Genomic DNA, 56,072 nt, shown 5'->3' with positions numbered 1-56,072 from the left:
CAGGCCGACAACGAAATGGATACGAAATTGATCACCAAGGTGGGGAATCCCACCGCCTAGCTCAGGAGGCTTGCAATCATGATGCGTTCCCTGTGGACATCTGCCACCGGCATGATAGCCATGCAGACCCAGATCGACACCCTGTCGAACAACCTGGCCAACGTCTCCACCACGGGCTTCAAAAAGAGCCGGGCGGAGTTCGAAGATCTCATGTACCAAACACTCAAAATCGCCGGGGGGCAGAATGCCGACGGCACCCGGACGCCCGTGGGCATGCAGATCGGCATGGGCGTAAGGCCCGTGTCCGTGCATAAGTTCTTCACCCAGGGCGACTACCAGAACACCGGCAACCCTCTGGACATGGCCATCGAGGGCGAAGGCTTTTTCCAGGTCATGGTCAACGGTGAAGCGGTCTACACCCGCGACGGCTCCTTCGAGCTGGACAGCGACGGCCGTGTGGTCACTGCGGGCGGCTATCCCCTGCAACCGGAGTTCACCGTGCCCGCCGAGACGTCCAGCGTGTCCATTTCCGAGACCGGGACCATTTCGGCCCTGGATAAGGACGGTAAGGTTCTGGCTACGGCGGATCTCGACCTTTACCGGTTCCAGAACCCGGCCGGGCTCAACGCCTCCGGACGCAACTTCTACCGCGAGACCGACGCCTCGGGCACGGCCGTGGCCGGAACTCCGGGCGACGAAAACTACGGAACCATCGCCCAGGGCTTTTTGGAAGGGTCCAATGTGGAGATGGTAGATGAAATGGTTGGTCTGATCGTGGGCCAGCGTGCCTTCGAGATCAACTCCAAGGCCATTACTACCTCGGATGGCATGTTGCAGACTGCCATCAACATTAAGCGATAGCGGGTGATCGGGGAGATCTCGCTGCAAGGCAGGTTCATGATGTCTATGTGGAACAAGCACCGTTCGAGCACCGAAAACCGCGTGGTCCGATATATTTTGGCGGCGTGCCTGACCCTGGTCTTGTTGTCCGTGCCCGCCCTGACCGGGGCGGCCAGGGGCAACCTCTGGAAGGGACTGGTCCGGGACGTGGCCTGCGTCAAGGGTCCCGACGTCCTTTTGGGCGAGATCGCGGACCCGGTGGACGACGCGGCCCGTCGTCAGTGGCCGACCCTTTCGACCCTCAAGCTCTGGAAGGCTTCGAGCAAGCTCGGCTACGTGGTCACGATACCCAGGGACAAACTCGCGCAGGTCCTCAAGTATTACATGGGCGAGGGGGCGGCCAACCTGGCCCTGCCCAGTCAGTTGACCGTGCAGACGGGCGGCCGGGTCGTGGATTCGGCTGAACTCAAGGCTCGCGTCGTCGCCTTTTTGACACCGCGTGCCAAGGACCTGGGCGGCGATGTGCATTTCAAGGACCTCCAGATGCCCAACCACATCTTTTTCCCCAATGACTATGATAAGTTGGTCATCAGCATGAACGACCACCTCGAACCTGGGCGCAATGAGATCGTCCTGAGCGGCATGACCCCGGACGGCAAGGTCGTCTCGCGCCGTTCCGCCGTGGTTTTCGCCGACGTGTGGAAGGCCGTGCCCGTGGCCGCACAGCCCATGAACCGCATGGAACGGGTGACCAAGGAAAAGATTTCCTTCCGGCGCATGAATATGGCCTACAACCGTGACGTCTGGGACGGCGCGGGCGGGCCATGGCGCATGGCTCGGACGCTGGGCCGGGGCCAGGTCTTCACCCTGTCTCACCTGGAGCCGGTGCCGCTCATCGAGCGCGGCGAAATGGTCAACCTTGTCTACAACGGGCGGGGCGTCCGCCTGTCCATCAAGGCCGAGGCCATGGGCGAGGCCGGAGTGGGGCAGCGGATCGAGGTCCGCAACGTCCAGAGCAACAAGATCATCCTGGCCACCGTGGTGGACGGGGAAACCGTCGTCGTCAGGTAGACGAGGAGCATTGTCATGAAACGCTATTTTTTGATGGTCATGGCCGCCGTCCTGCTGGCCTCGGGGTGCGCCCGCAAGTACGAGAACGAGCCTATGCCCGTGCTCACGCCGCCCGCCTACGAAGAGCAGAATCCGGCCTCCAACCCGGGTTCCCTGTATGATTCCAACCGGTCCGAGTTTTTGTACGACGACAACCGCGCCAGCCGCGTGGGCGACATCGTTCTGGTCCAGGTGGCGGAATCTGCGACCACCAAGATCAAGTCCGAGACCACGGCCGACAAGTCCAATGACGTGGACACCTCGGTTACGGCCGTGCCCAACATCGGGCTGATCGGGGCCATGCCTCTGGCCAAGACCCTGGGAGCCAAGACGGGCGTGGGCATCACGGCCAACCAGTCCTCGAAGTTCGACGGCTCCGGCGAAACCAAGCAGGAATCCAATTTCGAGGCCACGGTGGCCACGCGCATCGTGCGCAGGCTGCCCGGCAACATCCTTCAGGTGGAGGGTGCGCGGCGTATCCGGGTCAACAACGAGACCCAGTTCCTGGTGGTCAGGGGCTTGATCCGCCAGCGCGACATCTCCTCGAGCAACACCATCCCGTCCACCAGCCTGGCCGAGGCCCAGATCGAGATTTACGGCCAGGGCGTGTTGGCGGACAAGCAGAGGCCCGGCTGGCTGTCGCGAATTCTGGACAACGTCTTTCCCTTCTAGCCGTACGGCCTGAACAATGCATTTGAGAGGTTTTGAGGAGTGAACGCCATGACCCTGAATGAACGCATCAACCCCGTGGACGCAGGTGAAGCGACCAGGACGCTTGTCCTGGCGGCATTGTTCGTCCTGCTTGTCCTGTACCTGGCCTTTGTCCTCGCTCCGGGCGAGGCCCGCGCGGCCCGGCTCAAGGACATCGCCTCCTTCAGCGGGGTGCGGACCAACGAACTGGTGGGCTACGGCCTGGTGGTCGGCCTGGCCGGCACCGGAGACGGCACGTCGAGCACGTTCACCATGCGTTCCATGGCCAACATGCTGGAAAAGATGGGCGTGGAGGCCAACCCCGACGACCTCAAGCCCAAGAACGTGGCCGCGGTCATGGTCACTGCCAAGATGCCGGTCTCGGCCAAGCCAGGCTCTCCCCTGGACGTCACGGTTTCGTCGCTCGGCGACGCCAAGTCCTTGCTCGGCGGGGTCCTTCTGATCACGCCCCTCAAAGGCCTTGACGGCCGGGTCTACGCCGTGGGCCAGGGGTCCCTGACCATCGGCGGCTTCACCGTGGGCGGCACGGCGGCCGATGCTCAGAAGAACATCCCCACCGTAGGCCGTATTCCCAACGGGGCGGTCGTGGAGCGGGGTGTACCCTTCAAGTTCAACAACCAGGACCATATGACCGTGAATCTGGACGTGCGGGACTTCGGGACGACCATGCAGGTGGTCAACAAGATCAACGCCAGCATGGGGGGACAGTTCGCCAAAGCCAAGGACATTTCGACCATCGACCTGGAACTGCCGGATCGGTTCCGGGGCAACATGGTCCCGCTGATGGCTTCCCTGGAGGATCTGGACATCTCGCCCGACGGCAAGGCCAAGGTGGTCGTGGACGAGAAAACCGGCACCGTGGTCTTGGGCCAGGACGTGCGCCTGAGCCGCGTGGCCGTGGCGCACGGCAACCTGCAAATCGTGGTCTCCGAGACCCAGCAGGTCAGTCAGCCCGGTCCGTTCTCGGATGGCCAAACCGTGGTCACCCCGCAGACCGACGTTCAGGTCCAGGAGCAGAACAACCAGCTTATGCTCATGGAGGGCGCCACCCTGCAGGAATTGGTGGACGGCCTGAATTCCATCGGAGCCACTCCGCGTGATCTCATTTCCATCATCCGGACTCTCAAGGCGGCGGGCTCCCTGCACGCCGAGGTGGAGGTTATCTAAGATGAGTATGATCAACAGCAGCATGGACCCCCGGCTGGCCGCGAACGTGGTCGAGACCAACGACATGGACCGGTTCAAGTCCCAGATGGAGGGGTTGAAGCGGAGCCTGTCGGACAAGCGCCCGGACAAGCTGACCCGGCTCAAGCAGGCCTGCCAGAACTTCGAGGCCGTGTTCATCGGCAAGCTCTGGGACCAGATGCGTCAGACCGTGCCCAAGGAGGGCTATCTGCACTCCAAACAGGAGGATTCCTACATGGGCATGTTCAACCGGGATTTCTCCGAGAAGATGGCCCAGTCGGGCGGCATCGGCCTGGCGGACATGATCTACGACCAGCTTAGCCGCAAGCTTAAGCAGACCAGCCAGGACACCCTGACCGGCGGGGTGGACATCCAGCCCTTGGAGAACGGCGGTATTCCCCTGAAGCGGGGCGCGGATCCCATCGCCCTGAACCGCACCCAGGGCATGACCCTGGAGGATTGGGGCGGCAACGCGGTGGTCGATTCCCGGGGCGTGGCGGTCGGGACCTCCGCCGAAGAGCGGGGCGGTCGGGATGAACACGGTGTTTTGAGCGACGTGGAGGTCCAGGCGCGGCTGGAATCGCTGACCCGCAAGCTCGAAGCTCGACGCATTCACGACGGGCTGGCCGGGACCTCGCGGTCCGGCGGCAGGCGATCCGGATATGCGGCGGAGGCGGACGATAAGGGCTCGGTTGGCCGGAAACTTGCAGAAATCGGGTGAGCTCCCGGGAGCCAGAATTAATAAGAATTAATAATTGTTAAGATAATACAATGTGTTAGCAGTAATGAGGTAGCAGGATGATCCGTCTTATTGAGGAAAATTTGGTCCGCCAGAACAAGGCCATGTTGCTCATGTTTTTCCTGCTTGAGGAAGAATTTTCCCGTCTCACCCGTCTCAAGCCCCAATCCGTGGCCCAGGTGGAGCTCTCCATCCAGGAACTCATGCGCCAGGTGGCGGCCGAGCGCATGTCCCTGCGCCGTTTGGTCGCCCAGGTGGAGCCGTCGGCCAAGCGCGTCCGCGAACTCCAGCCCGCGTTGAGCGGAGAGGAGGCCACGTCCCTCGACGAGCTTCTGGCACGCCTTGACGAAACCGAGCAGCGTTGCGCGGTGCAGGCGGCCAAGAACCAGCAGATGGCCATGGCCCTGTTCGATCAGTCCAAAGGGCTGCTCAGTTTCATGCACGACCAGCTCAAGCCCAAGTCCACCACGGCGTATGGCCGCACCGGTCGTTTCGCCCAAGGCATCAATGATGCGCGTCTGTTGAGCGGGAGACTGTAATGTCCTTCGGCGCCAATTCCATTCTGGACATGGGCCGGTGGGCCCTGTTCGCCTCGCAGGTCCAACTTCAGGTCACGGGCGAGAATATCTCCAACGTGAACACCAAGGGGTATTCGCGCCGCTCGGTGAACCTGGAAGAGGGGCCTTACATCGACTATTCGCCCGGCCAACTCGGTACGGGCGTGAAGGCCACGGAGGTGGTCCGGCATTTCGACAAATTGGTCGAGGCCATGTACCTGGAACAGTCGTCCTTGAGCAGCATGTGGGGCAATCTCTTCGAGCAGCTTCAGAGCGTGGAAAATCTGCTCAATGAATCCAGCAGCAAGAATGGGGTCAGCAACGCCCTGTCCCAATATTTCAATTCCTGGAACAAGGTTTCCGAGCGGCCCGACAACTATGGGGCGCGACAGGGCGTGGTCAACGATGCGGCGACCCTGATCTCCACCCTCAAGGCCGTGGACACCAATCTGACGCTCATGCAGGAGCGCATCAACAACGAGGTTACGGCCCAAGTGGCGGAAGCCAACTCCCTGATACAGGACATTGCGAACCTGAACCGGGAGATCCAGGTCCACGACGTGCCCGGCCAGAACAACGCCAACACCATGTACGACGAGCGGGCGCGCAAGGTCCGCGCCCTGGCGGAATTGGTGGACATCAAGACCATCGATAACGGCGGCGGCAACTTTACGGTCCTGACCCAGTCCGGCCAGACCCTGGTGGACGCGGAGAGCGCCTTTTCCCTGGACTTCCGCGCTCCGACCAAGAACGCGGACTTGCGTTCGAATTCCACCTTTGACGGCAACATCTATTTCGACGGCGACGACGACTTCGAATACACCATCGAGTTCGAGGCCTCCAACGCGGGCGACCCGGTGGGCCAGGTGGCTTCGGGCGCTTCGGCGGCCCGGTTCAAGGTCTCCCTGGACGGCGGGGTGACCTGGCTGACGGACGAGTCGGGCAAGACGCGCTATTTTTCGGCTCGGGAGTACGGCGACCGGGTCAACGTCGAAGGGTTGCAGATATGGTTCGGTTCGACCACCGATGCCAAGGGGTCGCCGTCGGGCACCTTTGTGGACGGCGATCGGTTCACCATCACCCCGCACCAGGGGGTCTACTGGGTGGAGAACACCTCCCACGCCGAGGAGATCACCCCGCAGCTGCACTTTAACGGCGAGCAGAACACCCAGCGTCTCACCGGGGGCAGCATCGCGGCATTGCTTTCCTTCCGCGACAACTACGTGGGCAAGTACCGCTCCAAGATCGACGAGCTGTCCAAATCCGTGATTTGGGAGACCAACCGGCGGCACAGCCAGGGCGCGGGATTGCAGGCCTTTACCGACTGCCAGGGCACCTACCGGGTGGATTACACCGGCAAGCCCCTGGCCAACGAATCCACGGGCCTGGCCTTCGGCGACCGACTCCAATCCGGTAGTTCCTTCATGTACATCTACAATGAGTCCACCGGCCTGCTCGTCTCCAACGCGGCCTTGGATTTCGACGGCGCCGGGGCGACCTTCGACCCCAACGTCCATTCTCTGGAGGATGTGCGCGACGCCTACAATCGGACCTATGCGGGGGCCATCAAGGCAACCATCGTCAACAACAAGCTGCACCTGGAGGCCAAAGCCGGCTACACCTTCGCCTTCGGCTCGGACTCGGCGGGACTCTATGCGGGATTGGGGTTGAACACCTTTTTCAAGGGCCAGGACGCCAAGTCCATGGCCGTGAACGAGAAAATTTCGGGTGATTTGGACTATCTGGCCACAGGCCATGTGAACGGTGCGGGAGAGATGAACGCCGGCGACAATACCACGGCTCAGTCCATGTACGGGCTGCGCAAAGCCGACGTGACCATGTCCACGGCCTTCGAGGGTACCACGAAGCAGAGCATTCTCGACTACTACAACGGTATCGTGGGCAACGTGGGTACGGACGTCAACCGGACGAAATTCAACAAGAATTTTTATCAAACCCTGTCCAACGACCTGAATGAGCGCCAACAAGAGATTTCTGGCGTGAACATGGACGAGGAGATGAGCGATCTCATCAAGTATCAGGCCTCCTACACGGCGGCGGCCAAGTTGATCACCACGGCGGACCAAATGCTTCAGACCATTCTGTCGCTCAAACCGTAGACGGGGAGAACCGGCAATGCGCGTAACACAACAGATGCTTTTCAACAGGTACGTGTACAACCTGAACACGTCCCTTACGTCCCTTATGGATCTGAATATCAAATCTCAGACTCAGAAGGACATCAATAAGCCAAGCGACGATCCCACGGGCATGACTCGTATTCTGGACCATCGCGACACCTTGCGCTCCCTGGACCAATACAAGGAGAACATTTCCACGGCCAAGGGTTGGCTGACCAGCGCGGATGAAGCGTTGCTGCAGGTCTCGACCATCCTGACGAGGGCCAAGGAACTGGCTACCCAGGTGGTCAACGGCACGATGGACGAGAACAACCGTGAACAGGTCAGCTATGAGATGCGCTCCCTGTTCGAGCAGCTCATCAGCCTGGCCAACTCCGACTACGAGGGCAAATCCATCTTCGCCGGACACAAGACCGATCGCTCGGCCTACGAGCAGATCATGTGGCTGACTACCAACGACAAGGATTTCGGCGATGCCGAGTTCACGGTTAACGGTTCGTCGAACACCACGGTCTTGGTTCAGTATTTCGACAAGAACAAGACCGCGCCCGTGGGCAGCGACATGAATCTGTCCGATCCGCGGCTCGGCGTGCGCTATTCCGTGGACGGCGGACGTACCTGGAAAAATGACGCAAGCATGAGTTTCGTGGGCTCGGAAGGGACGTTGAAGCTGCCCCAGAGCGGCACCAGCGTTACCTTTCACGGGGACGCGACCGTCAAGGTCAATGACCCGGAAGACGAGTCCACGGCCGACGGCACCTGGATGTGGATTCGTCCCTCGGCCCGGTATCTCGGTGACGACGAGGACGCGCCGCCGCAGGTGGACGCTCTGGGACCGGGTTCGAAGCAGATTAAGGCCTCGGCCTCGGGTTCCTTCCTGAATTCCAACGTGACCGTTCGCATCGACAACCAGTCGAACGTGCCCATGAACGGGGAAGTTCAGTATTCCTACAGCCTGGACGGCGGTATCAACTGGGTGACGGGCAACGTGGCCCAGCCCGACGGCTCTGCCAATGAGACCGTGCTGTCCGTGGCCAATGGCGGTATCCTGACGCTGACCTCCGGCGGTTCCAACTTGTTGCGGCCGGGACAGCAATTCGTTATCCGCCCTCACACGGCGGCCATCAACCTGGATATTTCCGCCAGCGAGCAAGTCCAGGTCAACAACGTGGGCAAGGATATCTTCGGCGGCATTTATATGGATCCGAGGGCCGTTCTTTCGTCCAATGGTTCCATCCTGACGCTGGGCAGCCAGAACGCCGGTCGGGTGTTCCATGCGAGCGGCGCGGGGAACATGACCCTGACCATTCAGGGGCAGGACGAGGATTCCATGAATCTGTTCGAGATCATGGGCAACCTGGTGGCCTTCACAGAGACCAACAACCAGACCGGATGCCAGCAGTGCCTGGCCAACCTCGGGAAGGCTCAGGCGCACGTCCTGAACGCCGTGGCCGAAGTGGGCGGCCGGGGAAACCGCTTGACTGTCAGCCAGACCATCCTGGACGGCCTCAAGCTCAACGAGAACACGCTGCTCAGTTCCATCGAGGACGCGGACGTATCCGAATTGATGAGTGAACTGGCTCAACAGCAGATCGTCTATGAAGCCGTGTTGCGCTCCACGTCCATGATTATGCAGCTCAACCTTGGAAAATTTATATAACTTGAGAAAATAATGAACTTTACTTGCGTGTGAACCTCATGTAGTCGGCAAGGCGTACTCTGCGGGAAACGCGGACAAGCCGAAGGAAAGACCTGGACATGTTGATTCTGACCCGGAGACCGGGAGAAAGCCTCTACCTGGGCGATAATATCAAGCTGAAAATCCTGAGCGTTCAGGGAAAGCAGATAAAGATCGGCCTGGATGTGCCCGAAGACATGACCGTCTATCGGGAAGAGGTCTATTTGAAGATCAAGGAACAGAACCGGCAGGCGCTGGAAATCAACCAGCAGGACCTGCTCGCGGCGGCAGCGCTATGGCAAAAGAAAGAACGCAAAAAATAATGACCCGGCTGGGCGAACGAGAGATCCGCTCCGACTCCATTCTCTATTTTCCCCGCGGGTTGGTGGGGCTTGAGGACAAGCGTGAGTTCGCGATATTGCCGGTCAGGGAAGGGGATTCGCCGTTTTTGCTGTTGCAGTGTCTCACCGACCCGGGCCTCGGCCTGTTGGTGGCCGATCCCTACAGCTTTCTCGACGACTATGACGTGAAGATCGAAAGCCCGGAGCGCAAGATCCTGAAGGTGGAGAATATCCGGCAGTTGGCCATTCTGGTGACCGTGACCATCCCACAGGACAAACCCGAAGACACTACCCTCAATCTCCAGGGACCGATTGTCATCAACACGGAGACGAAGATAGGTCTTCAGGTTCCACAGACGGAAGCCGGGTATCCCACGCACTTCCGGCCGATAGGGTCCTGATCGCTCGGTCGTTACCCTCGCATGCTAAACCAGAAAGTCTAGGTCGTCGCGGATGAGATTCGCGGCGGCCTTTTTCATGTCGGGCCGATAGGTTCCGTCCTTGACCTGGCGCTTGAGCTCGTCCACCTTTTCGCGGCGAACGTCGGGCGCATCCTTGGCGCTTTGCAGGGCGGCGCCCCGCAGCCGGGCCTCGGATGAAAGCACCACGCTGTCGGCGGATTCACCGGAGGACTTGCCGTTCTCCTGCGTCCGCTGGACCTCCTTGGGCTCCTTTCGTCCGATCTTCTGATTTGCGTAAGGGTGCTGATCCCCTACAATGTTTCGAATAACCATGTCGTACCTCCCGTGGGGACGGGGCTATCAAAGCATGGTGCCATCCACCTTTGACAATGCTATTTCCCACAGTCTCCGCATAACCTTGTTCCTCTCGGAATTTTCAATCTCCTGCGGACCCTGCGGCGTCTCCCTGATTATCTGAATGTCGCTTCCGTCCAGCGGGTACTCAAAGACGTACCGGCCGCCGAACTCGCTTTCCAACTGGTCGAGGACAGCCCGGACCACGGGGGAGCGTTCGGAATTGACGATCAGGTTTTCAATGACCTCATGGGCGATGCGCTGCACCAACTCCCGGCGCTTGGCCTGCCTGGCGATGTCGTCCGGGGGCTTTGCCTCGCCCATCGCCTGCCGGAAGCGTGCCAGCCGCTTCGCGCTCGTAAGCTGCTTCCCATAGGTGCGCAGCATATTGCGAACATTGGCGGACGATGTATTCACGCTATTACCCCTTTCCTTGAATGATACGATCGTCCCTGACCTGAAAAACTTTAGGGGTAAAACGGGAAAAAATCCAGAAAAGCCGGTCAACCCGCTGTGGAAAAATATCCGGCAGAGGGAAAAAGGTTGAATGGTTCTCAAAATTTAACTAAAAAATATCCATCATGAACCGAACCGTAAGAAAAATGCTTATCGTGACCAAGCCCGGGGACCGGGCCGCCAAGGCCGTGCGCACGGCCATGACGGGGTTTTTGGTTGAGCGGGGCGTCTCTTTTGAAATCTGCGAACAACGCCCGGACTCCTGCGAGAACGCGGAGCGGATTCGCGGTCCCTTTGACCTGGCCGTAATCCTGGGCGGGGACGGCACCTTCATCGGCGCGGCCCGGCGGCTGTTGCATCTGGAAACCCCGCTCATGGGCGTCAATCTCGGACGGGTGGGCTTCCTGACCCAGCTCGAACGCGATCATTGGCGGCCTTGGCTGGCCCGGGTCCTGGACGAGGGGTTCCGGGCGGAACATCGATTGGTCCTGGCTTACCGGGTGGAGCGCGGCGGTGAGCCGATTCATGCGGGGTTGGCGGTCAACGATCTGGTCGTCAGCCGGGGCGAATTGGCCCGGCTCATCCGGCTGGCCGTGATCTACGACGGGGTGGCGGTCTCCCCCCTCCGTGCGGACGGCCTCATCGTGTCCACGCCCGCCGGGTCGTCGGCCTATGGGGCGTCGGCGGGCGGCCCGCTGATTCACGCCGGGCTCGCGGCCTGCTGCGTCACTCCGGTCTGTCCCTTCCTGAACAGCTTCAAGCCGCTGGTTCTTCCGGCGGAGGGCGTTCTGGCCGTGCGAGTGGAAGAGCAGGCGGGCGAAGTCAACCTGACCGAAGACGGCCAGGACGGCGTTCGGCTCGAACCGGGCGATGAAGTGATTGTGGAAAAATCGCCCACGGACCTGCTGGTGGTGGATCTGGGGCCGGGCGCGTATTTCGAGAAATTGAAGAAACATGGTTTTTTGACCGAGAGGTGAACATGGGATTGGCCAACGAGTCTGATTCGGCCCTGGACATCAAGTACGGGCTGGATCCCGCCCTGGATGCGCTTCTGCTCCACTTCATGTCGGAGAACCACCTGGAATACAGCATCGACCCGCTCAAGAATGCCTCCGGCGAGCAGATGCGCTTCATGATCGCCCTCAAGGAGGGAGAGTTTTACGCGCCGTGCTCGGACTGGATGTTCCTCATGCTCCTGGACCAGCGGCTGCCGGACCGGCTGCTGCAAAAATACCTGGAGCAGTGGAAGCGGTTCATCCGTCTGTCCCGTGATTTTTGTTCGGACCGCAGGGCGTCCCGGCGGTTTATCCAATTGGCCCGGCACAAGTTCCGTATGGTCCTGGCCTCGCCCATCCTCATGCCCTCGCGGCTGATGAAATGGTTCATCACCATTTTCATGACCCAATCCGGCATCGACGACCCGTACCTGCATATCAGGCGGGGGCTGAACCGGCGGGCCGCCGAGATGGTCGGGAGCCGCGAGTTCGACGAGATGGTCCACGCCAGCCCGGTGGGCGGCGACCTGAGCGGGCGGACCGACGACCTGCGTTTCCGTCTCGATCGCCTGGAAATCGAGCGGCTCATGCGCATCGCCACTTTTACGGACCACTGGAATCCGGAGATGTTCTCCCTGGACGGGCTGCGCGCCTCGGGATTGGCCGAGGAGGTGCGCGAAGGCTCAAACCTCCTGGACCCCATGTTCAAGCTGATGGGCAAGGACGGCGAACAGCATCGCCGCATTCTCTACCTGCCCAATCGGGCGGGCGGCGTCCTGTTCGACCTCAAGGTGGTCAAGGCGTTGCTGCGTCTGGGCCATCGTGTGGTCATGGCCTTGAAGGAAGGGTTCTACTTCGACCAGCCGACCTTCTGGGACCGGGATACCGATCTGGAACTGGCCAAGGCTTTCGAGGGCGCGCACTTTGTCAGCGAGGATAAACTGTCCAAGAACGATCTGCTGGCCATCATGTCCCGCCATCCCTTTGTGGTCATCTCCGACGGCACACGCGAGAAGTTCAACCCGTACCGGACTTCGGTGACTTTCGCCCGGGCCTGGAAGGAGTGCGATCTGATCCTGGCCAAGGGCGAGGATACCTATGACCGGCTGATTCTCAACTCCCACGAGTTCACCCGGGACATCCTCAGCTTCCGCCGGGATGAGGAGGGCGTGTTTCATGTCCATTTCCGCCCCAGGCCCGAGCGGGTGCAGATCTTTTCCGAGCAATACATCACCGGCAAGGCCGAGGCGATTATCCAGGAGATGCGCCAGGCCCGGGCTCAGGGCAAGACGGTCATGTTCTACTCCGGGATCATCGGCTCGGTGCCCGGCCAGACCCAGGCGGCCATCGAGGTCATTACCATCTACGTCAATCATTTGCGCGAGCAGTTGGACGACGTCTACATCATCAATCCCGGCGAGCACTTCGAAGAAGGCATGGATGCCGACGATCTGATGTTCATGTGGGAAAAGGTCCAGCGCAGCGGGTATATCAATGTCTGGCGTTTCCAGACATATTTCGATATTGAGAAGAGCTTCGAGTTGATGGGTCGCAAGGTGCCCCCGGTCTGGACCGGCAAGGATTCCACCTACTCCACGGGATGTACCAAGGAAATGCACATCGCCCTGGACGTGCAGCGGATCCATCCCGAGTTGCAGATTATCGGACCCAGTCCCGAGAAATTCTTCCGGCGGCGGGAGTATGGGGTGGGCAAATTCTGTGACGTGGCCATCGACTCGTGCGGATAGGAAAACGAACCCTCGCGGTGCTCCATGCTATATTATAATGACATACGGGAACCCCTGTGGCGGGCGCTCCGGCTCCTGCTGGCTGCGGCTTGTCTGCTCGCGCTTCTGTCCTGCGTGCGGACCGGAGCGGTCTTCTCGTCCGGCACGGACGCGGCGTCCGTCGGGGTGGCCGACGAGGGGACGGAACCCGGAGAGGCGGATGACCGGACCGCGGCGGAAGAGGCCTGTGCGGTGTCTTCCGGCGAGCCGTCCGGGGAGACCGCCGATCAGGCTGAAGCCGCCTGCCTGTACCGCTCCAGGGCCGTGGGGCGGCTGACGCTCCGGCCCGTGCGCGAGCCGTCCAGCATTCCGACCTGCGACATGTTTTTTCCCCTGTCCAACGTGGAGGGCGCGCAGAACATGGCCCGGTTGGACATCAGGAGCCAGGGGCTCGACTCCTGGCGGGCTTTGGAGAGCCCGGTTCAGCGCAGCCTGGAATACGCCTTGAACATGCCCGCCGACGAGCCCGCCCTGGCCCGTCCGGGCATGTCGCTGACCTGGGGGCAGGTGGTCCGTTCGCTTACGGAATTCCTTGATCTGTTGCCCCACCTGGATGCCGATCCAGACCTGCTGGCCGAGCGTTTCGTCTGGTACGGCATGCGCCAGAAGCCGCTTATGACCGGCTACTACACCCCGGAGATCGAGGCCAGCCTGACCCGGCGGCCCGGCTATGAATTTCCCATCTACGGCGTGCCTGGGGACCTGCGCTATGGCCCGGTGCGCGGGAGCAACCGATTCTACCGCGTGGAAAAGGGGCGGGTTCTGCCGTACTACGAGCGGGGCGCCGTGGACATGGGCAAAGTCCTGGCCGGGCGGGGGCTCGAAATCGCCTGGGCCAAGGATCCTGTGGATGTTTTCTACATGCAGGTGGAGGGGTGCGGACGGCTCCGGCTGCCCGACGGGACCACCCGCAACGTGCTTTACGGGGCCAAGAACGGGCACGGTTTCCGTTCCTTGGGACGCATTCTCCACGCCAAGGGACTCCTGCCCCGGGGGCATCTGTCCAAGGAGGATGTGAAGGAATATTTCGCCAAGCATCCCAGGCGGATGTTTGAGCTTATGGCCGAGAATCGAAGCTACGTGTTCTTCCGGCTGGAGGATTCGCCGCCCGAGGGAACCATCGGAAAGCCGTTGACGCCGATGGTTTCACTGGCTACAGACCGAAAGCTCCTGCCGCTCGGCAGCCTGCTGGCATTCGAGGCCGAGATTCCCGAGGCCCGCGACGGCCGCCCCTCGGGCAAGCGCAAGGTCGCGGGCATCGGTCTGGCCCAGGATACGGGCACGGCCATCCGCGGCTCCCATGTGGATTACTACATCGGCGAGGGCAACGCGGTGGCGCCCATCGCCAGCAACATCAAGACCGAGGCCACCGTCTACCTGCTCATAAGCAAAGAAGCACTCATCAATGGCTGACATCACACACGATTCCATCATGAACACCATCCGGGACGCCGTGGCCCACCAGATTCGATCCGTCATGGATTGGCATTACGGCGAACCCGTGTACGAGGGCGATCCCGCCGAGGACCTGGTCGGATTGCAGGGGCTGCGCGAGTTGGTGGCCCGACAGCATTGGGCCAATTTTCAACTCTGGCACGTCGAGGACCGCGCCCGGCGCAAGGATGTGGACGCCCAGGTCATCGCGGACTGCAAGTACGCTATCGACAAGCTCAACCAGAAGCGCAACGATCTTATCGAGCGGGTGGACGCGTGCCTCAACGCCATGATGGGGCCGCTTTTGCCCGCCGAGGCCCCGGAACGGTACAACACCGAGACCGTGGGCGCGGCCCTGGACCGGCTGTCCATCCAGGCGCTCAAGATATATCATATGAAAGAGCAGTGTGCGCGCAAGGATGTGGACGACGAACACATCCAGCAGTGCGACGACAAAGTCGGCGTGCTCAAGCGGCAGCACAATGATCTGGAACGGGCCATCCTGGAGTTGATCGACGAATATTTCGCCGGGACCAAAAAGCCCAAGGTCTATTTCCAGTTCAAGATGTACAACGACCCCAAGCTCAACCCGGAACTCTACGGAAACAAGAAATAGGGGAATCCCCATGGCCCGCTACGAAACCGTCATCGGCCTGGAAGTCCATGCCCAGTTGAAGACCGAGAGCAAGATTTTCTGCTCCTGCTCCACCAAGTTCGGCAACGAACCCAATGAAAACGTCTGCGCGGTCTGCTCCGGCATGCCCGGCGTGCTGCCCGTGCTCAATGAGAAGGTCGCCGAATATGCGACCAAGGCGGGGCTGGCCACCAACTGCGAAATCAATCTGAAGTCCGTGTTCGCCCGCAAGAACTATTTTTATCCCGATCTGCCCAAGGGGTACCAGATTTCCCAGTTTGAGCAGCCCATCTGCGAGCATGGTTTCGTGGATATCGAGGTGGATGGCGAAAAGAAGCGCGTGGGCCTGACCCGGATCCACATGGAGGAGGACGCGGGCAAGAACATCCATTCCGCTGCGGACAACGCCAGTTTTGTGGACCTGAACCGGACCGGCGTGCCCCTCATTGAGATAGTTTCCGAACCGGACATGCGCTCGGCCGAGGAGGCCGTGGCCTACCTGAAGGAACTGCGCTCGGTCCTCCTGTACCTCGGCATCTGCGACGGCAACATGGAGGAGGGGTCTTTTCGTTGTGACGCCAACGTCTCCATCCGCCCCTATGGGCAGGAAGCTTTCGGCACCCGCGCTGAGTTGAAGAACCTCAATTCGTTCAAGCACATCCAAAAGGCCATTGAGTACGAGGTGGAACGCCAGATCGACTTGGTGGAGGACGGCGAACAGGTCATTCAGGAGACTCGGCTGTACAACGTGGAAAAGGGCTCGACCCAATCCATGCGCGGCAAGGAAGAGGCCCACGACTACCGCTATTTTCCGGACCCCGATCTGGTGCCTCTGGTCCTGGATCCGGCCTGGGTGGACAAGTGGCGTTCCGAACTCCCCGAGCTGCCCTCGGCCAAACGTGAACGGTTCATGGCCGAATATGACCTAGCTGATTACGATGCCGCGCTGATCACGGGCGATCTGGCCGTGGCCGACTATTTCGAGGCGACGGTCAAGGCCTATGCGGGCGACGCCAAGAAGGTGACCAACTGGGTGGTCGGCGAGTTGCTGCCGTTCTGCCACGAGACCGAGTCGGCGGCCTGCGAGGTCCGGCTGACCCCGGACAAGCTGGCCACGCTGCTTGCGCTGGTGGATGACGGGACCATCTCGGTCAAGATCGGCAAGGACATCTTCCGCGATCTGTGCGCGTCCGGCGACGACCCGGCCGAATACGTCGAGGCCAAGGGATTGGTCCAGGTGTCCGACACCTCCGAACTGGAAGCCATGGTGGACAAGGTCATCGCCGACAACCCGTCCGAGGTCGAGGCCTTCAAGGGCGGCAAGAAAAAACTCATGGGCTTCTTCATGGGCCAGGTCATGCGTCTGTCCAAGGGCCAGGCCAACCCCGGCGTGGTCACGCAGTTGTTTACGAAGAAACTTTCGTAAGAAAGACCGGGGGAAAATCCATTCTTGAAGGCGACGTGGGGATGCGTTCCCCGTACTCTTGTTTGGGGGTAAAATGGCGGTATCCGTACCGCCCGGCGCATACGAGGGGTCGCGTTGACCCCGATACCGCTTGCGCCGCAATAAAAAGTTTTGAAGGGGAGTCCAGAGGGGAAACTTTTTCAAAAGTTTCCCCTCTGGCCGCCGGAGGCAATCAAAGATGACCGAACACATTCAGTATTCTCCCGAGAAAGACGCCCTGATCCTGCTCGACCAGCGTTACCTGCCCAATCGAGAAGACTGGTTCGAGTGCCGGACCACCGACGACATCTGCTTTGCCCTGGTGGTCATGGTGGTGCGCGGCGCGCCCGCCATCGGCGTGACCGCCGCCTACGGCTGCTACCTCGCGGGCCGCGAGGTGCAAGGTCTGGACGGCGACTGGAAGGCGAATCTGTCGGCCAGGCTGGACCGGATTCACGACGCCCGGCCGACTGCGGTGAACCTGCGCTGGGCCGTGCGCGAGATGCGCCGTGTCTGGGAAGAGGCGGGCGACGTCTCTCTGGACGAACTGCTCGGTCTCTGGCTTGCGCGGGCCAAGGAAATCCATGCGGGCGATATCGAGATGTGCGAGTTGATCGGCCAGTTCGGCGGCGAACTCATCGACGACGGCGACACGGTCATGACCCATTGCAACGCGGGGGCCCTGGCCACGGCCGGATACGGCACGGCGCTCGGGGTGGTTCGGGGGGCCATCGACCAGGGCAAGAAGGTCTCGGTCATCGCCAACGAGACGCGGCCGTTTCTGCAAGGGGCGCGACTGACCGCCTATGAGCTGCACAAGGACGGCATCCCGGTCAAGGTGGCTTGCGACAACGCCTGTGCGCTGTTGATGAAGCGCGGCCTGGTGGACAAGGTGGTGGTCGGTGCGGATCGGATCGCGGCCAACGGCGACGCGGTGAACAAGATCGGCACTTTCGGGGTGGCCATCATCGCCAAGCGGTTCAACATCCCGTTCTACGTGGCCGCGCCGGTGTACACCATCGACCCGGAAACGCCCACGGGCGACGATGTCCCCATCGAGGAACGCGATCCGCGCGAGGTGACGCATATCGGCGGCCACCGCATCCCGCCTGAGGGCGTGGAGGTCTTTAATCTGGCCTTTGATCCCACGCCCCATGAACTGATTTCGGGCATCGTTACCGAAAAAGGCGTACTTTATCCACCCTACGACCTTGCCATCAAGAAGTTGTTCATGCTATAACTCTTCACAAGGTATGGGAAAGTTTCGGGGCGAAACCGCGTTGCGGTTTTGCCCTTTTTTGTCCTCGGCGAGGTCGTTTTAATGGACAGCCGCCTTTGTGGCTATTAGGTTACCAGAGGCATAACTACAGATTCAAGGATAGGTCTTCCATGAAGATGAAAAGCGTGAATACCGCCATTGCTCTGTTGATCGCCGTAAGCATGGCCGTTTCAATTCTGGCCGCCGTGTTTTGGGTTGGCCGCGATACCCGGCAGACCGTATTCAACGAGGGCAAGGAGGCCATGAACAACATGGTCGCCCAGACCATGGCCGCCCTGGACAATTATATTTCCCAGACCGACGAGATGGTCCGCATGCTTGGCTCCCAGCAGGCCGTGGCCGACGCCCTGGCGGGGCGGGACGCCCTGCCCGCGTCCTGGATGTTCAAGGACCTTCTGGGCGCCTCGGACGGCTATTGGGCCGCTTTTGCCTTCGACAGGAACGGCAAGGTGGTTGCCGGGTACAACGCCAAGGGGCAGAACCTGGCCGGGGCGGACCGCAGTTCACGCGAGTACGCCAAGGTCGTTCTTTCGGGCAAGGCAGACCACTATCTGTCCAACGACATCCTTATTTCCAAGAGCGGCGGCGGGATTCTCATCTTCGCCGCGGCCAGCGTGGTTCGTGACCACACGGGCGAGATCATCGGCGGGGTGGGATTGTTCCCGAAGTGGGAGAATTTCACCTCCAAGTTCATCGACCCCTTCCGCGTGGCGGGCAGCGGCTATGCCTACATGCTCGACCACAAGGGGCGGATAATCGCCCACGCGGCGAACAAGGATCTGTATCTCAACGATCTGTCCGATCAGGATTTCGCCAAGATCGCCCTGGCTTCGGAAAAGGGCGAGACCACCTACACGTGGGAGGGTCGCGCCAAGTACATGGTCTTCGACACCGCGCCCATGACCGGCTGGAAGGTGGTCATGAGCGCCTACGAGGACGATTTGGCCGCCGCTGCGCACAATCAGCGCGACAAGTTGGCCGCGGGCGGAGTGGTTCTGGGTATTCTGCTTGTGTCGGTGCTGATCTTCGCCGTGCGGAAAACCATCACCAACCCGGTGAAGAATATCCTGGACTTCGCATCCGAGGTGGCCGGGGGGAATCTCCAGGCCCGGCTTGAGGGGCGGTATAAGTTCGAATTCAAGTCCCTGGCCGCGCAGATCGACACCATGGTGCGCGAACTCAAGATCAAGCTCGGATTTTCCGAGGGCGTGCTTGGCGGTATCCCCCTGCCGTGCGCCCTCTTGGGGTCGGATCACAAGTTGCTGTGGGTCAACCGGCAGATGTGCGATTTGCTCCAACGGCCCGAACCTCCCGAAAGTTACGCGGGACGGAAGCCCGGTGACTTTTTCTACGGCGAGCCGGACAGGAAGACCTTGTCCGACCGGGCCGTGGAGCAGCAGCAGCGGCAGGACGAAGAGGTCCAGTACACCCGCGAGGACGGTTCGGCCATCAACGTTCAGGTTACCTCCACACCGTTCTACGACATGGACGGCCAGATGCTCGGCTCTCTGACCATCTGGTTCGACGTGACCGAGATTCGGGGCCAGCAGAAGGTCATCGAGGCGCAGAACGAGCGCATTTCCGTGGCCGCCGGTCAGGCGCGGGAGATATCCCTGGCCCTGTCCAGCGCGGCGGAGGAACTGTCCGCCCAGATGGAGGAAGGCAAGCGGGGCTCCGAGGAACAGCGCGCCCGGGCGGGCGAGACCGCTTCGGCCATGGAGCAGATGAACGCCTCGGTGTTGGATGTGGCCCGCAACGCGAGCCAGGCTTCGGAGGATGTCGATCAGGCCCGGAACCAGGCCCAGCGCGGCGAGGAGATGGTCAATCAGGTTATTGCGGCCGTGGGCGAGGTCCAGAAGCAGACCGAGGAGCTCAAGCGCTCCATGGAAGGGCTCGGCACCGAGGCCGAGGACATCGGCAATGTGCTCGGCGTGATTACGGACATTGCCGACCAGACCAATCTGCTGGCGCTCAATGCGGCCATTGAGGCGGCCCGGGCCGGGGACGCCGGGCGCGGCTTCGCCGTGGTGGCCGACGAGGTGCGCAAGCTGGCCGAGAAAACCATGGCCGCCACCGGCGAAGTGGGTGAGGCCATCCGGCGCATCCAGGATATGACCGGGCGGAACGTCGGAGCCACCGAGCAGGCGGCCCAGTCCGTGGAGCGCAGTACCGAGCTGGCCCGCGAGTCGGGCAAGGCCCTGCTTGAGATCGTCGGCCGGGTGGAAACCGCTTCGGACCAGGTGCGCATCATCGCCACGGCCGCCGAGGAACAGTCCGCCACCAGCGACGAGATCAACCGGGCCACGGACGAAATCAACAACATCTCCATGGAGACCTACCGGGTCATGCAGGAGGCCAGTACGGCCATTCAGGAGGTGGCTTCCATGGCTACCCGGCTGAGCGGAGTCATCGAGGATATGGCGGATGGGGAGTGAGCCCGTCAACAATGGACTCGACTTTCAAATGAAGATAAGGTAACCCCGCGCTTCCAGCCTCAGGGGAGTGTGGGGTTTTCCCTTCCCCAAATGCCATCAACCATCCGGAGCCGAATATGCTGCCGATCGTCGCCCTGGTGGGCCGCCCCAATGTGGGCAAATCCACCCTATTTAACCGCCTGCTCAGGAAGTCGCGGTCCATTACCCACGACATGCCGGGGGTGACGCGCGACCGCATCTACGGGGAGTGCATCATGGGCGAGACCCGTTTCGACCTTATCGATACCGGAGGCATGGTCCTGGAGTCCGAGGCCACGCCCGAGCTGTCCAAGGATTTCGAGGACGAGATTTTCGAGCAGGCGCAGGAGGCCATCAACGAGGCCAACGCCATCATTTTCGTGGTGGACGGCAAGGAGGGGCTGACGCCGCTGGATCAGCAGGCCGCCGAGTTCGTGCGCCGGTCCGGCAAGCCGGTGCTCATGCTCGTCAACAAAGTGGACGGCAGTGAGTTCGAAGCCGCGATGACCGCCGAGTTCCACGAACTGGGCGTCGAGTTTTTGCCTGTATCCGCGGCCCATGGCTATAATTTGTACGATGTTCGCGATCGGGTTCGCCGGTTCGTCGAGGATCTGGGCTTTCCGGCCGAGGAGGACGACGGCGTGGAGAAGGGGCTGCGGCTGACTTTGCTCGGCCGTCCCAACGCAGGCAAGTCCTCGATCATCAACGCCCTCATCGGCCGCGATCGGCTCATTGTTTCGGATGTGGCCGGGACCACCCGCGACTCCATTGACGTGACCTTCGAGAAGCAGGGCAAGCGCTACACTTTCGTGGACACGGCCGGCGTTCGCAAGCGCGCCAATATTCAGGATCACCTTGAGAAGATCAGCGTCATCCGGGCGCTCAAGAATTCCAGACGGTCCGATGTGACCATCCTGGCCATCGACATCACCCTCGGTGTGGGACGGCAGGACAAGCGGCTCATCGAATTTCTGGCCAAGGAGAAGACCCCGTTCATCGTGGTCGTCAACAAGGCGGACCTCATCCCCAGGAACGAGACCAACAAGGCGCTGGATGCCTTCCGCGAGGAGCTGCGCGTGATCCCGCATGTGCCCGTGGTCATGACCAGTGCGGTCAAGGGACTGGGCATCGGCAAGCTGTTGCCCCTGGCCGAGACCTTGCGCAGGGAGTGCGCCATTCGCGTGGGCACCGGCGAGCTCAACCGGATCATGCAGGCCGTGGTCGAGAAGTTGCAGCCTCCGGTGGTCAAGCGCAAGCGGCCCAAATTCTATTACGTCACCCAGGCGGACGAGCCCATCCCGACCTTCGTGTTCTTCTGCAACGACCACACCCTCGTCAAGGGCTCCTACGTGCGCTACCTGGAAAACCAGTTCCGCAAGATGCTCGGCATCAAGTCCGCGCCGGTGAACGTGGTTTTCCGCTCCAGCCATGACAAGAAGGAGTGGGAAAAGACGCGCGGCATCTCGGCGCTGGGCAAGCGCGGCCCGGGTCGGGAGCGCATCGGTGGGGCCAAGACGCGCCGCCATGAACTCAAGTACAAGGCGCTCAAGAGCAAGCGCCGCCGTGAGGAGAAGGATGCCGATGGACAGGCCGGGGCTCGGAAAAAGGGCAAATAGAGCCCCATCGTTGTTGACAATCCGCGCGGGAAAAGTGTAGACGGACTTTCCTCAATGCGCACAGTGTGTTCTCGTGCGCATGGGAATCAGGAGAAGTGGCCGAGCTGGCTGAAGGCGCACGCCTGCTAAGCGTGTTATGGGTGTAAAGCTCATACGAGGGTTCAAATCCCTCCTTCTCCGCCAGAAATCAAGGGGTTACAGTGAAAACTGTAACCCCTTTTTCTGTGTAACAAAGGGGCCAAAAACAAAAAGTGTGGAACAAAGTGTGAACATTTTTCCGGGAAACACATTTTGTAGGCCATAAAAAAGACCCCCGAAGGGGCCTGTTTGGAGCGGATCTGGTTGAGCCGTTATTTGACGACTTTGAGGTATTTCGGCTTCCGAGGTCCGTTTTTTGATATTTCCTCCAGCTTGTTGGCAACACCCTCGTCCACCCGCATCTTCTCCAGGTAGATCTTGGTTGTGGACGGCCGCTGATGATCAAGCATTTTGCCGATTCTTTCCTCGGGGACTTCGGCATTGTCGAGCATGTGTGACCCCCAATGCCGCAGGGCATGACCGGTCACGTGTTCGATTTCGATCTTGAGGCGCTTTTCAAGCCGCTTCTTGATGTTAGTGAACAGGTGCTTGATGAGCGATGCGTTGCGCTGATACCGGTTCCCGGACAGGGGGTTGACGAATACGAACGGGCTGTCGGTTTCCCGTTCCCGGAACCGGCGCTTGAGGATCTCGTATACCGTGTCGTTGAGGTGTATCCAGACCGTGGTTATTGTTCCGTCCCGCTTCCCATGTTTGAATCCGGCTTTTCGTTCCGTCAGCTTGACGTTCGTCCATTCCAGCGTCCTGATGCTCCTCCCGCGCTGGATCGTGTTGCACATGATCTCGATGTAGTCCGACTCGTCACCGGGACTGGCCTCGCCACGGTACAGCTGCACCGTTTCATACGTCGGCACGGGCCGGGAGTATTCTTCCACGGTGAACGGCTTGATGTCACGGGTCGGGTTGTCGATGTATTGCTTTGTCCGCCTGATCCCGTCCATCAGCCCCCTGGTGATGGCGTGGGTCCACACAGCACCGATCTCCCGGCAATGCCGGTTGCCGGTTTTGTTGGAACACCCCTCCTGCGCAGAGGCGTGATACATATAGCGCTCGATCAGCGGTGACGGGACATCATCAAGTTCCGCGTCGATGCCGTCAGGGTGGTGCTGTGCGAGAAATTCAAGGAATCGAGCATAGATTCCGACCTTCCCACCATACGTCCCTTTCCCCCACCTCGGCTTACCCCAGTCAAGGTAATCGTTTGATGCGCTTAAGAAGGTTATGCGGGTCGCCCTCTCCGCTTCCAGTGCTTCCAGCTCCCGCATCCGGAGGATTTCCGTCTCCTTCTCGTTCGCCCACTCCTTCGCTTCCCTTACGGTCGCAAACCCTTGCTTGCTTGCAAGTTTCGTTCGGCCTTCTCGGAGCCATGCGCGGTACACGATGCCCCGTTTCTTGGTCTTGACCCTTTCCGTGTCTAGCGTGAATCTCGCCATAGTTAACCCCGTTCCTCCCTATAAGATACGCTTCAACATCTTCCGGGCAGAACAACGCAGACCTCAGCGTCCTTCCGCTCGTCATGAACGTGTGCGGCCATGTCTGCCAGATATTACCCCGCCTGATCATGGCTTTGGTTACACCCTTCAAATGGTCCCTCAACAATGTGTCGACGTCAACGAGCACTCCCTGCAATCCCCCCAATTTCGTCGTTAGTCAAACAGCCACGGGAAATCGTACCACGCCGATTCGGCAAATCAACAACTATTTCAACAAGTTGACGATTCCTTGTTTTTGCATTACGCATAAACGTATTGAAATAAGTGTATATTTTAAGATTGTGCAAAACATTGCATCAAAAAAAGTTTCGCGATGTGCAGATTTTGCACCGCATGGCGCAAAAAAAGTGGAAGCCGGCGGCCTGTTTCCAGGGATGTTCCGCGGCTTCCGGGAGGTGAGATGAGAATGGGTGGGGACATGGCCCCAAGGAATCCAATCCTCGCTCGTCGAAATATCCAGAGTCAAGTTTTCGCGGGAAAAAGATTTAAAAAGATGAAGGCCCCGAAAGGGACCTCCTGTTGCTGGTGAAATCAGATCTCGCCCCTGGCCCTGGCCATCTCATCGGCCTCGGCCTCTGCAAGGTCGAACATTGAATAATGGATTTCCCTGTTCAACGGGCCGCCTGATCCACGGTCTTCCCTGAGACGGGCGGAGACAGATACGTCGATCTCGTAGAGCAGGGCGGCGGTTTCAGCGTCGTCGTATTCTGTGGTGGTGTCGTCGAGGTAGTCGATCATGCCGTTGCCTCCAGTAGATTTGAAGGGGAGGACAGACGGGGGACGGGGACGGTGTAGGCTCCGCGGAACGTGCCGGCTGACTCAGTGGTGGCAGGGAGGTCAGACTCGTGGCAGACGCCGACGATTGTGGCGATGAAGTGATCGTATCCGATCTTGTCTGCCAGGATCATGACGTAAGTCGTGTCGGTGTGTCGTTCGTGCGGCCTGACGGCGAGTCGGAACTTCTCCGGGGCGGCGTTCTTTGCGAACCTGAGCGTCGTCTTGAAGTCGACTTTGACCGCCCCGGCAACGGCATCGACACCGCCGTCTCCCCTGTATTTGTCTGCGTTCCTGACCTTACGCTCCGTGCAATATCGGGCCATTCCGGCTACGGGGCCATGGAGATAGATTTGCCCGGCAGCCTCGCCGATCTGTCCGGCAAGGTTCGAGCGGAACTTGCTTGTCTGTTTTTCGTTGCCGTCCTTGATCTTAGAGGCGGTATCCAGGGTGCATTCTCTGGCGTTTTCTGCTATCAACTCGGCCGCTGTTCCGGTGAACTCCACGACGGTCCGTCTGGAGTCGTCTGTGCTGACCTGGATTTCGTTGTTGCTGATAAGTTGGGCTGGTAATGTGGCGCGGGAGGCCTTGGCCTTGGCTACAGCCTCCTCGACGGTGCGGCCCTTGTCGATGACCTAGCCGTTGCAGACGTCTATCACGTCTGATTCCGACGACGACTTGACCGGAGCTATATCGTCGCCGCTGACCCTAACCCTGACAGTGTTCAGCGCCCTGGTCTCGACCAGGCAGTCGTGTCCGAGCCGCATCAGCTCCCTGGCGATCCCGTCGGCCTCGCCCCTGTCTTCGTAGATGCCGGCGCATCCGTCGATGGTGCCGCCGTTGGTCGTCATGACAACGTGGACTTCACGTCCTTCCCCAGCCGATCTTCTTCCTTCTTCCGTTCTTGTGTGCATTCGCTCCTCCAAGAGCTATGCACACGGGCCTCCACGACGCCTCCTTGGGGGACCCTGCGGCACTGTTTCCGCAGTGGCCCCCCGTCGCCGTGTGTCGTTCTGTTAGTGAATCAGTTCGTCGATCAACTCAATTCCGATTGCCGCGCCAGTTGCCACGAGAAGTTCTCTCGTGTGTCTGTAGACAGCTCGTTTAACGTCGTCGGCGGCGGCCGGGATCAGGGCGTCAATCACATACGGCAGATACGCCGTGACCATTGCGCTGATCTCGTCGTTGCACCGCTCCCCGGTCATCCCGTCGTACGCAGACAGCGAGACGATCTGGCTATCGATGTGCGCCAGCACAGCCGCGAACGCGCAGATAGCGTCCCACGTGTCCGTTGCGGCCTTGACCTCGCCGCTCTGATCGACGAGCAGGTACCGTCCGGCGTAGCCGGTCGCGTCGAGCGACAGGCCGTCATCTGTCTTGATAATTCTCTTTGACTCCATTTTTTTCTCCTTCCTTGTTGCGGCTTTTTTTTAGCGCATCGACCAACCCCTTGGCCCAGGCGCTGTCGCCGTCATGAGCTGATTTGACACCCCCGAAATCCCGAAATTCAATGGTGTAACACTTAGAAATCGCTTGATAAAGCGCTATTTCAAGGTGCCGTCAACATGGCGCACGGAAAAACCGGCTCGCGCCAGGGGTTTTTCTCCGGTGACACGCCAAAAAAAAGACGTGCCACCGGCGGTTTTGAGCGGATTTTTGGGCTTAGAAGGGCGGATCGCTGGGATCCATGTACGGCAACGGGCCGATCAGCTCGGGCTCGGGGCAGGTCAGGTCGCAGCGCCACAGGGGCCGTCCACATTTGCCGATGGCGTACAGGTCGCCGTAGCCGCCGACAATGTGGAGCGGGAGCAGCTTGTCGTATTCGTACCACCCGACACGTCGGCGGATATCGCGAAGGTCGTTGAGGTCGGGGTGGACGGCGATGCCGTTCTGTGTAGAGCGCCTAGTCATCGGACACCCCCATGGAGCAGAGTAGGGATGTCTGTCCTGCGTTCGGACAACGCTTACGCGTGGCCGTGCGTGGCCGGGGATAGTTTGCCGGGTTTCTGTCGCATGGGGCGGTGAAGTCGAAGTAGCCGGCATCATACAAGACGCGCCGCGCCTCGTCTTCGGTAAGCCAAACGCCGTTGGCAACCGTGTCGGGCCGCCCCTGGGCGAAACCGTGTATGAACCAGTTCCCGTCGCTGACTCCTACATATGCACCAGCGAGCAGGATGCAGTCGGCAGACCTGACGAGCGCATTGCGCTTGGTCCTGAACAGCCTTTTTCCGGTTTTGTAGATGACTGGAGCACGGCGGGACTTTTTTTGGGAGTCGCAAGGAGCGAACTCGTCGAACGCCGGCAGCAGGTCGATGAACATTTCGGGCGTAATGTCCATCTCGATGTCGATGATTCCGCTGCTTGTCTCGACGCAACCGGACAAAATCACGTTTTCGGCACCGAAGGCAACTTCAGCACCAGCAAGGAGATTTCCGCCAAGCTGCTCGACGAAGATCTTGTCCTTGGTGTGTTCGATGCGCTTCACGACCCCGTATTTGAAGAGAGGGTGAAGTCGTTCGCAGTAGTTGATGTTTTTAGTTATTTCGCCATTGCCGTTCTTGATGGTGCGGTCCTTTCCCACACTCGCTCCTTGACGTACAGACACCCTGTATTAGGTGCAGCCTTCTCGACAGATTCTCGATCCGGGATTTTCGAAACATATAGCGGACAACCTCTTTATTGTCAAGAAAAATATTTGCCGGAGTCTTTCACATTCGCTCACTCTCTGGTGCATGTCAATATAAAAAGGCATGATAAAAGCACACCGGTTAAAGTGGGCTTCCTTACACTTTCTTTTAATAATAGTGATAATCATTTACGTGCGTTATGACATTTTGCAGACAAAATGAAAGACCCCCGAGGGGGTCTTGTGGCCTGTAAGCGTGGTGGTGTTCCGCCGCTCCCAGGTAGTTCTATGATCTCGCGCTGATCCCAAAAAGGATACGGCGCTCCATAGGCCGCCGCACAAAATGTCCGGCCATAATCGCCAGCGGAAGCACGACACAAGCCGCAGCCGCCAGCGCGATCTCCTGCCCGTTCACGGCCCCTGTCAGCCGGTCTGCCAACAAGATCGAGATGAACAGCGTCCCGCAGACAACAACATCTAACACTGTCGCCGCGATGACACGATCAAGCGCCATCTTGCGATACGCCCCCAACGGGCGAGTCGCATTCGGCATCCGCTCGAAGATCAGCTTATCGACATTTCGCTGGGCTGCCAGGATCTCGAGCGACAGTTTGCCGCTGGCGACCATCCCGGTCAGGGTGAACCCGAGGATCCACCAGCCATTCTTCGTCGTCTCCGGTTCGATGTACGCCGCGATAGCGACGCACAGGGCCTTGACGACGTATGACATGACGAGCGCCATATTCCAATTCTGATACGTGACCCGATCCTTCAGTACCGCCTCGGGTGCGACATTGACGTGTTCAGGGCTTCCGACGACACTGCACAGCCATGCGGTCAACTTCTCCAAACTCATTTTTCAACATTTCTGTTTCTGTTATCCAAAAAACTGTCTCTGTATGATCAAGTTATATTCGTCGCGATTCCAGGAAAGCAAGTTTTCACAACGTCTTGCGGCAAATGTGCGCAGTCGAAAGCCCCTGGCGCTCACCGGGTTTTGTTGGCGGCAAAAAAAGATGAAAAAGTTTGAAAAAGATGGGCCTGGAAGGTGGGGGATGTTGGGGCGTGGGAGCGGTTGACAGAGCGAGGAGCAAAGCCCCTGGAAGGGGCCTTGGCGGTTGATGGTGGGGTGGTGTGGCTGGTGTTGGTCGAGCTACTTGATGCGGCCAGGATCTCCAGTCAGAGGTGATCTGGCGAGGAGGAGGACGAGGATGTTTGATGCGGCTGCGGCACCACCGGAGACGGCGACGAGGATTCCGCCCCCTCCGTCTGTGACGGCCGACATGGCGGAGGCCAGGGTCAGGAACGTCGTGGCCGTGGCCAGGACCGCCAGGGTCGCCGGGACGGCCCTGGGGACGAACCAGTGTCCCGACACGGCCCAGGCGTATGCGGCGGCGACAAGAGCAGCCGGGAGCAGGGCCAGGGCGATGGAGGTCTCGGAGCCTGGGGTCAGAGTCAGCCGGTACAAGCCGATCGAGACGGCGGCGATGGCCAGGGCCGCCAGGGCGGCGATGCGGAGTCGTGCTGTTCCCATTATTTACCTCCACGACTCATCAGCTCGTCGCGAGTCAGCGGCTCAGGAAGCATGGCGGACAAGGGTACAAGGACACCGGAAGCAGAGTCACGGGCGACTGTCCGGACGCAAGCGTCGAAAAACTCGGACAAATTCATGCCGTGCGTTTTAGCGGCTGATTTTGCCATCTCAAGCAGGGGGCGAGGGAGACGGGCTCCAAACCCCCGGAAATCGCTTCGCTCGTATCCGGTAACGAGTTTCGTCTCGGCACTGCGGACGACGTACCATCCGCACATGATCAACACTGTCGTGATGTTGTAGCCCTGGCGCTTCCAAGCCTCGACGATCTCGGCTGTGTCAGCGTCGAACGTGAGCTGTGTCAGCGTCGTCCCTGCCGGGATTTCAGGCACGTATTTTACGGTATTTCTGTTCGTTTCGTTCGTCATTATTCGTCTCCCCACAGTCTCTCAACGTGATAATAGGGTGCGCCGATCGTCGCAACCCGCAGGTGGCCGCGGTGTCGGTCCCCCTCGACGAGCAAGACGCAATCCCCGAGTTCGACGCGGTTGTCGTTGTCCTGGATTTCGAGGACCAGCTCGTCCAGTGCCATGTCGTCGGTCGAAGCGATGGCCTCGGCAACGTCGGCGACGGACAGGGGCCAGAGGTCAGATATCGTGATTCTAGTGTCCTCCATTATGCTACCGCTCCAAGCCGCTTTGACACGTACAGCTGCACTTGAGTCACGAAAAACTTGACGTCAGACAGTGTTCTGTTGCCGGGCACAACAAGAGCTAAGTTGCCGTCCATGTCGTACGCGCACCAGATATCTCCGTCGCGCTCGACGACGATTGTCCAGCCATCTGCCTCAAACAGCTTTTTCCCACCATTCTCCGCGATTTCTGCGGCTGTCACATACCTGTAATCCTTCATCTTCATTCTCCTTTTTTCCCGCTTCTTGCCCCCGTCCTCCTGCCCGGTTCGTCCGGGCCGGGGGCTTTGCGCTTGTCTGTCTTATTCGTCGATCTTGTCGTTGATCCAGTCCTCAACCAGGCCACCGATGCTCTCTGCGGTGTTCGCAAGACCTGGCAGAAGCTCGACGGCGGCGTTGATCATTGCTGCCGCATCCTCGACGAAATTAGGTGATGCAGGGTCAAGACTGTCGAAATCATGGGCAATGTCTGTGATGCTCTCAGCGTCCCAACACTCGTTGTTGTACAACGCATTTTCGCACACTTCTTTGCCGATTCGCCATGCAATGTCGCGTGCTTTGCCATCACGGTCGTCATCCCACGCTTCCTTCATCTCCTCGAGATCGTCGCTGTCGATTTCCTCGAGGTCTGACTCGATGACTGGATCGTTGACACACGCGACATGAAAGTGCTCGTCGCAGTTTCCGGGTACGCAGCCTTGCGGTGAGCTTGAAAGACTGACTGTGCCGGAGGCCAGGTTAAAATAGAGATACTGCTCGTGGAAGCAGATCTGGCCGTAATTGTTTGAGGCAAATGCCCTGTCGCTGATCTCGTGATTGATCTTTTCGACGATTGCTTTGACCAGCTCTTCTGCAACGATTTCCGTTCCGTTCTTCTTGTTCATCTCGATTCTCCGTTGTTTGTTTCTTCGTACCATCAAGGGGCCGTTCCCCCATCCGGCATAACAATGTTATATTCACTGGATTACACAGAGTCAAGTTTTCCGGCTAAAAAAAGTTGATTTTGCGAGATATTTCTCAGTGTTGGATCGCCGGAGAAAAGGAAATTGCGTGAGCGCCAGGAGCTTTTGCTAAATTATGGAAAGATGGAAAGGATCAAAAAAGGATCGGCCTGGCGGCCGGAAAGGATATTTTTGCCCCCTTCACTCTATTGTCGATTTCACCGTTCCTTGAGGTCGTTGGGGGAAACAAGGCCGTGGAGGATCATTTGCCCGTCCACCTCGAATTCCGGGGCAGACGAAGCGGCGGCCGCTTTAGCAGAAAGGGTCGCCCCGACACGTGCGAAATAGCGGTCTTCGCGCCTGGGCGGCAGGGCCGCCACCTGCGGCTCGGCTTCAGGTTCTCGGACGGTGAAAAAGGAAATGATATTTTTGATCACGGTTCGCATGATCGAATATTCGCTCCGCCTCGAGATTGTTGCACAAGAAAGGAACTACAAGGAAATAAAGGAAAAAAGGATATTTGCCCCCCTTCACTCTTATCAACTTCCCCCGTCTTCGGGGGGAGTGGGGGGAAACAGTTTAAAAACGTTCAAAACAGCAAAAACGGTCGTTTTTGATTAAAATGATGCGTTTTAGCGTTTTCGAGCGTGTTTCGCGAAAAACGCAGGATGCGGTTTCCCGGGGGAAGTAAACAGGAACTATATAAATAAAGGATTAAATAAGTTGGCAGGAAGGGTCTTTCCCTTCATGCCAACTTATTCATCCTCGACGTCTGCAAATTCTGCCAGTTCGGCCGCCGTGTAGTAGGCGGCGGCGAACTCGTACGGGCACGACATCAGCTCTGATGATCTGTCGAGGGCAACCAGTCGCTCGTTGTCAGAAATTGTGTCGCTGTTTCTCGTAGCACGGACAAAACCGTCGTCGTCTGTTTTACGGCTGATACCTGGCTCTACGGTCGCGTCAGGGTTAGCGTAGAGATACCCCATTCGCCACAAGCTCCGATCGACGTGTGACAGCATTTTGTCGATCAGCCAGTGTGCGTGTCGGGGCGTACAACGCGCCCATTTCATGACCTCCGCATGGGCGCCTGGTCTCCTTGTGCCGTCTTCCCGTTCTGGATACGTCCGTACACAATCAGCTCCGATGAACAGGGCAAGGACGCGGCGATACCGCCAGTCGAGATCCTGGACAACAGTCCGCTCGAGATCGATACGAGCGGCGATCTTGTCGGTCGCATCCGGCCCGAAACAATCTCCGTCTGGTGCCAACCCGAGTTCGCCGTCGGCCGCCGCACGGCCGGACACGGAACCGCACGACCCCTCGAGATCGCGAACCGCAACGAGATATGTCAGGGCCTCTTCCGCGCTGTGAAATCTGATATTTTTGTCGCTCATGCCCCAATATTCGTCGCCTGTCAGAAAAGTTGCACAAAACTGACAGCGCCGAAGGCGAAACACGTGAAGAACGTTGCCTGTAAAAGAAGAAGAAGAATAAAAAGAGTGGGTTATAACACAAGAAAATGGAGAAATCTCTGGGCTCCTGGCGGAAATAGAGCGATTGTGAGGGGGAGAGGAAAACAGAAAAAAGGGGAACGAAATGGAAATCGTGATTGCGATTATCGGGGCGATTGTGGTGTTCGGGGCACTTGTCAGCAACGGTGGCGGCATGACGACGAACTGGGCGGCCGGTGAGGATGATGGTGGGGACGGATGGCAGTCGATGTTTGGCGATGAGATCGGAATCAGGTCTGACGACGATCTGTTCAGCGATGATGACGCTGATTTGCTTAATAATGACGACGTTTACTATTCGCCGATTTACAGCCACCTTCCGTGCAATATCCACTACGACTCTTTGTCTGATTTTTTGTCGTCTGACGATGATTTTATGTCTTCGTCGACCTCGGCGTTCGACGACGACTGGCCGAGTTCCTCTATCGACGACGATTTTTGCGGCACGTCGTCGATTGGGATTGATGACGATATCTGCGGATGCTCGTCGTTTGACGATGGCATCGGGTGCTCGTCCTTTGATGACGATTTCGGCTGCGGATCGTCCTGGGACGACTGATATACTTGGTGGGATGGTGGCTGGTGAAAATGGAAGGAAAATGAAGAAAGAAGAAGCCCTCGAAAGGGGGCTTTCTTGTGTGCTACCCTTCGTCGTTCGCCTGTTTTTTGGCGACGTATTCCCTGACCTGCTCCGGCGTTACCCCTCTGGCCTTGCACGTCTCTACGAAGAAGTCCTCGCCGCAATCCATCACGTAAGCTGCGGCATCAAGGCGCTTAACGAGTGTCTCGTCGAACGTCTTGATGCGCCTGTTCGTACCGACCTTTTTTGCCTGTTCCAGGAGGGTGCCGGCATTGTGCATACCCATTACAACTGCCGCAAAATTCTTGACTTTCCTTGTGTTTATAGACTCACACAAGACGATGACGTTTCGCTCTTCCGTCCTTGTCAACAGGTCGTTCAGCACCTCGCGGAGCTTTTTGTCAGCGCGGTATTTTTCTGGGATTGCACGGATTACAGTGTCGGGTAGTTCGGTTGAAGCTGGTTGCGTGGCAGTTGTCTCGACTGCCTGATCCTCGTTGCCGCGGAGCTTGGCTTCTTCTTCCGTTGTAAGACCTGCAACGCGGAAAGAGTTAGGAACTTCAGCCGTCGAGAATGTCCACACGCAATCTTCGCCGCGTCCGTCATTCTTGACGCTTATTCTCCAGCCAGTTTGCCTCTCTATACGCTCGAGCGCAGGCTTGACGTAGTGTGTCAAAGCGGAGCTGACAGGGATTTCACGTCCGCGATTTTCCCCGAACAACTTGCGGGTGATCAATCTCGCCTTTTCCCCGTACGTTCTAACTTTGTTTTTCTTATCAAACAGGTGCGTCTGCATCATCGAGTAAAGCTGGATTGCGAGTCCCGTCAGTCCGGCTATGTGTTCCAAGGCAAGGAAGTGGACATTTGCATCATCGGCTTCAAGCGCCTCGATGTAAAAGTCGGAAAAGATCAACTCCACGTTTCGGTCGCGGATCCTTGCGTCAAACAAGCCGAACCAGTCCTCTGCGATCCCGGAAAGGTCTTTGTACTTGAGACGCATTCTCAAATCGTTGTATCGCCGCAACGCTTCGACAACGTTGTCGTAGTTCTGCCGCGACTTCGACATGCCGCATCCACGCAAAATATCGAGTATAGACATGGAGACACGGTTTCTGTCGCCGCCGTCAGACTCTTGCTGCTGCCTGACACCGAGGCAGTAGTAATAGATTTTGACGTCACACTGCCTGGGGAGCGGACTTGTACTCGACACCTCGTACGTCATTCGGGTCGTTTCATACCGCAAGTGCATGATGTCGCCGGAGGCAACCGGGCTTTGGGGGCGGTCTGACAGTTCCCGGAGCTGCTTGATCACCGGTGCGACCCTGTTCATCTTGTCTTTAACCATCTTGGAATCTCCTTCTTGATTGATCTTGTCGCATCCATAACTAAAAAAATATCTATGTAAACACCTAAAAGTCAAAGTGTAGACTTGTATTTATATATCACTTATCGGCGCAATGGTGATATTTTCCAAAAAAATCGGTGATATTTTCCAAAAAACAAGCGCGAAATGGCGGTGATATTTCCCAAAAAATAATCGCCGGAAACCATTGTCAGCCTTTGGATTCGTGGAATCATACAAATTTCGTGTTTAGTTTTCAGAATAATTACGTACGAAGAGCGTCCGTTTTGATTTCAAGATGGCTGATGAAAGGAAGAAGTGGCGATGCGCCGTTCTGAATAGATCAGCCATACCGCCGAATCGTTCAAAAAACAGGCCGCCACGGCCTTTTCTGTTGCCCTCGTGAACCTGTCCCTATGAACAATCCGAAGATCCCGTCAGAACGGAAGCCAGACCACATACTCGAAAAAATCGAATGGCCCACCATTCCATTTCCCCAGCCATCAAAAAAATCCAAGATCACTTCGAGATCGTCGATCCAGTTCCCCCAAAGGGGGAACCACTGTTTTAGGATGGGGGTGCGGCGCGGCGGCGGCCCCGGCTGTTTTGTCTCAGCGATCTGCAAAGCGAACAACGCAATCTGTGCCCGATGCGCCCATCTCCAACAGTGCCGCCGATCGATGGCGGACTCAAATCGGCTGTCGACGGGTTCCAAGACCACGTCATCCCGCTCGGCGGAATTAAGACTGGCCCAGCCGAGTACGAGCGTATAGCCCAGGACGACAAGACCACTCCCGGCCGCCGGGGACACGAAGCCTTGAGGCCGCGCCAGGCTTCGCTTTTCTGACCGCCGTCGCCGAGTCCCTGGGCGGCAAAGGCAAAGGACCACCGCCCCTTCGGTGGCGGCGAAAGGATCGGGAAAGGGAAATAAAAAGGAAATGAAAAAATAAAAAAGCTTGCAGACGCAGGATCAAGAGCCGGGAGCTTGTTGCCCCCGGAAAGGCAAAGGAAACGTGGATGAACTCCAGGAGGCGCTGGATGAAAATGATAGTTGAAACAAGTAGAAGAAAGGGCGGTTTTGGTCCTGGATGTTGCCCTGAAAAATCTCGGATGGTGTGTGTTCGACGTGGACGGTCAGATCGTCGATTGCGGAACCGTGCAGACAAAGCCGCCGAATGGTGCGGCCAAGTACGGCGTCCTTGAAGCAGCGCCCGGGAGTTGTCGTCTGAACTCATCTTCCTTATTAGCCGATTCTCTCCGACGGAAGTCGTCGCCGAAATGCCCTTGGAAGGGGCAAAAACATGAACGCTGTTCAGGCGATTCGCCTTGCGACTGGAGCTGTGATCAGGACGTGTGTCGGGGCTGGGCTGACGCCCCACACGATAAGGGCAAGGGATGGTATGATCGCATTTCTCGGGGCCGGAAAAGGTTAAAAGGACGAGATGATGTCGGCCGCCAGAAGCCTGTGGCCATCAGCGTCGTGGCCGAATGCAAAATGCAGGATGGAACATGCCGCCGATGCCGCCGCGGCGTATCTAGCTTGGAGGTAAAAAGGCGAGTGACGGAGATGTGTTGACCGATTTTTGTGGTGTGAGCACAATGCGCATTGGACTTGAAAAAAGGAGGGTCAATGGGCGACATCACGGACGTTTGCAAATACGAGCTGATAGGTGATCTTGTCTGCAATCCGACACGCCACGGGCTAATGACGGCGCTTTTCCATTGCGCGAAATCAAATGGTCCTGTTTCCCTCGTGTCGTACGGTGCGTTGATGGTTGACAGCCGCAAGTTTGGCGAACTTTGCGGCGGAGAATCTATTACCAGTGTTCCGGCAGACAGGATCGAAATCGTGCGAATTGGCGGAGTCGCCGATTTTCTTCATTTGCTGACAAAAATGGTCGATTCAGGCGGAATATCCTATCTTTGGCCTACTGCCGTTGTCGTCCAAATACATGTGCGCGACTGGGACAGGATTCCTCTCGGCGAAAACGCAGAAGGGGTATGCGTGTGGGTAAGAAATTAAGTCACCTCCCAGGCCTGTCACAATGCCCGTCGTGCGGCGTCGAGCCTTGCACACCGCACCGCCATGGATGCGAGGTCGAACGTTGTTCGGTGTGCGGCCTTCAGCGGTGCCAATGCGATTGCCCCGGCCATGACCCCAGGTTTGCACGTTGGACAGGTATCTGGCCCGGCGAGGCGGAGGCCATCGTCCTTGGCTTCGTCCTTCCGGGGTCGCTCTTGGCCCCAGGCATCCAGTCCGACCTCAACCGCCTTTATGCAGAAGGGTACCACCGTGTCTTCTTCGTCAAGCCCGACTCCGCATAGCTCCGACATTTTATCCATTCCCATTTCTGTACCGCCTGTCGGCGGCACAGTAACACGTTCCGCTACGCTACAAGTGTTTCCCCCGCCCGGAACCGCACCCGGAGAAGGGGGGCGTTTCTTTTTTTTATCTTTTTCTCCTTTTTTTGGCATCCACCGGTCCTTTTTGGCCAGAACGGCCTCCTTGGCGGCGAATAAAGAAAAACGCGGCCAAGGAGAAAAGTATGGCAAGAATTATGGTTTTGCATGTCAAGGAACTGGCCGAGGTTTAGCGGTTCAGGAAGCACGTGAAGACGGCTATGGTCGACGGCGGAAACGGCGGAAAGGTTCGGAAGACGGTCTGGGGATACGAGCTGGTCGGGAAGAAGAAGGTCAAGCGGCCGGAGCTGGTCGACTGTTCGCACGGGCCCGGCGACGTGATCGTCGGACACTACGGGCAGCGGTACCTGATGACCGACGAGGGAAGCATCACAAGGGCGGAGGTGTAGCCATACCATGTTTCCCCCCCCGCATCCCCCGATGACTAGGGGAAGTAGAAACCGAGTGAAGGGGGGCGAGTATCCTTTTTGGATCCTTGCCCTTCTTTTTCGTTCTTTTTTCCTTCAATTTCCTTCCTCACAGGCCATTTTTCCCGGCCCAAAAGTGGCGATCAGCAGTCAGCAGGTAGTATGTTCAGGGAAATGGATTGACTGGTCGGTAGACCGAAGGAGGCGCTATCAATGTGATTGTTACGAAGCATGCTTACACCCGTATGCAAGAACGCAACATCGTTGCACCTACCGCCTTGGCATGTGTTGCCATGGGCGAGAAAAGTCCGGGACGGTTGGGCGCCACCCGGCATCATTTGATGGGGTACACGGCTGTGACAGTGCCGTGCGACAACGGATTGAGGCTCGTGACCGTATATAACGGCCGACCTCATGATCACATCGGAGCGGCATACGAGCCGCGTCGCCGGACACGCGACCCGACCTGCTCCGTGATTTGATAGTGGCGGATGTTCCGCCCAGGCTCCCCGCGTGGCTCGGGGCGGCTGAACCAACGGGCTCATAAGCGGAAACAACATCTGCTAGGGAGCACCATCCGAGAGCGAGGCATATCTCGATTTTTGGCCCCCATCTGGGGGCCTTTTCGTGCATAGATAGAATGGGAAAGCATCTCTGCTAGTCCGTTCTTCAAGGCCTTTTTCAGACTTCTCCGCAACCGCCAAAATTTGACTTTTACGGGAGTAAATAAAAGCCTCTCCTGGTGAGCTGCTCAAAGTGTGAGCACAGGAAAGGCTTAAATGAAGTGTAAATCAAGCCTATGTCACACAAGATGGGACTGCAAGTATTATGTGGTTTGGATTCCCAAGTATCGAGACAAAGTGCTGTTTGGTAAGCTGCGCATGTTATTCGGTGAAGTGTCCCATGAACTAGCGCATCAACGTGAAAGCGAAATACTAGAAGGGCATTTATGCCGTGACCATGTCCACATGCTGATCGCGATTCCACCGAAATATTCGGTTGCGCAAGTGGTTGGTTTTATAAAGGGCAAGAGCACCATCCGTATAACGCGTGAAGTCCAAGATCGAGCACGAGAATTTGTGGGGCAAAACTTTTGGGCACGTGGTTGTTTTGTCTCAACCGTAGGAAGAGATGATCAAGTGATTCGGAAGTATATTCGAAACCAAGAAGAAACTGATAAGCGATTGGACCAATTAAAGTTCCCTATCTAATCAAAGAATAAGCCGCTTTGAGCGATTCACAGAAACCAAGCCCCAGGCTTTGCCGGGGGTGGGAATGACGCATGGGCATGTAGGGTTGCATTGGAGATAAGGAGCGGAAACGAGCCTTCTCAAGCAACACAAGGAGATGGAAATGAGCTTATCCGAAATAATTCAAGAGACCGTCCATATGACTCAGGCAGCCTGGGATTGCATGTAATAGGCGGTTTGTTCTCGCCGGAACTGGTTTGTTCCATGGTAGTTGCGCCTCCTCCCATCCTTTGGACCACTGATCGGCTATTTTAATGTGGAGTCCGACGTCCGAGTTTGTGCCTCCGTGGAGGTGGTTCGCCGCAACAGTTGTGGAGCGTAGCCCGTCCCCGTAGGGGCGGCCCGAAGGGCCGAGGGCGGAACGGAGCAACGGCTGCGAGCCAAGTCAATGAACATCCAAGTTGCCCCTGTATACGGCAACGGGAGTTCTTTTGTCCAACGACGAGTGACCGCGCTTCTCGTTGTAGTACCGAAAATAGCGCGTCAGCCCATGGTATAGCTCGATTCCATCAGAATACGCCTTGGGATAGACATCCTCGTATTTCACCATCCACCACAGCCGCTCGATGAATACGTTGTCGATTGCGCGACCTTTGCCGTCCATGCTGATTGCAATGCCCTTGCTCTGCAAAAGGCCGGTAAATTCACGGCTCGTGAATTGCGCTCCTTGGTCCGTATTGATCACCTCTGGCGTGGAGATGCACAACGCCTTGCTCAGCACGTCCACGCAAAACGAACTGTCCATGGAATTCGATAGTTCCCAAGCCAATACGAATCGGCTCCACCAGTCAATCACTGCCACCAGATACAGAAAGCCGCGCTGCATGGGGATGTGGGTGATGTCAGCGCTCCAGACTTGATTCTTTCGCTCAATGGCAACTCCTTTCAGCAGATAAGGAAACACGGGATGCTCCGGGTTGGGGACACTCGTATGCGGCCCTGGAGTAATCGCTTGCAAGCCCATCAACTGCATCAGTCGCTCGACTCGCTTGTGGTTGATCTGATGCCCTTGTGTCTTCAGCCAATCCGTCATGCGCGGCGAGCCGTAATCCGGCTGAAGCAGATACTGCTCGTCGATGAGACGCATCAGGCCAGGTTCTCATCGGACTCGGCCGCAGGTTTGTAGTAAAACCCCGAACGGGAAAGGCCTGCCAACTTGCACTGCCGCCGGATGGAATACTCCCGATTCGGTTTGATCCACTGACGGCGCACCTCAATCGGCAGGCTTACAACTTTTTTTCAAGCCACTTGATATCCATCTTGAGCCGGCCGATCTCTTCAAACAGCGGAGCGGTGACCTCTTCCAGGCTCTTGGCTTTTTTGTCGTCGGAGAAGATACCTTCGGCATTTTCAAGGAGCTGTCTTTTCCACGTAGAAATCTGGTTTGGGTGCACTTTGTACTCAGCAGCCAATTGCGCCAGCGTCTTCACGCCACGTATCGCCTCAAGTACGACCTTGGCCTTGAACTTGTCCGAATGCTTCCGTCTTTTGTTGCCCTTTGTCATACGTCCTTCCTTATCGGTTTCAGGACCTCGTAGAACTTTCCGGTTTCAGGGTCTCGGTATCCGATGCGGTGGAGTCGAAGCTCGTCACCCCGGATGGCGACGCTGATCACGTGGGCCGAGGTCACACCCGTGCCTTTCCTGACAGGGCATCTCTTGAGCACCTGGTACACGGTGTTGGTCTTGAGTCTGGTGACGAAGAACAGGCCGGAGGCGCCCAGCGTTCGGAACCGGGAGTAGTTGATGTAGGCCTTGTCGAACACGGCGATGGAGCCCCTGGGCAGCTTGAGCATCTTGGCCATCTTGGAATCGTGCAGCCGGGCCTTGGTGACTCGTACGAAAGCAGGCAAATAGCCATCATGGTCGAGAACAACATGAAGTTTCATCCGCCCCACTTGGCGCTGAAGTCGGCCCAGGGAAAGGCGGACTGACAGAGTTTGACAACCGAGGTGTCGAAGCTGAAGAGTTTGGCCTTGAACCGGAACTTGTGGCCCGGGGGCACGGTCGGGCATCGCTGATACATTTTGCCGAAGAGCGCCTGGAAGAATTCGGCCGGGCGCTTAGAATGGGCGTCGGCAAAGGTCGAACGGGCCACGGAGCACAGGCCCAAATGGTACAGTCGCCCGATCTTGGCTCCCAAGCTGCGGGTGCCGTCGCGCATGCTTCGAGGGCCAGTCAGGTGAATAAAGAGCAGACAAGTGAACTGATTTCATCGAGAGAATGTCCGGGAACATCTACCGGTACTGTGTTCCCGGGCCAAGACATCGAATTCATACCGGGGAATCAGGGATAGCATTTGATGAAAGATCTTGTCAGCATGAGCCATGTTCGAAATATCATTTTTATGCAGCAGGTTAACAGTTGTCTGCATACCATAAACAGAGGCGATTTTGGACATTATCTTTTCCGAAGAGCTGTCAAATATGTCCATGGACCGGCCTTAGCTTGAAAAGCCAACGTGCATGCGTAAATCCACGGATACTAACGGCAACCGGACAGCAATGACGACTTTTCCAGCGGTACTTACTCCGTGGAGTTGGAAAACATTTTTTGCCAGATCAATGCCGGTGGTGGTAATATTTTTCATTGGACCCGTTCCTTACGTTTGAGCTTGCACTCCATGTACAAGTTTGGTGGCAGCCTAGGCTGACCCCGGTGAAAAGCCAAAGAGCTTATCAACGGGGCGGGGTAAGGATCAAAGTACCAATAAGGTTTAATGGGGGTTAATGACCCATCTTCTTCAACGCCGTCACCCCCTTCTTGAACCGCCGCGCCTCCGGTTTCCTGGAGCGCAGGACCAAGGAGTAACTGCCGGACTCGGTGATCATTGCCACGTTCCTGCCCTGCTCCGTATACTTTACTGGGCAGGTCGCACGCTCTTCCTCGTTCAGAAACAGTAGAGTCTACACCGTGTCGCCATAGCCCTGCATATGAAAAAAATATTGAACCATCAACCATAATCAACTAATATTGTTTACTCTTGAAAACTCGTTGTATGGAGGAGTAGTGAAAAGACTAGCCACTTACTGCTATTGGGCCCTACTTGTTGGCCTTATTATCCCTCTATCTGTAGCGTCTGCCCAAGAAACAACTTATATGGTTTCGACAGAGATATGGCCGCCCTTTCGACTTCTTGATGACAAAGGTAATCTTTCGGGGTTCGACGTCGAACTGCTTTCTTTGATAGGGAATGAAACGGGGCTGATCTTCAAATGGCAACAAAGGCCATGGCCCCGCGTGTTGGATGAACTTGAAGCAGGCGAGTCCGATATGACTACCGGAATCGCAATAAACGATAGCCGGAAAAAATATCTTGTTTACACAGACTCGTCCTACTTTTCCTGTTCCCCAAAATTCTACGTTCTCAAACGTAATCAAATACGCATAAGAAAATACGTCGATCTAACACCTCTAAGAATTGGCGTATCCCGCAACTCCGTTTATTTTCCAAAGTTCGACGAGGACAACACCTTGCAAAAAATGCTTGGACATTCAGAAGAGCACTTAATCCGGATGGTACTAGCTGGGCGCTGGGATGCGTTTGTGGGTACAGACTGCCAAGTCCTCTACGATCTCAAAAGATTGGAGCTATCATCAGCAATCGTTGAAGCGGAATATGACCCTGGCAAAACGACCAAACTCTATTTTGCGGTATCTAAGAAGTCTCCGCTGCTTGTCAAAATGAACGAACTGAATGCAGCATTAGAAAAATTCATTCGAAACGGCACGGTCAAAAAGTTGGCTGAAAAGTATTTCGGTAAGTAAGCATAGTATTCTTACCGACTCATCTTCTTCAACGCCGCCACTCTTTCCCCGTGCAGCCGGTTGAACGTAAGCGCATTTTTTTGACCTCTTCCAAGCCTCCACATCCTGTTGTCACGCTAACTTCTCAGCGGCAAGATACTGCGGCAACAAGCTTCTTCTCTCGTCATCGGACTTCATGCCTGGTAGTCTTTCAAAAAGGGAATACAGATACCGCAACGGTTCCAGCTCATTTGCCTTCGCAGTCTCGACCTGGCTGTACAAGGCCGCGCTGGCCGCAGCGCCTCTGGGCGAGCCAGCGAAAAGCCAGTTCTTCCGAACGATTGCAGAGGGGCGGATGGCGTTCTCGGCCAAATTGTTATCCGGCAGCAAGATTTCGTCTTCTAGATATGCTTCAACCCGCTCCCACTGCCCCAAGGCGTAAGAGAGGGCGCGCCCGGGTAAGTCTTGCGCGGCGTGGTCTGTCCCCGTTCCAAAAGCAAGGCCTTGATGGTGTCCCTGATCTGGCGGGACTGGTCCTGACGCATGGCCAGGATGCGATCCGCATCAAAGCGCGCTTGCCGGGCCTGTTTTTTCAGGCCATAGAATTTGGCAATGAGATCAACCACCTCCTGAGCCGTGCCGCGTTTCTTTGTCCCGGCCTTGAGCACGTCCATGACCTTGCTCCGCACGTGCGCCATACAGCCCACATCGATAATGCCCTTCCGCTCCCCAAGGGCATTGTACCCCGCGTACCCATCGGTTTGCAGGTAGCCAGAAAAGTCACGCATCAACTCCTCGGTAATCTTGCCGGAACGCGAGGGCGAGTACTTTCGGCCAGGTTTTTTCAACACCTGCACTGTGGTCTCATCCAGGGTCAGGACCGGCCCAGACAAAATCTCTTCGTGTAAAAGGTCCATGATGATTGGATCGTAAGCCTCGGCGGCCCGCAGAACCGAGCCGCACAAGTGATGATTTCATCCCTGGTCAGCACATGATAAAAAAACTCTCTTCAGTCTGATAAGGTTTGGATCTCAACCGCCCCTCCTACTAGGCTAATTTTTCTGAGTTTGTCCTTTACTTGCTCACTTTGAGAAGTTTTTTCAAGGCACTGGAGTGAGTGAAGACTCCACAGTTGAGGAGATGTTGTAGAAATGCTTGGCTAGCAACTCCCTGGCGGCGACTGGCGCTGACGAAGGCGTTGAATCCAATGGCAACGTTGAAATCCTTGACGTTCAGAATGGCGAGTCTACCGTCCTCAACTTCTCGTTTCACCGCAGAGTAGGGCAAAGCGGTCAGATATCCTTCAACTTGGGCAAAGCGTTTAGCCGTGGCCACGCGGTGAGCCACTACGCTCGGGGACTGTATAGGCGTGTTTTTGAATAGCTCACGCACATAGAGTCGGATTTGGGTGCCTTTCTCACGCCAGATGAACTGGTGGTCCTGCATATCCTCCGGGGTTACAACTTCTTTTTTACAGATGTCGCTATCGGTTCGGGTCACAATGACCAACTGCTCCTTGTGCACCATGGCCCGAACAAGTCCTCGGCTTTCCACACCCGCGCCGCCGCCGAACCCGATATCCGCATCACCGTTGCCGACCATCTTTTTGACCTCGTGGGTATTCCCCGAAAGCAACTCGATGATAACACCAGGGAATTGTTGGCGGAATGATGCGATAGCCGGGGGTAACAGGTATGTAGCGATGGTCGCCGAGGCGGCGATAGCAATCTTCCCGCGTCTGAGATTGATGAGGTCCTCGAATAACGACTCCACGTCGGCATACAGGGAGAACAGTTCTCTAGCCTTATTCCGGAGAATTTCGCCGTTGGGCGTCAACTCGATGCTTCGCCCTCGGCGTTCGAACAAGTCCACCCCATAATGATGCTCCAATGCTTGGACATGGCGGCTCACCGCCGGTTGGGTGATGAACAACTCACCGGCGGCCTTGGTAAAACTGCCGGTGTCACAAACCGCCATAAATACTTTCAACGATGCTTCATTCATAACTATTAATTATACTGATTATGTTTCATTATCATTTGTTTTTATCATCAGCACTGCATTAAGACAAGATCAATGTTGGCAAAATCTCAACCTATCCTTTGAAACATAACTGGAGAACACATGGCTAAAGAAATTGAACGCAAATTCCTGCTCGTCGGTGATGACTGGCGCGGCCTGGCAGACGGTACTCACTACCGTCAAGGATATCTGAACAGCGCCAAGGAACGCACTGTTCGTGTCCGCACCATTGATGACAAGGGGTTCCTGACCATCAAGGGCATCACTACCGGAGCGACCCGGGTGGAGTACGAATATGAGATTCCGCATGCAGAATGCACCGAGATGCTCGACGATCTGGCCGAAAAGCCAATCATTGAAAAGGCCCGTTACAAGATCGAGTTTGGCGGTTTTATTTGGGAAGTCGATGAATTCTTCGGTGTGAACAACGGCCTCGTGGTCGCCGAAATAGAATTGTCGAGTGAGGACCAGGCCTTCGAAAAACCCTCCTGGGTCGGCGAAGAAGTAACCGGCGATCCTCGCTACTTCAATTCCAACCTCGTCAACAATCCCTATACAACCTGGTAACCACCCATCTTTCAGGAGAATTCAATGAAAAACGTTTACGATGCAAACGCCGCCACTTCAGCGGAAGAAGCTTCAAAAATTATCCCCAGAGCTGAATACCGTGTCTTTGGGCAGGGCGTCCTCGACATTGTCAAAAAATCCATGTGGAAGGCTCAAGCTAAGCTCTTCAAGGTGCGCGAAAGCCGCGAGACCTACTTTCTCTCCACTGCCACCAATGAGGCCAACGTCAAGGTCCGCGATGGCTTGCTGGATATCAAAACGAAAGTTGGTGAAACCGAGAATGGCTACGAGATATTCCAGCCTCGTGGCAAGTTCCAGTTCCCTGTAGGGAAGCAGGAAGTTGCAACCATCCTCGAAAACATGAAGGCCGAAGTGAATCTGGTCAAAGAGGAATACACTCTCGATGACTTTATCGCCATTGTGGAAGAGCACCCCGGCCTCGCGGCAGTTTCTGTTTTCAAGAAGCGTTTTGGCTTCTCTGTGAATGATATCATTTGTGAATACGGAATCATTGAATTCAACGGAGCCGTCCTTGAGACCGCATGTTGCGAAAGCGAAGATTACGAAGGCATGACCAAGGCTATCGAAGCTTTGGAAATCGGTCACCTTGAGAACAGGAACTACCTCAAAGCAGCAAAAAGCGTCATCGGAATGGTATAAACCACCTCCATTTACACAATATTGTGTAAAAGATACGGTTCGGGACCGAAAGGTCCCGACCACCGATGATGGAAGGAGTAAAAATATGAATGCCCCGCTAGATAAAACTCTCGCTCCCGCATGTGATTCTTTTGATCCTCTGGATATGCGGAACTATTCACTCGAAAAGTTGCCTACCCTCCCGGCAGGTCCAATTATGCAGATGGTCAAGAAGGTCGGTGTTCCCCTCGCTATCTTGTTCTTCTGCATTTTCCATTTTCAAATGTTCGAAATTGAGTCCTTCGCAACACAGACCAAAGTCCCGGCTGCGAGCTGCTACACCATGCTCGGCATCTTCGAAAGCGTCATTTCGCCCGATAATGCATCAAGCGCAACCTTGGCCTTGAACTCTGCTGAAAAGCGTCTTCTCTTGGACATTGTCTGAAGTCCTCCTCGTCGTTGGACTCCACCTTAATGACCTGTCCAAAAATCCGCTACCACCTCTTAATGCTGCCGCTGATCTGTCCGAACAACCGGAACCACCTCTAAGCCCCTTTTGTATACTCATTGGCGCTTTCAATTCTGTAGGGATCGCGGTTGCGATTTGATTCTAAACTGTTTTGGTTTATTCTCCTCGAATCATAGTCAGGAGCATCTTAAACTTTATCTCGGCATGAAGTGCATGAGGAATGTTGGCAGGCATGATGATTATTTCGCCTTTGCTTACGGCATGAGACTCTCCGCCGATGGTGATCTGGGCCTGTCCGTCCAGGATGTGGACAACAGCATCAAACGGAGCAGTGTGTTCGCTTAGTCCCTGGCCTTCGTCAAAGGCGAAGAGGGTGATTGTTCCGGTGTCTTTGTTGAACAGAGTCTGGCTGACGACGGAGTCATCGGCATATTGAATCGATCCCTCAACTCCAAAAGCTACGCCGACTTTCTTGGTCTTACTCATGTTATCTCCTTATTAAGGCTATAAATATTCAGCGAGTTGCCGACCGTATGCTTCGCATTCCTGACGACCTGCATCGTCGGGTTTCCACAGTGCCTTTAAACCTTCCGCGACCACTTCTATTCCTGCTTTTTCAAGACTGTCAGAAATCATTTTGACACTCTCTCCCGACCAGCCGTAGGAGCCGAAGGCTGCTCCTTTCTTGTTCTTGAAGGCAAGGCCGTGGATCATTTCGAGCATGCCCGCCATATGGGAGAGAATGCCTTTGTTGATGGTCGAACAACCTGCTACCACCATTTTGGAGCGGAATATCTCCGTAAGAATATCATTCTTGTCGCGCTGCCCGACATGGAGAATCTTGATGACGACGTCTTTGTTTGCCTGGCGGATGCCTGAAGCGATCGCTTCAGCCATGTCCCGCGTGCTGTTCCACATCGTGTCATAGATGATGGTGATTTGATCTTCCTGATAATCGTCTGCCCACTCCAGATATTTCTGCACGATCTGAAGAGGATTATCGCGCCACATGATGCCATGGCTGGGGAAGATGAAGTCAACGGGCAATCCCAGCCCGACCACTTCATTGATCTTTTTTGTCACTAACTTGCTGAACGGCGTGAGGATGTTTGCATAATATTTTATGCATTCGTTCATGAGTTCTTCCTGATCGACCAAATCGTTGTACATCAGATCGGATGCGAGGTGATGACCAAAAGCATCGTTGCTGAATAGAACGTTATCCTTGTCCATATAGGTGAACATGGAGTCCGGCCAATGGAGCATCGGGGCTGAAATGAAGGATAGGGTTTTCTCTCCCAGGGAGAGGGTGTCTCCCGTTTTGACCACCTGGAAATTCCAGTCGGAGTGGTAGTATCCTTTCAGTATTTTTACCGCTTGGGCTGAACAGTAAATCGGTACGTCCGCTATGCGGCGCATGAGTTCCGGTAGCCCCCCGCTATGATCCACCTCGCAGTGGTTTATGACGATGTAGTCGATCTTGTCCAAATCGATTTCTCTTTCCAGATTGGCGACGAATTCCTTTCCAAAGGGGCCATAGACCGTGTCGATCAGAACTGTTTTCTCATCTCGGACGAGGTATGAATTGTAAGAAGAGCCTTTGAACGTTGAGTACTCCTCTCCATGGAATTTTTGTAATTCCCAATCAATCTTACCGACCCAGGTAACGCTCTCTGTCAGTTTGAAACTCATTTTATCCCCCTTTATGGTGTGATTGGTTGAAGCGTATTCGCTTTGAAGCTAGCCAATTTAAAGCCAGAACTCGGGATAACGCCGCTTACCGGCCATATTGTTGACCACTAATGCGACTGCGAGGAGAAGAATCGCTCCGAGACCAACCGGTATCAGCGCATAAAAATATCCCAGGTTGTGGATCGAATCGCCGCCGATCACGGCTATGAGCGCGGTCGCACCACCAGGAGGGTGCAGCGTCTTGGTTATGTGCATCAAGGCGATGGCGGTGGATACGGCCAGGGCCGCCGCCAGCCAGGTGATGTCCCCCGCTATCTGAAATGACAGCACACCGACTACCGCCGAGAGGACATGCCCGCCGAGGACGTTTCGAGGCTGCGCCAACGGGCTGCGTATCGCTCCGTAGACGAGGACTGCCGTGGCTCCGAAAGAGCCGATGAGCAAGTTGCGGTCGATGGGATCGACGACCAGTGATTGGAAAGACCCCACAAGCGCAATGCCGAGAAAAGCGCCTATCCACGACCAGACTACCTCTGAGCTTCCGACTCTGGGAGGGCTCTGTGTATGTCCTTTCATTTTTTCAAAAATATTCATCTATTACACCGTTTGACAGAATGAACTAACGAGGTCGCTTCTTGTGACGATCCCGAGGGGATATCCATCCATATCGCAGATGGGGATTCGATTTATTGAATGGTTCGTGAACAGTTGTGAGATTTCAGCCAGCGTTGTTTCCTCCCGTGCGGATATGGGAGGCTGGCTCATTATTTCATGGACGTAATGTTCTCGCAGACCGGAAACCAAGCACTTGTTGACTGTCAGACATTCTCCAACGACGGACATGATGCCTGCGGTTGTTGGTAGTCCCATTTTGCGGAGAAAGTCTTTCTCAGAAATGACCCCGCAGACGATCCCTTTGCCATCGACAACCGGAGCGCCACTTATGCCGTGTTCGGCCATGAAAGAAGCCGCCTCTGTGAGGCTCATTTCTTTGTTCAGGCAATGAACGGGCGCGGTCATGATCTCTTCCGCTTTTCCCAATGATCTGATTCTTTTCAAAGCCAAATCATACGATATCGAATAAATTTCTTTGAACGTCCCCGGTGTAATGTCCACATAGCCCTGCATGGCTTGCATGGCATCGAGGATGTCTTCATCTGTCAGCATTAAAGGATCACACTGTTTTTTCATTGTCGCTCTTTTATCGACGCATGCGGATTTTGGTGAATCGTGCATGCCAACTTGAAAGTCAGGGAAAAGCAGTGCCCGCCGAACTGCAATCCGGCGGGCACTGGGCTATTGATGTTATTTGCCAGCCATCATGGCAGCGATGTCTTCCTGAACGGCCCCAATGGGCTTGAGGTCAAATTTCTCTATGACGACCTTGGCGACATTGGGAGACAGAAATCCAGGCAGAGTCGGTCCAAGACGGATGCCTTTGACGCCCAGGAAGAGCAGAGCGAGAAGTACCGCAACGGCCTTTTGTTCGTACCAGGCGATGTCGTAGGACACCGGGAGATCATTGATGTCTTCCAGTTCAAATATCTCCTTGAGCTTGAGTGCAATGACAGCGAGGGAATAGGAGTCATTGCACTGACCTGCATCCAGGACGCGCGGGATGCCGCCGATGTCACCGAGGTCCAGCTTGTTATAGCGGAACTTGGCACATCCGGCGGTCAGGATAACCGTGTCTTTGGGAAGGTTTTCTGCGACTTCCGTGTAGTACTCGCGAGACTTTTGGCGTCCATCACAACCTGCCATGACCACGAACCGCTTGATCGCGCCCGACTTGACGGCATCAACTACCTTGTCGGCCAACGCGGTTACCTGATGGTGTGCGAAGCCGCCGACTATGGTGCCCTTTTCAAGTTCCGTAGGAGGCGAACATTGCTTTGCCTGAGCGATGATCCCCGAAAAGTCCTTGGCTCCGCCTTGAGGGCGCTCGGCAATATGCTTGGCTCCTTCGTATCCCACGACACCCGTTGTATAGAGACGGTCGAGGTAGGTGTTGCTTTTCTTGAGCGGCACGAGACAGTTGGTGGTCAGAAGGATTGGGCCATTGAAGTCCTCGAATTCCGTGTTCTGATGCCACCATGAACCACCATAGTTGCCTACGAAGTGGTCATACTTCTTGAAGGCCGGATAGTAGTTGGCAGGGAGCATCTCGCCGTGCGTATAGACGTCGATGCCCGTTCCCGCAGTCTGCTTGAGCAGCTCTTCCATGTCCTTGAGGTCATGGCCGCTGATAAGGATGCCGGGTTTGTTACCCACACCGATGTTGACTTCGGTGATTTCCGGATTTCCGTATGTGGTGGTGTTGGCCTCATCTAGCAGAGCCATCGTTGTGACTGCGGTTTCTCCAGCCTTCATAACCAAGCCGACCATCTCATCCACAGACAGATCTTTGGTCGTAGATGCCAGTGCTTCAAGCATGAAGTCATCGATTTCCGGCTTGCGGAAGCCAAGTACAGCGGCATGTTCGGCATAAGCTGCCACGCCCTTGAGGCCGATGATCAAGAACTCTCGCAAGGAGCGCACATCTTCGTCTTCCGTGGCCTGGATACCGACCGCCTGGGCCTTTGCCGCAAAGGAAGAGACGGAGCCACTCCAGGTCGCAGCTTCGGGCAGAGAGTCTGTATATTCTTTGCCATTTTTTGCCTTGTAAGCATCCATGAATTTCGCTTTGAGCGCGTCACGGCGATTCAGGGCTTCTTCAATCATGCCTTCGAAACGGACATCATCCCAATTTGCGTTGGTGATGGTTGTAAATAATCCTTGGAGTACGAAATCGTCATTTGTCCGGTCCGGGTGTCCCAATTCCTTAAGTTTTTCTCCATATACGGCGATACCTCTAAGGACAAAAATCAGAAGATCTTGAAGATTGGCCGTTTCCTCCGGCTTTCCGCACATTCCTTTGATTGTACAACCTGCGTTTTTAGCCGTTTCTTGACATTGGTAGCAGAACATACATGTCTCCTCGCGTTAAGGGTTATCGCTTGAAAATTTCAATAGAGTAGGAAAGATACGATACTATCCTAATCGTTATCACACTGAGTTATTAAGTCTGTTGGGGCATAGCTTAGCTTCATTGGTCGGAGTTGTCTTTGACCTGGGTCAATTAATAACACTTGTAGCCAGCTAGTCTTCCATAAAAAAATCAATCGTTGCTGAGTGGATGTCGAATGCTTCCCTTTTGGCAGGCGACAGTTCATTAATATGAAAATGGAAATTTTCGGCCTTCTTTTTCGTATTTTTTTTGTTTGTCAAAATTGAAGCGATTCAAGTTGGCTGGTTGCTTGCGATTTCGTCGGGCGAGGGAACCCCCTCTATCCCATAGGGGAAAGGGCAAAAGATATCTTCCAAAAACAAGGCCCGCTATAAAGGCCAACACGCCAATCAAGGTATAGGTAAGCATAGGTTTCCGTGCTGTTTGAAAATGTGAGAGTGTAGCGTCTCTAAACTCAAGCAAAAACACTCTCATCGTATCTACTAAACATGACCTCATCAATAGGAATCGGTTAGTGGCGTTAAAGGAATAAATCATCGGTTCAAGTGCTGAATATAAAAAAGAGGGAGGGGCTTAAGCCCCCTCCCTCTTGATATTGGTAACAGTTAGGTGGCTTACTGCTTGCCAAAAACTTCCACAGGCTTGGTGGTATCTCCACCAGTGTTCGGGAAGTCTGGGTACTTGTAGGCCTTGGTGTTGGTCTCAATGAGGTGCCGCGCTTCTTCCATGAACTTGTTGTAGCGGTGCTTACACTCATAAAACCCATGCCACCATGCGTAGTCCGGGGCCATCATGGCAGATCCCATTCTTGCACGACGGCCTTCGTGGTGCCACAGTTCATAGTATTCGACTTCAAGGTGTTCGTCGAAGAACTTGGACTTGTCGAGCAAGCCCTTAGCGTACAGGTCGTCAAGCATCTTCTTGGCGGGCTTGAAGTAGTTCTCGTTATACTCTTCCACAGCCTTGTCGGTCTGGGTGTAATGATCTTCAATCCAGGCGGTACCGTGGCACTGCTTGCAGATGTCCTTCATCTTGTCGCGCTCGACTTTCCAATCCGTGCCGGACGGGAACGGCTTGAAGTCCTGCGGGCGAACAGTCAGGGGAGCCTGGAGTTCCCAAGAGAGACGTTCGGTCACATCATGGGTGGTCGGCTGTTTGCCGGAACCGGACATATGACAGGATGCACAGGTAGGAGCGCGATAGTCCACACCGGGAGTCCATGCTCCGGGAGCGGAATCGAAGTTGTACTCGTGCTTGAAGGCCTGATAGATGTCGCCATGCTTGGATTCGTTGAATATCTCTATTTGCGGATGATCCGGGCCCAGGTGGCACTGGCCGCAGGTCTCGGGCTTGCGTGCTTCCATCACTGAGAAACGGTGACGGGTATGACAACTGGTACAGCTACCGAGGGAGCCGTCCAGATTCACTCGGCCGACGCCGACATTGGGCCAGGTGGCCGGGTCCAGCTTACCGTCTTTCATCTTGAGCACCGTACCGTGACAGTAGTAGCAACCGGTTTTCCGTTCGTTGTCGGAATTCATGCCCTGATTCAGCCACGGGTCAATCTTCCACATGACTTCAATCGTGTTGGCGTGCTTGCTCTTGGAATACTGCTTGGCCTCGTCAGGATGGCAACGGGAGCAATCTTTCGGGGTGACGGGAGAGGCAATGGGGACGAAATACTGTTTCTCGCCCATGGGCATGTCGCCTCTGGAGTAATATTTTTCGTGGTCTACTGCGATATCTTTATCGCCGGGCTGTGCTTGGTGGCAGTCAAGGCAGGTGATACCTGCCGAGGCGTGTCGGCTCATAGCCCAATCGGCAAAGATGCCCGGAGTTTCCTGTTTATGACATTCGATACAGGCAACACCCTGAGGTGGAGTGGCCCTATCCATACGCAATTCCCGAACCTTCGGGAAGTTTTGTGCTGCTGCCGCTGTCGCGAAAAGGGCGGTCATCGCGATAGCCAGTGTTATAATCACGCTTCTTCTCATTCCAAACCCTCCTATTTCCCTAGAGTTCGCAGACCATTGGCTCGATACGGAGCGTTGTACTGCTTGTATTCATAGAACTGTCGGTCATTGTGAACCAATTCCCTGTGACAGTCGGTGCATCGATATTCCTCGCCATTGTTGGCATAGAGTACTTTGCGATGCGCCAACATTGCTCCCCGCTTTGCTGGCATGTGCAGCAAGTTGCGATGGCATTTCATGCACTGGTCGTTTTTCATGGTCGACCAGACGTGCTCTTTCATGACTTGACGGTCATAGGTCTCCGCTCCACCGGTAAAGTGGGCAACGACATCCTTGAGCCCGTGAGCTGCTTTGGCGTAAAAAAAGTCAAACGTGTCATGCGGTGCAGGTAAATGACAGTCCATGCAGTCTGCCACAAAACCCTGACCATTATTGACATGCGTTGACGATTTCCATGCCATTACGGCAGGACTGATTTCATGGCATGAGCCACAAAAAGCAGGCGTCGATGTCCTCACCATGGTGTAGTAAGTCATGCTAAAGATCGGGAATGCTATCACGATTCCAAAAGCGATGAGCAAGATCGATTTCGTTTTTCGATCCATACCTCCTCCAAGTTGTATATTCCTGTTCTGACCTTTGCCCCCGGTCAGAGATGCTGTTACCGTGTTCCCTCGACCATCGACAAGGTCACCCGTGAGGCCGTCACCGAGGGCAACAATGAGCGCAAGGGCTATGACCTTGTTGCCTTCGTGAAGCCCGGTGACGTGAGTGCCTTTGAACTCGACCTCATGACCGATGACTTCCTCATCGTCTGTGCAGGCGTCATCAGCTCACGGATTCGATTCGCAAGGCCAAACAACGAATTCGCGCTCTGTTTCTGAGCTTCGGCATTCCGGAACCGCCCGGCATCGACCATTGGAGCCAGGCCGCAGTCGCCTCGATTACGAAAACCGAGTTCCCCCACTGCGCCAACGCGACAAAAAACAGTCTTCTCAGCGAGTTGCATTATCTCAAAACGGCTCAGCGCGAGGTGGACGCACTGCTGCGCCTGCACGCCAGGGAACAAGACGAGGCGCGACGAATCGCGGCCATGAGGTCCGTTCCCGGCGTCGGCGAGGTGGTGGCGACGGCCTTTGCGGCCGAGATCTACCGACCCGAACGCTTCCGCCGCAGCGAGGAGGTGACGGCATACCTCGGCCTGGCCCCGGTAGTCCGGCAAAGCGGCGGGGGGAAGGGAAAATCGTTTATCCGTCCGGTCGGACAACGTCGCTTGCGAAGTCTGCTCGTGGAAGCGGCCTGGGGCTGGAAGCAACGGGATGAGTGGGCGCGGGAGTTTTACAACCGAATTTTGAGCCGACACGGCGTGCCGCAAAAGGCGATTACCGCGTTGGCTCGAAAACTGGCCGCACTGCTGTGGAAGCTCAGCTTGCCACCGGCAACGGCCTCAACGGATCGCGGGGGGCTTTAGGTAGCATCGACTACGAACAAAAATTGCGATCCAAAACGACTACCGTACCGAATCGGTACTTGGTGCCGCAGAGCACGAATAAGAAAAGGAATACACTCTATTAGCCGCAATGGTGAGGGTAAAGTCTGGCCTGTGAACAGTCGAAGACAGGGCAAATGGGAGGGCTTGACATGGAGCCGCATAAGAAAAGGCCCCAGGAGGGGCCTTGCAATCTCCCAACGGGTAGTGTTCCTTGATCGGTCGTGTTCCGATTTTCAGCAGTTGGTTCGCCCCCGGTGCCACCCCGGAGACAAGCGGGAACTTCCCGCCATCAAAATCACGGAACCATTTCCAGCAGGAAACAAATCCATGTTTTAGCGAACGTCCAAGCCACGCCAAAAACAACCTTGCCGTGTTAAAGATTAAATACACTGAAAGAACACCAAGTAAGTCTCTATCGTCAAGTGGGCCTAAGAGGGGTGGTCATTACACTTGTTTTTTTGTTCCAGCGCTTCGTGCCCAACGCCGCCTTCTATTACACCATGATCCTCGGCTTCTTCCTGTTTGAAGCGTTCAAGGAAGATGTGAGTGAGCCGGTGGTGCCAGTCAAGTCCTTCCCAACCACCTTGCGTCGTCGCTTGGTGGACGTTGCCGCCAAGGTGGTGTCCCATGCTGGCAAAACCGTACTCAAGGTCACGGCGATCGCCATGGAATCGTTGCGTTTCAAAGAACTGTGGGAGCGCTGCCTGAGCGCTCCAAAATTCGTCTGGACCTGATCAGAACGCCCCGCTCCATGTCCAGCAACGGGAGAGGTGCGTCCAACTTCCTGAAAAATCCGGTTTTACAACCGAAACGAGCAGCATTTTTTCGTTCAGCGATCAAACTGTTCCCATTCGTGTAATCTTTGAAGTCAACCGTCTCCCGATTTCTGACGAGGAAGGCTTCAATGAGATCCATCCGCTCGATTTAGGTTGAAATATGTTTTGGGAGTTTGTTATTGTAAAATAGATTTACTCTTCAGACGTTTTCGGGAGTGTGCCGGGTGAAGCTGACCCGGTTTCGACCTGATTTTTTTGCGTTATAAAGTGCTGTGTCGGCTGTTTTCAGGATATGTTCCGGTGCAACATCAAAATTTCCTGCCTCGGCGGTAGTAACCCCGAAGCTGGCTGTGACAACCCCGCCGTGTTCCGAACCGGAATGTTCCAGATTAAGCCCTTCTATTGTTTTTCTGATCTTTTCAGCCATATGTTCTGCGCCTGTAGAAGATGTGTTCGGCAGGATAATGACGAACTCTTCCCCGCCGAAACGCGCACAGAAATCCGCAGGTCTGCTGAGTGAGTTTTCTATGGAGCGGGCGACGGTTTTAAGGCACTCATCCCCTTTTATGTGTCCGTAGCTGTCGTTATACGTTTTAAAGCTGTCTATGTCGCACATGATAACCGAGATGTCCTCTTTCTCTCTTTTGCACCTTCTAAGCTCCTGTTCGAAGCATGTGTTGAAATACTGCCTGTTGGGAATCCCTGTCAGCGAGTCGAACATTGCCTGTCTGCGCAGTTTTTCGTATGCGGATTCGACTTTTCTGCCGGAGGTGACAAGCCCCGCAAGCCCTATCAGCCCGATGAGTATATGTCCTGTGAGAAGTGTAGAGGGAATTTTCATAGAAAACGGCATGGTGATGCTTATCCCTCCCCTGATCTCTCCGACTTTGTACCCCTGCTCTATGTGACATTTCAGGCACGACTTTGCTGTTACAAGCGGGGCCATATAAAAATATTTGCCTTTGTCGGTCCCTTCTGTGATGAACATCCCTTTTTCGGGGACGCCTTTTTCGAATTCTCTGAGAGCTTCCGCTTCCAGCTCAGTTGCTCCGTTTGCTTTTCTTATGAGGTTCAGGCTGGTTATGTGGAATTTCACTCCTTCTTTGGCAAATGAAATGTCAGATATTTCTCTGGTCATGTATGCCGGATTCATCATTGTCAGCTCCATGTCTCCGGCGGTGATGTCTCTTTGGTTGTCTTTAATGTAGGGGTTTGGCTTTGTGGTGTCGTTCACTGCAACATATACTACGTGTCCAGAGTTCCAGTCGCGCATCATATCCACCATGCTGAAAAAGCTTTTAGCTGTGGAGAGCGCAGTCAGCTCTCTCTCCTGCTTGAGCTGCTGGTAGTTCCAGTAGAAAGAGAGGGAAACAAGAAACAGCCATATGAATCCTGTAATAAATGTAAAATGCTTAATTTTCACTGATGCTCACCGTTACATACTCAAGTTTCGCATCTTGATATAGTGCGATAACTTGTTGTTATAGCTAGGATAACAATAGAAAAAGTCTCACATAGATGGTATCTTGATTTTCCAATAACAATTACATCAAGGAGACTTTTTCTATGCTTGAGAATAAATCATGGCAGTCTGAAATACAAGCGGCATTGTGGAAAGAATTTGAGATATTCCGAGTAATGAAGGCTTTGCAACTGCGTACAATTGCCTATAGGTGCGGTATTTCAAAGAATCAGGGCGTCGAGCCGTTTTCGATTCTTGTGGCTTTAGTTTATCTGACTTTTCTCGGTAAGAGCGTTCACCATTTTGTTTCCCATTGCCGGAACAGTCTATTTGATTTAGGCGGTAAAGATGTTTTTTATCGTTTAGTAAGCGTAAATTTTCTTAGCCTCTTCCAATCTTCACCATC

At 56.0% G+C, this 56,072-nt stretch carries 62 protein-coding genes, 1 tRNA gene and 3 pseudogenes (1 of these 66 running past the window's edge); 32 read left to right on the top strand and 34 right to left on the bottom strand.

Translation table 11 applies throughout. The annotated features are described in order from the left end of the window. From J0909_RS09810 to fliW, 11 genes are all read left to right on the top strand, one after another. Positions 1–60: the final stretch of a flagellar hook-basal body protein gene (locus tag J0909_RS09810; RefSeq protein ID WP_207262458.1), read on the top strand. The gene continues 717 nt to the left of window position 1, outside the view; 60 of the gene's 777 nt are visible here — the last part of the coding sequence; the start codon falls outside the window, past its left edge; it ends in the stop codon at positions 58–60. 18 nt (positions 61–78) lie between these two features. Then, positions 79–861 carry a flagellar basal-body rod protein FlgG gene (gene flgG / locus J0909_RS09805; RefSeq protein WP_207262456.1) on the top strand — a complete coding sequence of 261 codons (783 nt, stop codon included), beginning with the start codon at positions 79–81 and terminating at the stop codon, positions 859–861. A gap of 36 nt (positions 862–897) precedes the next feature. After that, complete coding sequence (gene flgA, locus J0909_RS09800; RefSeq protein ID WP_286181934.1) at positions 898–1,911, top strand: flagellar basal body P-ring formation chaperone FlgA; 1,014 nt, start codon at positions 898–900, stop codon at positions 1,909–1,911. Positions 1,912–1,926: 15 nt separating this feature from the next. Next, positions 1,927–2,622, top strand: a complete 696-nt coding sequence (locus J0909_RS09795) for a flagellar basal body L-ring protein FlgH (protein ID WP_207262454.1) — start codon at positions 1,927–1,929, stop codon at positions 2,620–2,622. A gap of 48 nt (positions 2,623–2,670) precedes the next feature. Continuing rightward, a complete protein-coding gene (locus J0909_RS09790; protein WP_207262452.1) occupies positions 2,671–3,828 on the top strand; it encodes a flagellar basal body P-ring protein FlgI in 1,158 nt (385 codons plus the stop codon). 1 nt (position 3,829) lies between these two features. Beyond that, a complete protein-coding gene (locus J0909_RS09785) occupies positions 3,830–4,567 on the top strand; it encodes a rod-binding protein (protein ID WP_286181932.1) in 738 nt (245 codons plus the stop codon). A 77-nt stretch (positions 4,568–4,644) separates the two neighbouring features. Further along, positions 4,645–5,124 carry a flagellar protein FlgN gene (locus tag J0909_RS09780; RefSeq protein WP_207262450.1) on the top strand — a complete coding sequence of 160 codons (480 nt, stop codon included), beginning with the start codon at positions 4,645–4,647 and terminating at the stop codon, positions 5,122–5,124. Continuing rightward, the gene (flgK, locus tag J0909_RS09775; protein WP_207262448.1) at positions 5,124–7,262 is read left to right on the top strand and encodes a flagellar hook-associated protein FlgK; all 2,139 of its coding nucleotides are present in this window, start codon (positions 5,124–5,126) and stop codon (positions 7,260–7,262) included. Before J0909_RS09780 ends, flgK begins: the two co-directional genes overlap by 1 nt. A gap of 16 nt (positions 7,263–7,278) precedes the next feature. Next, positions 7,279–8,943, top strand: a complete 1,665-nt coding sequence (flgL, locus tag J0909_RS09770; protein WP_207262446.1) for a flagellar hook-associated protein FlgL — start codon at positions 7,279–7,281, stop codon at positions 8,941–8,943. 98 nt (positions 8,944–9,041) lie between these two features. Further along, positions 9,042–9,284: a carbon storage regulator CsrA gene (csrA, locus tag J0909_RS09765; RefSeq protein ID WP_207262444.1), complete on the top strand. Its 243-nt coding sequence runs from the start codon at positions 9,042–9,044 to the stop codon at positions 9,282–9,284. Beyond that, positions 9,284–9,703 carry a flagellar assembly protein FliW gene (gene fliW, locus J0909_RS09760; RefSeq protein ID WP_286181950.1) on the top strand — a complete coding sequence of 140 codons (420 nt, stop codon included), beginning with the start codon at positions 9,284–9,286 and terminating at the stop codon, positions 9,701–9,703. Before csrA ends, fliW begins: the two co-directional genes overlap by 1 nt. A 24-nt stretch (positions 9,704–9,727) precedes the next feature. On the opposite strand, the gene flgM is transcribed toward fliW, so the two are convergent. Together flgM and J0909_RS09750 are read right to left on the bottom strand one after the other, a co-directional pair. After that, complete coding sequence (gene flgM / locus J0909_RS09755; RefSeq protein ID WP_207262440.1) at positions 9,728–10,036, bottom strand: flagellar biosynthesis anti-sigma factor FlgM; 309 nt, start codon at positions 10,034–10,036, stop codon at positions 9,728–9,730. 27 nt (positions 10,037–10,063) lie between these two features. Then, positions 10,064–10,474, bottom strand: a complete 411-nt coding sequence (locus tag J0909_RS09750; protein ID WP_207262438.1) for a DVU0524 family FlgM-associated protein — start codon at positions 10,472–10,474, stop codon at positions 10,064–10,066. A gap of 164 nt (positions 10,475–10,638) precedes the next feature. On the opposite strand from J0909_RS09750, the gene J0909_RS09745 reads away from it, so the two are divergent. The 9 genes from J0909_RS09745 (at position 10,639) to J0909_RS09705 (ending at position 22,338) form a co-directional block, all read left to right on the top strand. Next, positions 10,639–11,490 carry an NAD(+)/NADH kinase gene (locus J0909_RS09745; protein WP_207262436.1) on the top strand — a complete coding sequence of 284 codons (852 nt, stop codon included), beginning with the start codon at positions 10,639–10,641 and terminating at the stop codon, positions 11,488–11,490. A 2-nt stretch (positions 11,491–11,492) separates the two neighbouring features. After that, on the top strand, positions 11,493–13,256 hold the full coding sequence (locus tag J0909_RS09740) for an ARMT1-like domain-containing protein (RefSeq protein WP_207262434.1): 1,764 nt from the start codon (positions 11,493–11,495) through the stop codon (positions 13,254–13,256). 24 nt (positions 13,257–13,280) lie between these two features. After that, a complete protein-coding gene (locus J0909_RS09735) occupies positions 13,281–14,708 on the top strand; it encodes an MltA domain-containing protein (RefSeq protein WP_207262432.1) in 1,428 nt (475 codons plus the stop codon). Continuing rightward, positions 14,701–15,345 (top strand): DUF4254 domain-containing protein, encoded by a 645-nt coding sequence (locus J0909_RS09730; RefSeq protein ID WP_207262430.1) that lies wholly within the window; start codon positions 14,701–14,703, stop codon positions 15,343–15,345. Before J0909_RS09735 ends, J0909_RS09730 begins: the two co-directional genes overlap by 8 nt. Before the next feature lie 10 nt (positions 15,346–15,355). Continuing rightward, on the top strand, positions 15,356–16,789 hold the full coding sequence (gene gatB, locus J0909_RS09725) for an Asp-tRNA(Asn)/Glu-tRNA(Gln) amidotransferase subunit GatB (RefSeq protein WP_207262428.1): 1,434 nt from the start codon (positions 15,356–15,358) through the stop codon (positions 16,787–16,789). Between the two features lie 217 nt (positions 16,790–17,006). After that, positions 17,007–18,047 (top strand): S-methyl-5-thioribose-1-phosphate isomerase, encoded by a 1,041-nt coding sequence (mtnA, locus tag J0909_RS09720; RefSeq protein ID WP_207262426.1) that lies wholly within the window; start codon positions 17,007–17,009, stop codon positions 18,045–18,047. 149 nt (positions 18,048–18,196) lie between these two features. Next, positions 18,197–20,521, top strand: a complete 2,325-nt coding sequence (locus J0909_RS09715; protein WP_207262425.1) for a methyl-accepting chemotaxis protein — start codon at positions 18,197–18,199, stop codon at positions 20,519–20,521. A 116-nt stretch (positions 20,522–20,637) separates the two neighbouring features. After that, positions 20,638–22,155 carry a ribosome biogenesis GTPase Der gene (der, locus tag J0909_RS09710; protein WP_207262424.1) on the top strand — a complete coding sequence of 506 codons (1,518 nt, stop codon included), beginning with the start codon at positions 20,638–20,640 and terminating at the stop codon, positions 22,153–22,155. 89 nt (positions 22,156–22,244) lie between these two features. Beyond that, a tRNA-Ser gene (locus J0909_RS09705) sits at positions 22,245–22,338 on the top strand. A 167-nt stretch (positions 22,339–22,505) separates the two neighbouring features. Here the strand turns inward: J0909_RS09705 and J0909_RS09700 are convergent. From J0909_RS09700 to J0909_RS09630, 15 genes are all read right to left on the bottom strand, one after another. Further along, entirely contained in the window at positions 22,506–23,687 is a 1,182-nt protein-coding gene (locus J0909_RS09700) for a tyrosine-type recombinase/integrase (protein WP_207262423.1), read from the bottom strand. A 591-nt stretch (positions 23,688–24,278) separates the two neighbouring features. Then, positions 24,279–24,485, bottom strand: coding sequence for a hypothetical protein (locus tag J0909_RS09695; protein WP_207262422.1), 207 nt, complete (start codon positions 24,483–24,485; stop codon positions 24,279–24,281). After that, positions 24,482–25,027: a hypothetical protein gene (locus J0909_RS09690; protein WP_207262421.1), complete on the bottom strand. Its 546-nt coding sequence runs from the start codon at positions 25,025–25,027 to the stop codon at positions 24,482–24,484. Before J0909_RS09690 ends, J0909_RS09695 begins: the two co-directional genes overlap by 4 nt. A 129-nt stretch (positions 25,028–25,156) precedes the next feature. Beyond that, positions 25,157–25,435: a hypothetical protein gene (locus J0909_RS09685; RefSeq protein ID WP_207262420.1), complete on the bottom strand. Its 279-nt coding sequence runs from the start codon at positions 25,433–25,435 to the stop codon at positions 25,157–25,159. A 102-nt stretch (positions 25,436–25,537) separates the two neighbouring features. Further along, positions 25,538–25,921 (bottom strand): hypothetical protein, encoded by a 384-nt coding sequence (locus J0909_RS09680; protein WP_207262419.1) that lies wholly within the window; start codon positions 25,919–25,921, stop codon positions 25,538–25,540. Positions 25,922–26,183: 262 nt separating this feature from the next. After that, entirely contained in the window at positions 26,184–26,432 is a 249-nt protein-coding gene (locus tag J0909_RS09675; RefSeq protein WP_207262418.1) for a hypothetical protein, read from the bottom strand. Beyond that, the gene (locus J0909_RS09670) at positions 26,425–27,102 is read right to left on the bottom strand and encodes a hypothetical protein (protein WP_207262416.1); all 678 of its coding nucleotides are present in this window, start codon (positions 27,100–27,102) and stop codon (positions 26,425–26,427) included. Before J0909_RS09670 ends, J0909_RS09675 begins: the two co-directional genes overlap by 8 nt. 331 nt (positions 27,103–27,433) lie before the next feature. Next, positions 27,434–28,003, bottom strand: coding sequence for a hypothetical protein (locus J0909_RS09665; protein ID WP_207262414.1), 570 nt, complete (start codon positions 28,001–28,003; stop codon positions 27,434–27,436). Between the two features lie 297 nt (positions 28,004–28,300). Continuing rightward, on the bottom strand, positions 28,301–28,681 hold the full coding sequence (locus J0909_RS09660; RefSeq protein ID WP_207262412.1) for a hypothetical protein: 381 nt from the start codon (positions 28,679–28,681) through the stop codon (positions 28,301–28,303). Next, positions 28,681–29,106 (bottom strand): hypothetical protein, encoded by a 426-nt coding sequence (locus J0909_RS09655; protein WP_207262410.1) that lies wholly within the window; start codon positions 29,104–29,106, stop codon positions 28,681–28,683. The genes J0909_RS09660 and J0909_RS09655 overlap by 1 nt, the downstream gene beginning before the upstream one ends. After that, positions 29,106–29,354, bottom strand: a complete 249-nt coding sequence (locus tag J0909_RS09650; RefSeq protein WP_207262408.1) for a hypothetical protein — start codon at positions 29,352–29,354, stop codon at positions 29,106–29,108. Before J0909_RS09650 ends, J0909_RS09655 begins: the two co-directional genes overlap by 1 nt. After that, positions 29,354–29,590 (bottom strand): hypothetical protein, encoded by a 237-nt coding sequence (locus J0909_RS09645; RefSeq protein WP_207262406.1) that lies wholly within the window; start codon positions 29,588–29,590, stop codon positions 29,354–29,356. The genes J0909_RS09650 and J0909_RS09645 overlap by 1 nt, the downstream gene beginning before the upstream one ends. An 81-nt stretch (positions 29,591–29,671) precedes the next feature. Then, positions 29,672–30,253 carry a hypothetical protein gene (locus tag J0909_RS09640; RefSeq protein WP_207262403.1) on the bottom strand — a complete coding sequence of 194 codons (582 nt, stop codon included), beginning with the start codon at positions 30,251–30,253 and terminating at the stop codon, positions 29,672–29,674. 275 nt (positions 30,254–30,528) lie between these two features. After that, a complete protein-coding gene (locus J0909_RS09635; RefSeq protein WP_207262401.1) occupies positions 30,529–30,756 on the bottom strand; it encodes a hypothetical protein in 228 nt (75 codons plus the stop codon). Between the two features lie 309 nt (positions 30,757–31,065). Beyond that, positions 31,066–31,704 carry a hypothetical protein gene (locus tag J0909_RS09630; RefSeq protein ID WP_207262398.1) on the bottom strand — a complete coding sequence of 213 codons (639 nt, stop codon included), beginning with the start codon at positions 31,702–31,704 and terminating at the stop codon, positions 31,066–31,068. 202 nt (positions 31,705–31,906) lie between these two features. On the opposite strand from J0909_RS09630, the gene J0909_RS09625 reads away from it, so the two are divergent. Further along, a complete protein-coding gene (locus J0909_RS09625) occupies positions 31,907–32,380 on the top strand; it encodes a hypothetical protein (protein WP_207262396.1) in 474 nt (157 codons plus the stop codon). Positions 32,381–32,462: 82 nt separating this feature from the next. Here J0909_RS09625 and J0909_RS09620 read toward each other — a convergent pair whose 3' ends face one another. Beyond that, positions 32,463–33,746: a hypothetical protein gene (locus J0909_RS09620; RefSeq protein WP_207262394.1), complete on the bottom strand. Its 1,284-nt coding sequence runs from the start codon at positions 33,744–33,746 to the stop codon at positions 32,463–32,465. Between the two features lie 1,627 nt (positions 33,747–35,373). Here J0909_RS09620 and J0909_RS09615 point away from each other — a divergent pair. The 4 genes from J0909_RS09615 (at position 35,374) to tnpA (ending at position 37,782) form a co-directional block, all read left to right on the top strand. Further along, complete coding sequence (locus J0909_RS09615; protein WP_207262392.1) at positions 35,374–35,766, top strand: hypothetical protein; 393 nt, start codon at positions 35,374–35,376, stop codon at positions 35,764–35,766. 598 nt (positions 35,767–36,364) lie between these two features. Continuing rightward, positions 36,365–36,553 carry a hypothetical protein gene (locus J0909_RS09610; protein ID WP_207262391.1) on the top strand — a complete coding sequence of 63 codons (189 nt, stop codon included), beginning with the start codon at positions 36,365–36,367 and terminating at the stop codon, positions 36,551–36,553. Positions 36,554–36,786: 233 nt separating this feature from the next. Beyond that, the gene (locus J0909_RS18550; protein WP_207262390.1) at positions 36,787–37,053 is read left to right on the top strand and encodes a DUF4258 domain-containing protein; all 267 of its coding nucleotides are present in this window, start codon (positions 36,787–36,789) and stop codon (positions 37,051–37,053) included. Positions 37,054–37,350: 297 nt separating this feature from the next. Further along, a complete protein-coding gene (tnpA, locus tag J0909_RS09600; protein ID WP_207262389.1) occupies positions 37,351–37,782 on the top strand; it encodes an IS200/IS605 family transposase in 432 nt (143 codons plus the stop codon). 424 nt (positions 37,783–38,206) lie between these two features. On the opposite strand, the pseudogene J0909_RS09595 reads toward tnpA, so the two are convergent. The 5 genes and pseudogenes from J0909_RS09595 to J0909_RS09570 form a co-directional block, all read right to left on the bottom strand. Then, positions 38,207–39,326 (bottom strand): annotated as a pseudogene (locus tag J0909_RS09595) (IS3 family transposase). Further along, the gene (locus J0909_RS09590; protein ID WP_286181931.1) at positions 39,323–39,673 is read right to left on the bottom strand and encodes a transposase; all 351 of its coding nucleotides are present in this window, start codon (positions 39,671–39,673) and stop codon (positions 39,323–39,325) included. Before J0909_RS09590 ends, J0909_RS09595 begins: the two are co-directional and overlap by 4 nt. 32 nt (positions 39,674–39,705) lie before the next feature. After that, positions 39,706–40,149, bottom strand: a pseudogene (locus J0909_RS09585) (DUF4372 domain-containing protein). A 114-nt stretch (positions 40,150–40,263) separates the two neighbouring features. Next, positions 40,264–40,410 (bottom strand): hypothetical protein, encoded by a 147-nt coding sequence (locus J0909_RS09575; RefSeq protein WP_207262672.1) that lies wholly within the window; start codon positions 40,408–40,410, stop codon positions 40,264–40,266. Between the two features lie 136 nt (positions 40,411–40,546). Next, entirely contained in the window at positions 40,547–40,714 is a 168-nt protein-coding gene (locus tag J0909_RS09570) for a BRO family protein (protein ID WP_286181948.1), read from the bottom strand. A 115-nt stretch (positions 40,715–40,829) separates the two neighbouring features. Here J0909_RS09570 and J0909_RS09565 point away from each other — a divergent pair, with 115 nt between their 5' ends. Beyond that, positions 40,830–41,588, top strand: coding sequence for a substrate-binding periplasmic protein (locus J0909_RS09565; RefSeq protein ID WP_207262386.1), 759 nt, complete (start codon positions 40,830–40,832; stop codon positions 41,586–41,588). A gap of 111 nt (positions 41,589–41,699) precedes the next feature. Here the strand turns inward: J0909_RS09565 and J0909_RS18655 are convergent, their stop codons facing one another. The 3 genes and pseudogenes from J0909_RS18655 to J0909_RS09550 form a co-directional block, all read right to left on the bottom strand. Next, complete coding sequence (locus J0909_RS18655) at positions 41,700–41,849, bottom strand: transposase domain-containing protein (RefSeq protein ID WP_502757441.1); 150 nt, start codon at positions 41,847–41,849, stop codon at positions 41,700–41,702. A 72-nt stretch (positions 41,850–41,921) separates the two neighbouring features. Then, positions 41,922–42,355 (bottom strand): annotated as a pseudogene (locus J0909_RS18650) (IS66 family transposase); the annotation flags it as partial. A gap of 286 nt (positions 42,356–42,641) precedes the next feature. Next, positions 42,642–43,571, bottom strand: a complete 930-nt coding sequence (locus J0909_RS09550; RefSeq protein ID WP_207262382.1) for a LysR family transcriptional regulator — start codon at positions 43,569–43,571, stop codon at positions 42,642–42,644. A gap of 120 nt (positions 43,572–43,691) precedes the next feature. Here J0909_RS09550 and J0909_RS09545 point away from each other — a divergent pair, with 120 nt between their 5' ends. The 3 genes from J0909_RS09545 to J0909_RS09535 all read left to right on the top strand — a co-directional run bounded on the left by J0909_RS09545 (position 43,692) and on the right by J0909_RS09535 (position 45,240). Further along, entirely contained in the window at positions 43,692–44,156 is a 465-nt protein-coding gene (locus tag J0909_RS09545) for a CYTH domain-containing protein (RefSeq protein ID WP_207262380.1), read from the top strand. Between the two features lie 24 nt (positions 44,157–44,180). Further along, entirely contained in the window at positions 44,181–44,816 is a 636-nt protein-coding gene (locus J0909_RS09540; protein WP_207262378.1) for a hypothetical protein, read from the top strand. An 85-nt stretch (positions 44,817–44,901) separates the two neighbouring features. Next, complete coding sequence (locus J0909_RS09535; protein WP_207262376.1) at positions 44,902–45,240, top strand: hypothetical protein; 339 nt, start codon at positions 44,902–44,904, stop codon at positions 45,238–45,240. Between the two features lie 180 nt (positions 45,241–45,420). Here J0909_RS09535 and J0909_RS09530 read toward each other — a convergent pair whose 3' ends face one another. The 7 genes from J0909_RS09530 to J0909_RS09500 form a co-directional block, all read right to left on the bottom strand. Then, on the bottom strand, positions 45,421–45,750 hold the full coding sequence (locus J0909_RS09530; RefSeq protein WP_207262374.1) for a cupin domain-containing protein: 330 nt from the start codon (positions 45,748–45,750) through the stop codon (positions 45,421–45,423). A gap of 18 nt (positions 45,751–45,768) precedes the next feature. Then, positions 45,769–46,956, bottom strand: a complete 1,188-nt coding sequence (locus J0909_RS09525; protein ID WP_207262372.1) for an anaerobic nitric oxide reductase flavorubredoxin — start codon at positions 46,954–46,956, stop codon at positions 45,769–45,771. A gap of 57 nt (positions 46,957–47,013) precedes the next feature. Continuing rightward, entirely contained in the window at positions 47,014–47,550 is a 537-nt protein-coding gene (locus J0909_RS09520; RefSeq protein WP_207262370.1) for an HPP family protein, read from the bottom strand. A gap of 3 nt (positions 47,551–47,553) precedes the next feature. Then, positions 47,554–48,147, bottom strand: coding sequence for a CBS domain-containing protein (locus tag J0909_RS09515; protein WP_207262367.1), 594 nt, complete (start codon positions 48,145–48,147; stop codon positions 47,554–47,556). A 114-nt stretch (positions 48,148–48,261) separates the two neighbouring features. Then, the gene (hcp, locus tag J0909_RS09510) at positions 48,262–49,923 is read right to left on the bottom strand and encodes a hydroxylamine reductase (protein ID WP_207262365.1); all 1,662 of its coding nucleotides are present in this window, start codon (positions 49,921–49,923) and stop codon (positions 48,262–48,264) included. Positions 49,924–50,577: 654 nt separating this feature from the next. Next, complete coding sequence (locus J0909_RS09505) at positions 50,578–51,660, bottom strand: multiheme c-type cytochrome (protein WP_353616756.1); 1,083 nt, start codon at positions 51,658–51,660, stop codon at positions 50,578–50,580. A 308-nt stretch (positions 51,661–51,968) separates the two neighbouring features. Beyond that, entirely contained in the window at positions 51,969–52,541 is a 573-nt protein-coding gene (locus J0909_RS09500; protein ID WP_207262361.1) for a NapC/NirT family cytochrome c, read from the bottom strand. 428 nt (positions 52,542–52,969) lie between these two features. Between J0909_RS09500 and J0909_RS09495 the strand changes: the two genes are divergently transcribed. Both J0909_RS09495 and J0909_RS09490 read left to right on the top strand, forming a co-directional pair. Then, on the top strand, positions 52,970–53,407 hold the full coding sequence (locus tag J0909_RS09495) for a transposase (RefSeq protein ID WP_207262359.1): 438 nt from the start codon (positions 52,970–52,972) through the stop codon (positions 53,405–53,407). 458 nt (positions 53,408–53,865) lie between these two features. Continuing rightward, positions 53,866–54,162 carry a hypothetical protein gene (locus J0909_RS09490; RefSeq protein ID WP_207262357.1) on the top strand — a complete coding sequence of 99 codons (297 nt, stop codon included), beginning with the start codon at positions 53,866–53,868 and terminating at the stop codon, positions 54,160–54,162. A 241-nt stretch (positions 54,163–54,403) separates the two neighbouring features. Here the strand turns inward: J0909_RS09490 and J0909_RS09485 are convergent, their stop codons facing one another. Then, positions 54,404–55,627: a diguanylate cyclase gene (locus J0909_RS09485; protein WP_207262355.1), complete on the bottom strand. Its 1,224-nt coding sequence runs from the start codon at positions 55,625–55,627 to the stop codon at positions 54,404–54,406. A 143-nt stretch (positions 55,628–55,770) separates the two neighbouring features. On the opposite strand from J0909_RS09485, the gene J0909_RS09480 reads away from it, so the two are divergent. After that, a partial coding sequence (locus J0909_RS09480) for a hypothetical protein (RefSeq protein WP_207262352.1) occupies positions 55,771–56,072 on the top strand: 302 nt, incomplete at its 3' end.

Origin of the sequence: Desulfovibrio sp. Huiquan2017 (assembly GCF_017351175.1) — a bacterium.
Classification (GTDB): domain Bacteria; phylum Desulfobacterota; class Desulfovibrionia; order Desulfovibrionales; family Desulfovibrionaceae; genus Pseudodesulfovibrio.
The sequence above is the reverse complement of the archived record's forward strand: the minus strand, read 5'-3'. Positions and strand labels throughout refer to the sequence as shown.

Bases quoted from the DNA above. Each gene is read 5' to 3' on its own strand.
- flgG (WP_207262456.1), top strand. From the start codon at position 79: ATGATGCGTTCCCTGTGGACATCTGCCACCGGCATGATAGCCATGCAG.
- flgA (WP_286181934.1), top strand. From the start codon at position 898: ATGATGTCTATGTGGAACAAGCACCGTTCGAGCACCGAAAACCGCGTG.
- J0909_RS09795 (WP_207262454.1), top strand. From the start codon at position 1,927: ATGAAACGCTATTTTTTGATGGTCATGGCCGCCGTCCTGCTGGCCTCG.
- J0909_RS09790 (WP_207262452.1), top strand. From the start codon at position 2,671: ATGACCCTGAATGAACGCATCAACCCCGTGGACGCAGGTGAAGCGACC.
- J0909_RS09785 (WP_286181932.1), top strand. From the start codon at position 3,830: ATGAGTATGATCAACAGCAGCATGGACCCCCGGCTGGCCGCGAACGTG.
- J0909_RS09780 (WP_207262450.1), top strand. From the start codon at position 4,645: ATGATCCGTCTTATTGAGGAAAATTTGGTCCGCCAGAACAAGGCCATG.
- flgK (WP_207262448.1), top strand. From the start codon at position 5,124: ATGTCCTTCGGCGCCAATTCCATTCTGGACATGGGCCGGTGGGCCCTG.
- flgL (WP_207262446.1), top strand. From the start codon at position 7,279: ATGCGCGTAACACAACAGATGCTTTTCAACAGGTACGTGTACAACCTG.
- csrA (WP_207262444.1), top strand. From the start codon at position 9,042: ATGTTGATTCTGACCCGGAGACCGGGAGAAAGCCTCTACCTGGGCGAT.
- fliW (WP_286181950.1), top strand. From the start codon at position 9,284: ATGACCCGGCTGGGCGAACGAGAGATCCGCTCCGACTCCATTCTCTAT.
- flgM (WP_207262440.1), bottom strand. From the start codon at position 10,036: ATGGTTATTCGAAACATTGTAGGGGATCAGCACCCTTACGCAAATCAG.
- J0909_RS09745 (WP_207262436.1), top strand. From the start codon at position 10,639: ATGAACCGAACCGTAAGAAAAATGCTTATCGTGACCAAGCCCGGGGAC.
- J0909_RS09740 (WP_207262434.1), top strand. From the start codon at position 11,493: ATGGGATTGGCCAACGAGTCTGATTCGGCCCTGGACATCAAGTACGGG.
- J0909_RS09735 (WP_207262432.1), top strand. From the start codon at position 13,281: ATGCTATATTATAATGACATACGGGAACCCCTGTGGCGGGCGCTCCGG.
- J0909_RS09730 (WP_207262430.1), top strand. From the start codon at position 14,701: ATGGCTGACATCACACACGATTCCATCATGAACACCATCCGGGACGCC.
- gatB (WP_207262428.1), top strand. From the start codon at position 15,356: ATGGCCCGCTACGAAACCGTCATCGGCCTGGAAGTCCATGCCCAGTTG.
- mtnA (WP_207262426.1), top strand. From the start codon at position 17,007: ATGACCGAACACATTCAGTATTCTCCCGAGAAAGACGCCCTGATCCTG.
- J0909_RS09715 (WP_207262425.1), top strand. From the start codon at position 18,197: ATGAAGATGAAAAGCGTGAATACCGCCATTGCTCTGTTGATCGCCGTA.
- der (WP_207262424.1), top strand. From the start codon at position 20,638: ATGCTGCCGATCGTCGCCCTGGTGGGCCGCCCCAATGTGGGCAAATCC.
- J0909_RS09700 (WP_207262423.1), bottom strand. From the start codon at position 23,687: ATGGCGAGATTCACGCTAGACACGGAAAGGGTCAAGACCAAGAAACGG.
- J0909_RS09695 (WP_207262422.1), bottom strand. From the start codon at position 24,485: ATGATCGACTACCTCGACGACACCACCACAGAATACGACGACGCTGAA.
- J0909_RS09685 (WP_207262420.1), bottom strand. From the start codon at position 25,435: ATGCACACAAGAACGGAAGAAGGAAGAAGATCGGCTGGGGAAGGACGT.
- J0909_RS09680 (WP_207262419.1), bottom strand. From the start codon at position 25,921: ATGGAGTCAAAGAGAATTATCAAGACAGATGACGGCCTGTCGCTCGAC.
- J0909_RS09675 (WP_207262418.1), bottom strand. From the start codon at position 26,432: ATGACTAGGCGCTCTACACAGAACGGCATCGCCGTCCACCCCGACCTC.
- J0909_RS09665 (WP_207262414.1), bottom strand. From the start codon at position 28,003: ATGAGTTTGGAGAAGTTGACCGCATGGCTGTGCAGTGTCGTCGGAAGC.
- J0909_RS09660 (WP_207262412.1), bottom strand. From the start codon at position 28,681: ATGGGAACAGCACGACTCCGCATCGCCGCCCTGGCGGCCCTGGCCATC.
- J0909_RS09655 (WP_207262410.1), bottom strand. From the start codon at position 29,106: ATGACGAACGAAACGAACAGAAATACCGTAAAATACGTGCCTGAAATC.
- J0909_RS09650 (WP_207262408.1), bottom strand. From the start codon at position 29,354: ATGGAGGACACTAGAATCACGATATCTGACCTCTGGCCCCTGTCCGTC.
- J0909_RS09645 (WP_207262406.1), bottom strand. From the start codon at position 29,590: ATGAAGGATTACAGGTATGTGACAGCCGCAGAAATCGCGGAGAATGGT.
- J0909_RS09640 (WP_207262403.1), bottom strand. From the start codon at position 30,253: ATGAACAAGAAGAACGGAACGGAAATCGTTGCAGAAGAGCTGGTCAAA.
- J0909_RS09635 (WP_207262401.1), bottom strand. From the start codon at position 30,756: ATGCGAACCGTGATCAAAAATATCATTTCCTTTTTCACCGTCCGAGAA.
- J0909_RS09630 (WP_207262398.1), bottom strand. From the start codon at position 31,704: ATGAGCGACAAAAATATCAGATTTCACAGCGCGGAAGAGGCCCTGACA.
- J0909_RS09625 (WP_207262396.1), top strand. From the start codon at position 31,907: ATGGAAATCGTGATTGCGATTATCGGGGCGATTGTGGTGTTCGGGGCA.
- J0909_RS09620 (WP_207262394.1), bottom strand. From the start codon at position 33,746: ATGGTTAAAGACAAGATGAACAGGGTCGCACCGGTGATCAAGCAGCTC.
- J0909_RS09615 (WP_207262392.1), top strand. From the start codon at position 35,374: ATGGGCGACATCACGGACGTTTGCAAATACGAGCTGATAGGTGATCTT.
- J0909_RS09610 (WP_207262391.1), top strand. From the start codon at position 36,365: ATGGTCGACGGCGGAAACGGCGGAAAGGTTCGGAAGACGGTCTGGGGA.
- tnpA (WP_207262389.1), top strand. From the start codon at position 37,351: ATGAAGTGTAAATCAAGCCTATGTCACACAAGATGGGACTGCAAGTAT.
- J0909_RS09575 (WP_207262672.1), bottom strand. From the start codon at position 40,410: ATGAAAAATATTACCACCACCGGCATTGATCTGGCAAAAAATGTTTTC.
- J0909_RS09550 (WP_207262382.1), bottom strand. From the start codon at position 43,571: ATGAATGAAGCATCGTTGAAAGTATTTATGGCGGTTTGTGACACCGGC.
- J0909_RS09545 (WP_207262380.1), top strand. From the start codon at position 43,692: ATGGCTAAAGAAATTGAACGCAAATTCCTGCTCGTCGGTGATGACTGG.
- J0909_RS09540 (WP_207262378.1), top strand. From the start codon at position 44,181: ATGAAAAACGTTTACGATGCAAACGCCGCCACTTCAGCGGAAGAAGCT.
- J0909_RS09535 (WP_207262376.1), top strand. From the start codon at position 44,902: ATGAATGCCCCGCTAGATAAAACTCTCGCTCCCGCATGTGATTCTTTT.
- J0909_RS09530 (WP_207262374.1), bottom strand. From the start codon at position 45,750: ATGAGTAAGACCAAGAAAGTCGGCGTAGCTTTTGGAGTTGAGGGATCG.
- J0909_RS09525 (WP_207262372.1), bottom strand. From the start codon at position 46,956: ATGAGTTTCAAACTGACAGAGAGCGTTACCTGGGTCGGTAAGATTGAT.
- J0909_RS09520 (WP_207262370.1), bottom strand. From the start codon at position 47,550: ATGAATATTTTTGAAAAAATGAAAGGACATACACAGAGCCCTCCCAGA.
- J0909_RS09515 (WP_207262367.1), bottom strand. From the start codon at position 48,147: ATGAAAAAACAGTGTGATCCTTTAATGCTGACAGATGAAGACATCCTC.
- hcp (WP_207262365.1), bottom strand. From the start codon at position 49,923: ATGTTCTGCTACCAATGTCAAGAAACGGCTAAAAACGCAGGTTGTACA.
- J0909_RS09505 (WP_353616756.1), bottom strand. From the start codon at position 51,660: ATGGGCGAGAAACAGTATTTCGTCCCCATTGCCTCTCCCGTCACCCCG.
- J0909_RS09500 (WP_207262361.1), bottom strand. From the start codon at position 52,541: ATGGATCGAAAAACGAAATCGATCTTGCTCATCGCTTTTGGAATCGTG.